The organism is Paenibacillus amylolyticus, assembly GCF_036894225.1.
GTDB classification, from domain to species: Bacteria; Bacillota; Bacilli; order Paenibacillales; family Paenibacillaceae; genus Paenibacillus; species Paenibacillus amylolyticus.
Map to the genome: position 1 here is coordinate 461,374 of NZ_CP145892.1, position 57,671 is coordinate 519,044.

55 protein-coding genes and 1 riboswitch (1 of these 56 running past the window's edge) are annotated in these 57,671 nt (G+C 46.5%); of the genes, 40 read left to right on the forward strand and 15 right to left on the reverse strand.

Annotation, left to right across the window (positions count from 1 at the left end; genetic code table 11):
* Window positions 1-83: 83 nt before the first annotated feature.
* From V6668_RS02210 to V6668_RS02220, 3 genes are all read right to left on the reverse strand, one after another.
* A complete protein-coding gene (locus V6668_RS02210; RefSeq protein WP_051447442.1) occupies window positions 84-1,799 on the reverse strand; it encodes a copper resistance CopC/CopD family protein in 1,716 nt (571 codons plus the stop codon).
* 207 nt (window positions 1,800-2,006) lie between these two features.
* Window positions 2,007-2,663, reverse strand: a complete 657-nt coding sequence (locus V6668_RS02215) for a response regulator (RefSeq protein ID WP_036616682.1) — start codon at window positions 2,661-2,663, stop codon at window positions 2,007-2,009.
* Window position 2,664: 1 nt separating this feature from the next.
* Window positions 2,665-3,495 carry a sensor histidine kinase gene (locus tag V6668_RS02220; RefSeq protein WP_338707609.1) on the reverse strand — a complete coding sequence of 277 codons (831 nt, stop codon included), beginning with the start codon at window positions 3,493-3,495 and terminating at the stop codon, window positions 2,665-2,667.
* 305 nt (window positions 3,496-3,800) lie between these two features.
* On the opposite strand from V6668_RS02220, the gene V6668_RS02225 reads away from it, so the two are divergent.
* Complete coding sequence (locus V6668_RS02225; RefSeq protein WP_017691019.1) at window positions 3,801-3,968, forward strand: hypothetical protein; 168 nt, start codon at window positions 3,801-3,803, stop codon at window positions 3,966-3,968.
* Window positions 3,969-4,101: 133 nt separating this feature from the next.
* On the opposite strand, the gene V6668_RS02230 is transcribed toward V6668_RS02225, so the two are convergent.
* The 3 genes from V6668_RS02230 to V6668_RS02240 form a co-directional block, all read right to left on the reverse strand.
* On the reverse strand, window positions 4,102-5,934 hold the full coding sequence (locus tag V6668_RS02230) for a diguanylate cyclase (protein ID WP_338707610.1): 1,833 nt from the start codon (window positions 5,932-5,934) through the stop codon (window positions 4,102-4,104).
* Window positions 5,935-6,244: 310 nt separating this feature from the next.
* Window positions 6,245-6,835: a DUF5317 domain-containing protein gene (locus tag V6668_RS02235; protein WP_036616686.1), complete on the reverse strand. Its 591-nt coding sequence runs from the start codon at window positions 6,833-6,835 to the stop codon at window positions 6,245-6,247.
* Between the two features lie 242 nt (window positions 6,836-7,077).
* The gene (locus tag V6668_RS02240; protein ID WP_338707611.1) at window positions 7,078-8,499 is read right to left on the reverse strand and encodes a hypothetical protein; all 1,422 of its coding nucleotides are present in this window, start codon (window positions 8,497-8,499) and stop codon (window positions 7,078-7,080) included.
* A gap of 276 nt (window positions 8,500-8,775) precedes the next feature.
* On the opposite strand from V6668_RS02240, the gene V6668_RS02245 reads away from it, so the two are divergent.
* From V6668_RS02245 to V6668_RS02275, 7 genes are all read left to right on the forward strand, one after another.
* Window positions 8,776-9,807 (forward strand): BMP family protein, encoded by a 1,032-nt coding sequence (locus V6668_RS02245; protein WP_338707612.1) that lies wholly within the window; start codon window positions 8,776-8,778, stop codon window positions 9,805-9,807.
* A gap of 200 nt (window positions 9,808-10,007) precedes the next feature.
* On the forward strand, window positions 10,008-11,507 hold the full coding sequence (locus tag V6668_RS02250; protein ID WP_338707613.1) for an ABC transporter ATP-binding protein: 1,500 nt from the start codon (window positions 10,008-10,010) through the stop codon (window positions 11,505-11,507).
* Window positions 11,504-12,571, forward strand: coding sequence for an ABC transporter permease (locus V6668_RS02255; protein WP_062837193.1), 1,068 nt, complete (start codon window positions 11,504-11,506; stop codon window positions 12,569-12,571). Before V6668_RS02250 ends, V6668_RS02255 begins: the two co-directional genes overlap by 4 nt.
* Window positions 12,555-13,478 (forward strand): ABC transporter permease, encoded by a 924-nt coding sequence (locus V6668_RS02260; protein ID WP_315939294.1) that lies wholly within the window; start codon window positions 12,555-12,557, stop codon window positions 13,476-13,478. Before V6668_RS02255 ends, V6668_RS02260 begins: the two co-directional genes overlap by 17 nt.
* Window positions 13,479-13,525: 47 nt before the next feature.
* The gene (locus tag V6668_RS02265; RefSeq protein ID WP_338707614.1) at window positions 13,526-14,197 is read left to right on the forward strand and encodes a sulfite oxidase-like oxidoreductase; all 672 of its coding nucleotides are present in this window, start codon (window positions 13,526-13,528) and stop codon (window positions 14,195-14,197) included.
* A 1-nt stretch (window position 14,198) separates the two neighbouring features.
* Window positions 14,199-14,957: a nucleoside phosphorylase gene (locus V6668_RS02270; RefSeq protein ID WP_338707615.1), complete on the forward strand. Its 759-nt coding sequence runs from the start codon at window positions 14,199-14,201 to the stop codon at window positions 14,955-14,957.
* A gap of 207 nt (window positions 14,958-15,164) precedes the next feature.
* The gene (locus tag V6668_RS02275) at window positions 15,165-15,776 is read left to right on the forward strand and encodes a hypothetical protein (protein ID WP_338707616.1); all 612 of its coding nucleotides are present in this window, start codon (window positions 15,165-15,167) and stop codon (window positions 15,774-15,776) included.
* A gap of 65 nt (window positions 15,777-15,841) precedes the next feature.
* On the opposite strand, the gene V6668_RS02280 is transcribed toward V6668_RS02275, so the two are convergent.
* The gene (locus V6668_RS02280; protein ID WP_338707617.1) at window positions 15,842-16,027 is read right to left on the reverse strand and encodes an Arc family DNA-binding protein; all 186 of its coding nucleotides are present in this window, start codon (window positions 16,025-16,027) and stop codon (window positions 15,842-15,844) included.
* Window positions 16,028-16,162: 135 nt separating this feature from the next.
* On the opposite strand from V6668_RS02280, the gene V6668_RS02285 reads away from it, so the two are divergent.
* The 9 genes from V6668_RS02285 (at window position 16,163) to nfsA (ending at window position 23,841) form a co-directional block, all read left to right on the forward strand.
* On the forward strand, window positions 16,163-16,450 hold the full coding sequence (locus tag V6668_RS02285; RefSeq protein ID WP_101314873.1) for a hypothetical protein: 288 nt from the start codon (window positions 16,163-16,165) through the stop codon (window positions 16,448-16,450).
* Between the two features lie 102 nt (window positions 16,451-16,552).
* The gene (locus tag V6668_RS02290) at window positions 16,553-16,738 is read left to right on the forward strand and encodes a hypothetical protein (RefSeq protein ID WP_036616704.1); all 186 of its coding nucleotides are present in this window, start codon (window positions 16,553-16,555) and stop codon (window positions 16,736-16,738) included.
* A 123-nt stretch (window positions 16,739-16,861) separates the two neighbouring features.
* Complete coding sequence (locus V6668_RS02295; RefSeq protein WP_338707619.1) at window positions 16,862-17,350, forward strand: GNAT family N-acetyltransferase; 489 nt, start codon at window positions 16,862-16,864, stop codon at window positions 17,348-17,350.
* 123 nt (window positions 17,351-17,473) lie between these two features.
* Window positions 17,474-17,872 (forward strand): metal-sensitive transcriptional regulator, encoded by a 399-nt coding sequence (locus V6668_RS02300; RefSeq protein ID WP_017691005.1) that lies wholly within the window; start codon window positions 17,474-17,476, stop codon window positions 17,870-17,872.
* 60 nt (window positions 17,873-17,932) lie between these two features.
* Window positions 17,933-18,133 carry a copper ion binding protein gene (locus V6668_RS02305; RefSeq protein WP_017691004.1) on the forward strand — a complete coding sequence of 67 codons (201 nt, stop codon included), beginning with the start codon at window positions 17,933-17,935 and terminating at the stop codon, window positions 18,131-18,133.
* A gap of 216 nt (window positions 18,134-18,349) precedes the next feature.
* On the forward strand, window positions 18,350-20,836 hold the full coding sequence (locus V6668_RS02310; protein WP_422395263.1) for a heavy metal translocating P-type ATPase: 2,487 nt from the start codon (window positions 18,350-18,352) through the stop codon (window positions 20,834-20,836).
* 353 nt (window positions 20,837-21,189) lie between these two features.
* Entirely contained in the window at window positions 21,190-22,350 is a 1,161-nt protein-coding gene (locus V6668_RS02315; RefSeq protein WP_338707620.1) for a YhgE/Pip domain-containing protein, read from the forward strand.
* Window positions 22,351-22,505: 155 nt separating this feature from the next.
* Window positions 22,506-23,105 carry a TetR family transcriptional regulator gene (locus tag V6668_RS02320; RefSeq protein WP_074093225.1) on the forward strand — a complete coding sequence of 200 codons (600 nt, stop codon included), beginning with the start codon at window positions 22,506-22,508 and terminating at the stop codon, window positions 23,103-23,105.
* Entirely contained in the window at window positions 23,098-23,841 is a 744-nt protein-coding gene (nfsA, locus tag V6668_RS02325) for an oxygen-insensitive NADPH nitroreductase (RefSeq protein WP_338707621.1), read from the forward strand. The genes V6668_RS02320 and nfsA overlap by 8 nt, the downstream gene beginning before the upstream one ends.
* A 101-nt stretch (window positions 23,842-23,942) precedes the next feature.
* On the opposite strand, the gene V6668_RS02330 is transcribed toward nfsA, so the two are convergent.
* From V6668_RS02330 to V6668_RS02360, 7 genes are all read right to left on the reverse strand, one after another.
* Window positions 23,943-24,749 carry a TatD family hydrolase gene (locus V6668_RS02330; protein ID WP_338707622.1) on the reverse strand — a complete coding sequence of 269 codons (807 nt, stop codon included), beginning with the start codon at window positions 24,747-24,749 and terminating at the stop codon, window positions 23,943-23,945.
* Between the two features lie 105 nt (window positions 24,750-24,854).
* Window positions 24,855-25,763 carry an ABC transporter ATP-binding protein gene (locus V6668_RS02335; protein ID WP_338707623.1) on the reverse strand — a complete coding sequence of 303 codons (909 nt, stop codon included), beginning with the start codon at window positions 25,761-25,763 and terminating at the stop codon, window positions 24,855-24,857.
* Between the two features lie 37 nt (window positions 25,764-25,800).
* Window positions 25,801-26,559 carry an ABC transporter permease gene (locus V6668_RS02340; RefSeq protein WP_338707624.1) on the reverse strand — a complete coding sequence of 253 codons (759 nt, stop codon included), beginning with the start codon at window positions 26,557-26,559 and terminating at the stop codon, window positions 25,801-25,803.
* On the reverse strand, window positions 26,559-26,849 hold the full coding sequence (locus V6668_RS02345; protein WP_017690996.1) for a thiamine-binding protein: 291 nt from the start codon (window positions 26,847-26,849) through the stop codon (window positions 26,559-26,561). The genes V6668_RS02340 and V6668_RS02345 overlap by 1 nt, the downstream gene beginning before the upstream one ends.
* Before the next feature lie 224 nt (window positions 26,850-27,073).
* Window positions 27,074-28,114, reverse strand: a complete 1,041-nt coding sequence (locus tag V6668_RS02350) for an ABC transporter substrate-binding protein (RefSeq protein ID WP_338707625.1) — start codon at window positions 28,112-28,114, stop codon at window positions 27,074-27,076.
* Between the two features lie 221 nt (window positions 28,115-28,335).
* A riboswitch (TPP riboswitch) is annotated at window positions 28,336-28,448 on the reverse strand.
* Between the two features lie 145 nt (window positions 28,449-28,593).
* Window positions 28,594-29,349, reverse strand: coding sequence for an NAD(P)-dependent oxidoreductase (locus V6668_RS02355; protein WP_338707626.1), 756 nt, complete (start codon window positions 29,347-29,349; stop codon window positions 28,594-28,596).
* A gap of 17 nt (window positions 29,350-29,366) precedes the next feature.
* The gene (locus tag V6668_RS02360; RefSeq protein WP_076319528.1) at window positions 29,367-29,753 is read right to left on the reverse strand and encodes a VOC family protein; all 387 of its coding nucleotides are present in this window, start codon (window positions 29,751-29,753) and stop codon (window positions 29,367-29,369) included.
* A gap of 183 nt (window positions 29,754-29,936) precedes the next feature.
* On the opposite strand from V6668_RS02360, the gene V6668_RS02365 reads away from it, so the two are divergent.
* The gene (locus tag V6668_RS02365) at window positions 29,937-30,437 is read left to right on the forward strand and encodes a hypothetical protein (RefSeq protein WP_422395264.1); all 501 of its coding nucleotides are present in this window, start codon (window positions 29,937-29,939) and stop codon (window positions 30,435-30,437) included.
* 421 nt (window positions 30,438-30,858) lie between these two features.
* On the opposite strand, the gene V6668_RS02370 is transcribed toward V6668_RS02365, so the two are convergent.
* Window positions 30,859-32,094 (reverse strand): MFS transporter, encoded by a 1,236-nt coding sequence (locus V6668_RS02370; protein ID WP_338707628.1) that lies wholly within the window; start codon window positions 32,092-32,094, stop codon window positions 30,859-30,861.
* A 387-nt stretch (window positions 32,095-32,481) separates the two neighbouring features.
* On the opposite strand from V6668_RS02370, the gene serS reads away from it, so the two are divergent.
* From serS to pstC, 22 genes are all read left to right on the forward strand, one after another.
* On the forward strand, window positions 32,482-33,780 hold the full coding sequence (serS, locus tag V6668_RS02375) for a serine--tRNA ligase (RefSeq protein ID WP_338707629.1): 1,299 nt from the start codon (window positions 32,482-32,484) through the stop codon (window positions 33,778-33,780).
* A 422-nt stretch (window positions 33,781-34,202) separates the two neighbouring features.
* A complete protein-coding gene (locus tag V6668_RS02380; RefSeq protein ID WP_338707630.1) occupies window positions 34,203-35,309 on the forward strand; it encodes an Ig-like domain-containing protein in 1,107 nt (368 codons plus the stop codon).
* 377 nt (window positions 35,310-35,686) lie between these two features.
* The gene (locus V6668_RS02385) at window positions 35,687-36,238 is read left to right on the forward strand and encodes a GrpB family protein (RefSeq protein WP_338707631.1); all 552 of its coding nucleotides are present in this window, start codon (window positions 35,687-35,689) and stop codon (window positions 36,236-36,238) included.
* 4 nt (window positions 36,239-36,242) lie between these two features.
* Complete coding sequence (locus V6668_RS02390; RefSeq protein ID WP_338707632.1) at window positions 36,243-36,650, forward strand: DUF2809 domain-containing protein; 408 nt, start codon at window positions 36,243-36,245, stop codon at window positions 36,648-36,650.
* 28 nt (window positions 36,651-36,678) lie between these two features.
* On the forward strand, window positions 36,679-37,236 hold the full coding sequence (locus tag V6668_RS02395) for a GNAT family N-acetyltransferase (protein WP_076253868.1): 558 nt from the start codon (window positions 36,679-36,681) through the stop codon (window positions 37,234-37,236).
* Between the two features lie 51 nt (window positions 37,237-37,287).
* A complete protein-coding gene (locus tag V6668_RS02400; RefSeq protein ID WP_101314894.1) occupies window positions 37,288-37,617 on the forward strand; it encodes a DUF952 domain-containing protein in 330 nt (109 codons plus the stop codon).
* Between the two features lie 68 nt (window positions 37,618-37,685).
* A complete protein-coding gene (locus V6668_RS02405) occupies window positions 37,686-38,276 on the forward strand; it encodes a DUF1572 family protein (protein ID WP_338707633.1) in 591 nt (196 codons plus the stop codon).
* On the forward strand, window positions 38,273-38,863 hold the full coding sequence (locus tag V6668_RS02410) for a histidine phosphatase family protein (protein WP_338707634.1): 591 nt from the start codon (window positions 38,273-38,275) through the stop codon (window positions 38,861-38,863). Before V6668_RS02405 ends, V6668_RS02410 begins: the two co-directional genes overlap by 4 nt.
* Window positions 38,864-38,924: 61 nt before the next feature.
* On the forward strand, window positions 38,925-39,641 hold the full coding sequence (pxpB, locus tag V6668_RS02415) for a 5-oxoprolinase subunit PxpB (protein WP_338707635.1): 717 nt from the start codon (window positions 38,925-38,927) through the stop codon (window positions 39,639-39,641).
* Window positions 39,638-40,672, forward strand: coding sequence for a biotin-dependent carboxyltransferase family protein (locus tag V6668_RS02420; protein ID WP_338707636.1), 1,035 nt, complete (start codon window positions 39,638-39,640; stop codon window positions 40,670-40,672). The genes pxpB and V6668_RS02420 overlap by 4 nt, the downstream gene beginning before the upstream one ends.
* A complete protein-coding gene (locus tag V6668_RS02425; protein WP_338707637.1) occupies window positions 40,669-41,442 on the forward strand; it encodes a 5-oxoprolinase subunit PxpA in 774 nt (257 codons plus the stop codon). The genes V6668_RS02420 and V6668_RS02425 overlap by 4 nt, the downstream gene beginning before the upstream one ends.
* 86 nt (window positions 41,443-41,528) lie before the next feature.
* Entirely contained in the window at window positions 41,529-41,987 is a 459-nt protein-coding gene (locus tag V6668_RS02430) for an NUDIX domain-containing protein (protein ID WP_338707638.1), read from the forward strand.
* A gap of 645 nt (window positions 41,988-42,632) precedes the next feature.
* A complete protein-coding gene (locus V6668_RS02435; RefSeq protein WP_017690978.1) occupies window positions 42,633-43,049 on the forward strand; it encodes a pyridoxamine 5'-phosphate oxidase family protein in 417 nt (138 codons plus the stop codon).
* 477 nt (window positions 43,050-43,526) lie between these two features.
* Window positions 43,527-45,803 carry a bifunctional 2',3'-cyclic-nucleotide 2'-phosphodiesterase/3'-nucleotidase gene (locus V6668_RS02440; RefSeq protein ID WP_422395238.1) on the forward strand — a complete coding sequence of 759 codons (2,277 nt, stop codon included), beginning with the start codon at window positions 43,527-43,529 and terminating at the stop codon, window positions 45,801-45,803.
* 212 nt (window positions 45,804-46,015) lie between these two features.
* Complete coding sequence (locus V6668_RS02445) at window positions 46,016-47,074, forward strand: EAL domain-containing protein (protein WP_338707639.1); 1,059 nt, start codon at window positions 46,016-46,018, stop codon at window positions 47,072-47,074.
* Window positions 47,075-47,246: 172 nt separating this feature from the next.
* Window positions 47,247-49,340, forward strand: a complete 2,094-nt coding sequence (locus V6668_RS02450; RefSeq protein ID WP_338707640.1) for a methyl-accepting chemotaxis protein — start codon at window positions 47,247-47,249, stop codon at window positions 49,338-49,340.
* Between the two features lie 180 nt (window positions 49,341-49,520).
* Window positions 49,521-50,813 carry an arsenic transporter gene (locus tag V6668_RS02455; protein ID WP_076319512.1) on the forward strand — a complete coding sequence of 431 codons (1,293 nt, stop codon included), beginning with the start codon at window positions 49,521-49,523 and terminating at the stop codon, window positions 50,811-50,813.
* 307 nt (window positions 50,814-51,120) lie between these two features.
* Window positions 51,121-52,986 carry a BglG family transcription antiterminator gene (locus tag V6668_RS02460; protein WP_036616775.1) on the forward strand — a complete coding sequence of 622 codons (1,866 nt, stop codon included), beginning with the start codon at window positions 51,121-51,123 and terminating at the stop codon, window positions 52,984-52,986.
* A gap of 17 nt (window positions 52,987-53,003) precedes the next feature.
* Entirely contained in the window at window positions 53,004-53,882 is an 879-nt protein-coding gene (locus V6668_RS02465) for a ketose-bisphosphate aldolase (protein WP_036673204.1), read from the forward strand.
* A gap of 15 nt (window positions 53,883-53,897) precedes the next feature.
* Window positions 53,898-55,823: a PTS fructose transporter subunit IIABC gene (locus V6668_RS02470; protein ID WP_051449908.1), complete on the forward strand. Its 1,926-nt coding sequence runs from the start codon at window positions 53,898-53,900 to the stop codon at window positions 55,821-55,823.
* Between the two features lie 487 nt (window positions 55,824-56,310).
* Window positions 56,311-57,237, forward strand: a complete 927-nt coding sequence (locus V6668_RS02475; RefSeq protein WP_036673206.1) for a phosphate ABC transporter substrate-binding protein PstS family protein — start codon at window positions 56,311-56,313, stop codon at window positions 57,235-57,237.
* Window positions 57,238-57,352: 115 nt separating this feature from the next.
* Window positions 57,353-57,671, forward strand: the 5' portion of a protein-coding gene (pstC, locus tag V6668_RS02480) for a phosphate ABC transporter permease subunit PstC (RefSeq protein WP_017690972.1). The gene runs 617 nt beyond the window's last position; the window shows 319 of its 936 coding nt (coding positions 1-319); the start codon lies at window positions 57,353-57,355; its stop codon lies off the right edge, out of view.

Consider the following 57,671-nt stretch of genomic DNA (forward strand, 5'->3'; position numbering starts at 1 on the left):
AAAATCGTTCCCTTCACTACATTTGCAGTTTGTAGAAACACTAATTTTAGATTGGGTCACTTTTCAATATAAACGTTGTGTAACTATGGCTTGGCGGTATCAATCTCAAATTCGGCATCCAGTGCATCCAACGTCTTGGTCAGGAGATGTACCTTGATATTCCAACGTCCAGGCATGGAGATGTAATCTTCAGCCTTGTACACACCGGTGTCGTTTTTCGGAATGGTGATCTCGTAGATCCCCATATCCATGTCCAGATGTGTGAGTGACAGTGTGATCTGTTCCAGATCGTTAACGATGCTACCGTCTGCACGTTTCACATCGACTTCGAATTGGTTCTCTCCTGTTACATTGGGACTCACCTGAAGTGTGATCGCCGAGCCGTCTTCTGTAGTCTTTGTCTCCTGATACGGTCCGACCGCAGCGGGTTGTCCTGGAGACAGGTGTGTCAGTACGGCAGCCAGAGCGAGAATCACAGCACCGGTGGCAAGTTCGGCCTTCAGGCTGCCGGATAATCTGCTACCCGTTGCTGCTCTTGCCAATCGCGCATGACGCCAGGCGAAGACAAGCATAACAATAAGCAGGACGATCTTGCCGACTAGGACACGGCCATAGGCTGTAGTGAACAAGGAAGTCAGCACAGGTGCTGGCAGAATAATCAGACTGCTGTATATTCCTGTAGCAACCAGAGCGGCTACGGCGCCAATTCCCCAGGCGGTAAACCTGCGAATAGCAACCCAGTAGACTTCTCCTCGCACCTTCGATGGCAGCTTATCCGCCAGTGGAGGCAGACATATCGCCATGGCGGTTAGTGCGCCAATCCAGAAAGCGGAACCGATCAGATGCACGAAGTCCATGGCAATCGCGAGAGCACGTTGATCCGCCGCAGCCGGATGTCCCGTCATGGCATGCGTGAACAGCCATCCAAGCACGAGCACAAGTGAGCCATAGGAAGACCAGATGCGAGCACGGATGGATCGATCACGATCATATCCGGAGAGAATCGTGACGGCCAGCAGCATTACAATGAGTATTTGTAACATCCAGATCTGACCAAAGGATGTCAGCTTGAGCGCACTTCCGATCAGTGCCCAGCTTAGTTCGTTCAGAGCCACACCAGATTCATATAACGTATTCAGTGGCAGGCTGACCAGAGCGGCAAAGGAAGCAGCAGCATAACTGATCCATAACAATCTGTAGCTGCCCGGAACGTCCATAGGTTCTCTTGTCATGGATGTCGGTGCGATTCGGAGTAGCAAGAATGCAAGTGTCCCCAGTATGACAGACAATCCGAGATACTGAATCCAGTCTGTCAGGGATACAATCCATTTCAGCGGCCCACCTGTTGAACCAGAACCGGATGTAAGATCACTCAGTCCGGCAGGAGAACCGGATGGTTCACCGATATGGAAAACATACGCCCCTTGAATTGGGTGTCCATCGGCAGATACAGCTTTCCAGTTAACGGCATAAGTCCCGTTCCCGAGTCCAGCTTGCAGGCCAGTCTCCAGAATATGAGGGCGATCCACATCGATCTTTACATTTCCATCGTCTGCCTGATTGCCGTCAGGGCCGGTTATTTTGATATCATAAAAGGCCGTCTGCAAGGATTCGTTGAACTCCAGCGTCAGCCGCTCCGGAGCAGCTACGAGGATCTCATTTTCTCCTGGCGAAGCCTTAACAATATAAGCATGGGCAGATGCCCACTGTGGCATAACAAGGCAACATACGAGCAACAGACAGGTGACCAATGCCCAGTGCCGTTTGCCCCATTTCAGGGTAAAGCGTGTAAAAATCAAAAAATCATCACCCTCAGGTTATAGATTTGTAGTCATTCATGGTCCTTAAACACAATCTAACCCATTATAACTTTGTCCAAAATGACTGCGTATGACTACATTGGGCTATAAAAAAACGATTTGGTCTACATAATTGTGACAAAAGCATGAATGCTATGTCATTTCTCACCTATGTCGGAAGCATCATTGACTCCGAATTAACAATGTTTATTTGCGAAGTTTACGTCCTGCAAGCCCGCTCTCTAGTGCGTAGCGGGTGAGTTGTACCCGGTTTTCAAGCTGGAGCTTCTGCAAAATGTTTTTGAGATGATTCTTCACCGTCTGGTCTGAAATACCGAGTTGATCGGCAATCTCCCGATTGGTATATCCCGCGGATACCCATTGCAGAATCTCAAGTTCCCGCGCCGTTAGCGGGTTATCTTGCACATCTTCACTGCGTGGTGCGGGGAACTCCTGCAAAATCCGGTAGGCCAGTTCCTTACTGAGCGGTGCGTCGTCACTGACGATTGCGCGCAGGTATTCAAGCCAGGTGGAAGGCGTTAGATTTTTGAGCAAATAGCCTTGAGCGCCTTGTTTCAGTGCTTCGAACAGAAACGTCACATCATCCGATACCGTGACCATAACAACAATAACATAAGGGAATCGCAGCTTGATCTGACGGGTGGCTTCCAGCCCATCCATGCCCGGCATCTGCACGTCCATCAGGATCAGGTCGGGCATCCATTGCCCGGTGAGCTCCAGCGCTTCCTGTCCATTCGAAGCTGTACCTATCACTTCAAACAGGCTGTCCTCGGATAAAATGCTACAGATCGCTTCACGCGCATGCGCATGATCATCAACAACCAGTACACGTACATGTTCCATATTAAGCATGCTCCTTTCCTATCGTCATTCGGGTATGCCCCGGTCTTGAATCGAGGGTGAAAGACCAACCCATCTCGGCAGCACGCTCCTTCGTAATTCGCAGTCCGTACCGATCCTTCAGATGAAGAGGATCTCCACTTAGTCCATTCCCATTATCCTGAATATAAATGAACCAGGCAATTGGGTTACCTTCCGCGTGAACCTGAACGCGGGTAGCCTGCGCATGTTTGCGTACATTCAGTAGTCCCTCCCGGATACAAGCGAGCAGTTCCACTTGTTCCTTGGCAGAGAACGTTACACCCTTGAGTTCCCAATGAATCTGTGCACCAGGTACCGTTTCCTTGACGAGCACTTCGACCTGCGCATGCAATGAAATAATTTCTGATGTTACCGTAGAGGAAGGAACAAAACGCAACTGGGCAATAGCTTGCCTTACATATGTATTGACTTCATGCACGGTTTTTTGAATCTCCTGGATCTCATGCTCATGTCCGCTCCCTGCTAGACTACGGCCTGCTTTATCGGTCTTCACTGAGAGCAGGAAAAGAGACTGAGATATGCCGTCGTGAAGTTCCCGTGCCAATTGGTCACGAGCTTCCAGCGCTGCTTTCGCTGCACGTTCCTGCTCCAGAGCAGCCCTGGCACCTTCGAGCATGTGGAACAATCGGCTGAGCAGAGTCACGCTGACGAGGTAAACGATGAGGGGTGTTAACCAGTTTCCTGCATCCATCGAAAGGTACGGCATCAGAAACTGATGGCGAATGTATTCCCAGATGCCAACCGTGAATGTAGGGATCAGCAGAATCATCCATTTAATTTGTTTATAGGACATGAATGCAGAACTCCTTTGATCTAGGATTAGCTTAATTAGGTACTTTATTTATACAGGGATGGGATCATTATAACGCAAGCTTGTCCAAGACCCTAGTCTGTGTCTTTAGAGAAAGCTGGGGAGGATCAGGGAGTATTTAGAAGGATATCTAAGAACGACAAGGGGTGAAATGTTGTCACGCTAGGTGAGGGTTGGTGTGTCCAGCTGAGGAAGGCTGAGTCCGTTTTCCCTATCGGAGAAGGTCCTCTATACTTAATATAGAACGTGAATTCATTACAAAACATGTTAAGGAGTGAAGCAACAACATGAGTCAAGAAGTATTGGAACGTCGCAGTGAATTGCTCAAAAAGAACATTCATCAGATGCTTGTTCAAGACAATCAGCACGGTATCAGTCGCCAAGACAACATGTTTTTGCAGCAGATGATTAAAGAGCTGCATCAGACCTCACATGAGCTGAATACCAAATCTTAATGTAGAATCTGCACGAGAATGAAGTTGTCTGGTGTACGATTCATTCCATGAAAATGAAAATGGCGCTATCTCCGATCAGACCGGGGATAGCGCTTTTACTTTTTCTGGGCTTATAGAAGAAGTTCTGTTTATTTTACTGCAACTGTTGCTGGGCGGTTCTTTTCTCAATATATTGAATGAACAACTCGGCAAGCTCCGGATCAAACTGTGAACCCGAACATGAGCGTAGCTCCCGAATGGCTTCTTCCACGTTCTTGGTTTCCTGATACGGCCTCTCTGTCGTCATGGCATCAAAGGAGTCAATCACGGTCAGCATCCGGCAGAGCCGGGGAATCTCGTTACCCTTCAGGCCGTAAGGATAGCCTTTGCCATCATAACGTTCGTGGTGAAGTTCAATATACGGAATCAGATCGGCGAAGCGATCGTTCGTGATCACCATTTTTTTGCCCCAGGTGACATGTCCTTTGATCGTTTCCCATTCTTCTGCGGTGAGCTTGTCCTTTTTGTTCAGAATAGACCAAGGAATCTCCAGTTTTCCGATGTCATGAATCAGTGCTCCCAGCACGAAGCGACGTTTTTCCGCATTGTCCAGTGCGAGCAATTCACTGATATCCAGTGCATATTTGTAGACCCGTTTGGAATGTTTAAACGTATCCATATCTTTGTATCTGAACAGATTGAGCTGCTGTTCGATGTCACGAACGTCCTGTACCAGATCAATCTCGTGTTCCATGCCATCATTGCTGCCGTGGCGGTGCACGTTGTTCTTGCCCTGTTTCTTCGCATAATATAGTGCTTTATCCGCCTGATCCACAAGCTGGGATTTGTTATACATATCCACCTGATAGGGCGCGACGCCAGCAGAGAAGGAGAGACAACCGTGTGGAAACACTTCAACGCCTTCAAACGGCGTGTCGTTCAGTTGTTTACGCAACTTGTTCATAAACCTGTAGGATTCGTCCAGCTCCATGCCTGGCATGAGCAAAGTGAACTCTTCTCCTCCATAACGAAAGGCGGTAACAGGTGTGCCTTCCGTCTTTTGCATTAAAAAATCCCCCAGCAGGGCTAGCAGACTGTCACCTTGAAGGTGGCCAAACCGATCGTTATACTTTTTGAAATCATCAATATCAATAAGCCCCAGACATAGCGGTGTGCCCTGCGTTCGAGCGTTAGTCAGTTCGCTTTCTAACATGCTTTCGAAATAACTATGGTTGAACAGACCCGTACGTTGATCCGTGTTGGCCTTTTCCTCAATCGTCTGATACATCACGAACAACTGCCTGAATGCATGGGAGAGCAGAATGCTAAGACTTAGATACAACAACAGGCCAAGTACGCCATTGTGCACAACCAGAATTGTCAGGACCAGCGCCAGAATCAGCGTACACAGATAAACCAGCAGGGATTCGGTAACGAATGCCCGCTTCATCTGCTGTAATGCATCCTTTGTTGAGAAATGAAAGAATAAGCCAAGTGTGATCGTGTTGATGATGAAGTAGGCTGCGAGCGCTGCAAAATAAGGAATCAGGTTATAGCCGTCCAGAGTTCCCGATTGCCCGCCAGTCCACTCAAACACGGCAGCTGCTCCCGTAATCATGAGACTGTAGATGCTGAAATTAACAATGTGTTTCCACCAGGTTAGCTTGCGCTCTTTGATTAACAGGATGATGGAGACAGGAAGCAGTACGGATAAACTGAAAGCTCCGCCAAACATGAATATACAGGCAAGGTATACCGATGAATCCATGGATTGCTGATTGCCTTTGGGTGGAATCTGGAACGTGAAATAATCCAGAATTAACGCCGCACCCAGCATGGTGTAGACCATAACCCAATCCGCCGTGATTAGATGAAGGTAAGACCACTTGTTCATGTATAGAAAAACACCGATCCCGGTACAACTAAGCAAAATAACATACATACTGCTTCGATCTGCCTTATGGATAAGGTTACGAATAAAGTTCATAAAAAATCTCCTGCTTGAGTTTAGTCTAATCTTGATGTGTATATAGTTGGTGTTCTTCTATAGGGATATACTATATAGATGTATAACATACCAAGTTACCTGCCAAAAATCCAGACAGAAAAAACAGGCCGCTGGCAGCCTGTTTGTCTTGTTGGGTGGTATGGATACTAGCCGCCCAGCTTGTATCCCGAAGTTAACGCTACAACGACAGAAGCCACGATGATTGCGTTGATGACAATGCGGGAATATTTCACACCTTCAAATTTTTTCATGGAGAAGACCTCCCTTCCTTGGAGTCTACCTGTTTTCTTCAAGCCTGATGAGTTTTAGCAGGTTGCACAGCCTTTTTGTCCCGATTCACCATCATGTATTGAATAAAAAGGAATATGCCAATATTCATGACCACATCACCGATGCTGATGACCTGAGTCCGTGGGTAAGGGCTGGAGAGTGGGATGATATCACCGAGAAAAGGCAGATTTGTAGATGCATCCATCATAAAATGCTTTGATACGGCGCCGCCTTCCCGGAGCATGTCTACATAGTAGGGTCCCAGTACAGCGGAGGCTTCCACAGAAACAGGCATGCGCCCACCGTTTACAGCCATAACGGCAAAATTGAGAAATACCCCAATCCAGATGAGCATGAAACCGGTATGGTGTCTGTTGAGCCACAGGAAAGCGAGCCCTGTAATGTAGACGGCAGCAAAGAGATATCCATTAATGGATGCCACCCATTCGAATCGTTCCTGGAGATAGAAAATAAAGAACTGGATTAGTAGCAATACAGGGAAAATCCAGCCACTTCGCAGCTTGAGTGCTGCAAACTGGTTGAGCCCATGCCGCAACCCGCCCCGAAAAAATCCAACGATCAAGCCTAGTAGAATACCGTCATATACCATGGAGTAACTCCTGTTCGTGCGGAGATATGCAATATGATTGCGTGTTTGTGTACATAAAGGATTCGACCTTATATTGGTAATTCCTGCATGAGGAAAATGATTTTGTAGAAGAAATTTGCAAAATGCTGAACAAAAAACCGCCTTTACGAATCTAGGGGTCGAAACCCCTGTAAAATTCGGTAAGGACGGCTGCTTATGGTGCCAAAATACGAGCTTTGATTCGGTTGAAGACGGAATTTATTTTATTCAGATCCACCGTTCAGATAGTTGAAGAAAGGCTGGTCCACCCAGAAGTCATACGTCGTAATGTCCGCATCAGGTGCCAGTTTCAGGAAACCTTCCCGAATGGATTTGGCATTTTCTTTCAGAGAGAAGGACTGAGCATAGTAATTGCCAAGCGCGATCTTATTATTGGAAATGACAGGGTAGTTCGCCAATGCGGTTGGTGAATAATACAGCGGTTGCCACCAGGAGCTGAGAATCAGTGGAGATGTACTGTCACTATTCTTTTTGGCATATTTCAGCACAATGTCGTTGAAGCGAACTTTGTCTGCCACATTGTTGAACTCGAACTGAATATCATATTCCTTCGCAGAAGCAATATAGTTACCGTTCTCGATCTGTGTCACTTTATAGTCTGGCGTTTCCTTCGGCTCGCCCCATTCCTTCAAATAAATGAAGGCAGATGTCTTCGGCTGGAATTGCACATCAGCATCAATACCTTCGCTACGCAGCAAACCAACCAACTGTACAGCATGCTGAATATTATCGTGGCCGTAGGTAAGTGTCAGTTCATCGATAAAGTTGGAATCAAAGCGGCTATCCTTCAGGTTATAACCTGTTACGAGATCATCTCGCAGGGCCTGATCCACAATTTTTCTCAGCTCAGGTGATTCGATCAGATCCGCTGTGCGATATGCAGCATACAGTTTGGAATAGATGTCCGCATCGCCGGAACGCCCAATCTCATGTTTGTATTTCCCTTGACTGACCAATACGCGTCCAAGCAAAGTATCAGCGAAATCTTTACTTGCTACGCCACCCTTAAGGAGAGCGGGGTATAGGCTTTCAGGAATCAGGCCTGTATCGATCGCCGCAGCCAGTTCCTGTGCGGCTTGTCCCTGAACACGGTTCGGGCTAATGCCAACTTTGGCAAGCGCTTTGGCTGTTTTCTCTGCAGGATATGTATAAGCCAGTTCCTTGAATCCGGCTGCTTTCACCGCGATGAAGACCGCTGCATAAGTGCTCAGTTGATCCTTAGCACGTACTTCTGTACCCGTAAGAACACCATTATTGTATAAGGATACGGCAGCATCATATGAAGAATCACCAGAAGACAGATCGGTAAAGATAGGAGCTTTGGCTTCACTGTCACTTGCTTGAGTTGCTTCCGTGATGGCTGCAATGGCTTGAATGAAATCACCTTTGGTAATCTGTTGCGGCAATTGAATGTTGTATTTCGCTTGCAAGAATTGAGCAAAATCCGCTGCGCTTTCCGTATAGGCAACTGGCGCCTGAGCTACCGGTCCTTTGACACTTTGTGAGGTGGCGGGTTTAGCCGGAGTTGCAGATGCTGCAAAAGCGGAAGCGGGCAAGCTAAGGCTGCCGAGTGTTACCGGAGCGGCGAGTAGGGCCGCCAACGTGATCTGGGTGATTTTTTTCAAATGAATAGCCTCCTTAAAATGGGTTGGAAAATAATTAGCTTTGGGTTATAATTCTGACAATTCCTATAAGAATAGAATAATTGGATTGACTTTAGCACGGAGACGCGCTGGATGTCAACGAAAAAAAGCTTGATACAGAACGGTTTCCAAAGCTTGGTAGAAAGCGAATTGTCAATTATATTCTATTTGAGTGTATACGCTCAAAGATTTATTGACAAGGATCGACAGTATCCGCTAGGATAAGAAAAAAGAATGTTGAAAAGGGGTATTTTCAAAATGAAAAGAGGTTTATCGTTCGTCTTATCGATCATCATGTTGGCTATTTTGTTGGCAGCTTGTGGGAATTCGGCTTCCAAAGACGAACAATCCGCCCAAGGCAGTGATTCGGAGAAATCTCTTCGGATGGCCCTCGTACTTCCCGAAAAAATAGGGGTTAACCCTTTCTTTGTACAGATGGATGAAGGTTTCAAAAAAGCAGGCGAAGAATTCAAAGTAGATACCAAGACGATTGAATCGACAGACCCGGCAGCATTTGAACAAAATCTGCGTGCTGCGGTTGCCGAGAATTATGATCTGATTATTACAGCAACTTTCCAGGCAGAAGATGCATTGAAGAAAGTTGCTGCAGAGAATCCAGACAAGTCCTTTGCGATTGTAGATACAACCGTTGATCTTCCTAACGTTCGTAGCGTTGGTTTCCGTGAATATGAAGGGGCGTACCTGCTGGGTGCAGCTGCTGGATTGTCCACCAAAACAGACAAAGTCGGCATGATCGCAGCAATGGATGTACCATTGATCAAGAAATATACGGAAGGTTTCAAAGCAGGATTGGAATCCGTGAATCCAGACGCAGAATTTCTCGTGAACTATGTAGGTGGATTTAATGACCCGGCCAAAGCAAAAGAATTGGCACTGGTACAATTCGGCAAAGGCGCTGACTTCATCGCTGGCGCATCCGCTGTAGGTGATCTCGGCGTGTTCGAAGCAGCCAAAGAAAAAGGCTTCTACACTTCAGGTCAAGATACGGACCGTACCGTTGAAGACCCGGAACATATCGTATTGTCTCAATTGAAATCAACCGATACGGTTGCTTATGAGACTGTGAAAGATTTTGTAGAAGGCAACTTCAAAGCAGGCGCTGTTAACTACGGTTTGAAAGAAGACGGTGTAGGCCTGACTTACGTTACACGTGACAGCGAATCTCCATTGAATGCTTTTGTTGGACAAGAAGTGATCGACAGGGTTAAAGCAATCAAGGATGATATCGTATCCGGCAAAATCGTAGTCAAAGATCCATTGCAACAATAGTTTCGAATGTACTTTTCAATGAATGAGTGATGGAAATGATCAGCCGGCTGCCCGATCAGGCAGCCGGTTTTGCTGCTATTAAATGACCAGTATATGTTCAACTTATCGTTTACACGATAACGGCGATCGGAAGGTTATTCTGTCATCGTAGTGGCGAGTGTAACCTTTTTAAATTGAACTGAGGGGAGCGAACGCGAGATATGCTGTTGGAGATGGAGCAGATTACGAAGAAGTACGGTGGCTTCACCGCTAACCGGGACATCCGTTTTAATTTGCGTGAGGGAGAGATTCATGCCCTTGTAGGTGAGAACGGAGCCGGTAAAACAACCTTAATGCGTATGCTGTATGGTATGGAACAGCCCACGTCAGGCACAATCAAAGTCCGTGGACGTGAGGTGAGCTTTGCCACGCCGTCCCAGGCGATGGCAAGTGGCATCGGTATGGTGCATCAGCATTTCATGCTGTTCCCTTCCTTTACGGTGGCGGAGAACATCGTGATCGGACGCGAACCGGCTAAGGCAGGCGCATTTGACCGCAAAAAAGCAGCAGCCCAGGTGAACGAGCTTGGCAGACAATATGGCATGCCGGTTGACCCGTGGAAAAAAGTGTCTGAGTGCCCGCTTGGCATGCAGCAGCGTGTTGAAATTCTCAAGGTGCTGCATCAGGGCGCAGACATCATTATATTGGATGAACCTTCGGCGGTACTGACACCGCTGGAAGTGAAAGAACTGCTGGCGAACATGAAATCGCTCGCCAAACTGGGCAAAACCTTTGTACTGATCACGCACAAGCTGCAAGAAGTCATGGATGTAGCCGACCGGATCACGGTACTTCGGGATGGTCAGGTGACAGGTACGTTGGAAGCGAAGGATACACATGTGGAGGAATTGTCCCGTCTGATGGTTGGTCGTGAACTTGTGCGTATGGACAAGCAGCCATCGGTTCCAGCGGAAGCGGTGCTTCAGGTGGAAGGGGTCAATCTGTCCGGAGCGAAGGATCGTTCCGCGCTCAAGGACATCCACATGGAGGTACGAAAAGGCGAGGTTGTTGGTATAGCAGGCATCTCGGGTAACGGCCAGTCTGAATTGATTCAGGTCATTGCCGGACTGCGTAAGGCGGATAGTGGTCGCGTTGTGCTCTCCGGGCAGGATACAACCAACTGGCCTGTACGGCGCATCCGGGAGCATGGACTTGCTCATATTCCGGAAGATCGTTACATGTGGGGAGCGGCCAAGGATGCGAGCGTTCGCGAGAACGGGCTAATGGGACACCATCATCGCTTACAGTCACGCGGCATTATCAAAGCTAAAGCAGCAAAAACGATGGTAGAGAGTTGGATCCAACAGTTCAGCATCAAGACGGGTTCTGCGGAGACCAAGGCACAGTTTCTGTCCGGAGGAAACTTGCAGAAGTTGATTGCTGCCCGTGAATTTGCACAAGATACACCGTTTCTGATTGCAGCCGAACCGACCCGTGGTGTGGATATCGGAGCGATGGAGACGATCCATGCCGAATTGCTGCGCAAACGCAGTGAGGGTGCGGGTATTCTGCTCGTTTCATCAGAGTTGTCCGAAATTTTGCAATTATCTGATCGCATTATTGTCATGTATGAAGGAGAAATTGCCGGAGAATTGAGAGCAGAGGAAGCGACTGAGGAACAGATCAGCTTGTTAATGGCAGGAGGGAAAGAGCGGATATGAATCGGGTAAAAGAAACACTTCGCGGACTCGTACAGCCGCTGCTTGCCGTATTCATCGGTCTGCTTGCAGGGGCTGTGGCGATTCTGATCGTTGGCGGTAATGTGGTGGATACGTATGCGGAGATGTGGAAAGGAGCCTTCGGCAACTTCTACTTCTTCACCAATACGTTGGCTCGTTCCACACCAATCATCTTGGCGGGGCTTGGCGTAGCATTGGCATTCCGTGCTGGATTCTTCAACATGGGAGCCGAAGGCCAGATGATTCTTGGCGGGCTTAGTGCCGCGCTCACGGCGCTCTATCTGCCAGGGCCAGGCTGGTTTGTGTGTATTGCTGCGATTGTGGCAGGTATTGTTGCCGGGGGAATCTGGTCCCTGTTTGCAGGCTGGCTGGATGCACGCTTCGGCATGAACTTGTTGATCACGACTCTACTACTTAACTATATTGCCATTTATTTCGGGGGCTACATGGTCTCCTATCCATTTAAGGACCGCACAGGATCTGCAGCAATGGCTCAGACACCCATGATTGACCAGAGTATCTGGTTGCCGAAGTTGTTCCAGGGCATGGGGCTGCATGCAGGCTTCATTATTGCCATTGTAGCGGCCATTCTGATCTACTGGTTCACACATAAAACGGTGACTGGTTACGAGATCCGCATGCTCGGCAGCAACCCGTCTTTTGCAACCTACGGTGGTGTTCGCCGCATTCGCATGATGATGTTGTCCATGGTCATTAGTGGTGGACTTGCTGGACTCGCGGGTGCGGGGGAAGTGCTCGGTACACAGTACCGTTTCCTTGATGGCTCTTTGTCATCGGCGAGCTATGCATGGAGCGGCATTATGGCAACGCTGCTTGCCCGCTCGCATCCACTCGGTACAGCTGTGGCAGCTATTTTGCTGGCTGCGTTACAGACAGGTGCCATGGGGATGGAACGGAATACGGATGTGCCGCTGGAAGTTGGCAGTGTCATCCAGGCTGTATTGACGTTATTTGTATCAGCTCAGATCGGTTATTCATTCCTGAAGCGGAGAAAGGAGAAAAAGTCCAATGCAACAACTGTTTGATGCAGCCATGTTTGGCTCAACCTTGCGGATTATGACTCCAATCCTGCTTGCAGCGCTCGGTGGGGCTTTATGTTCCCGTGTCGGTCTGTTCAACGTGGGTCTTGAAGGACTGGTTTTGATCGGTGCATTCTCCGCCATTGTCGGCAATTATCTGTTTGGCAATGTGCTGCTTGCTGTACTTTTTTCCATTATTATAGTGATGTTATTCTCGGCGCTCTTTGCCTTTATAAGCATTAATCTCAAGGCCAACGCCATCGTGGTCGGGATCTCGCTCAACTTCCTGGCTGCGGGGGTGACGACCTTTGCATTGCGTGCGATTTTTGATGTAAAAGGTGCATACTACGACAAAGACATGGTGGGACTTCCCAAGTGGGATATTCCGCTGATCAAGGACATTCCGTGGTTAGGCGATGTATTATCGGGACATAGTCCTCTGGTTTACCTCGGCATTGTGCTCGTGATTGCACTGCAATTTTATCTGTTCAAAAGTGTATCCGGCTTCCGTCTGCGCTCCGTCGGTGAGAACCCGATTGCAGCACAGAGCATTGGGATCAAGGTACGCGGCATCCAGTATGGTGCCGTTCTGATGTGCGGTGTGTTGTGTGCTCTGGCTGGAGCGCAGTTGTCGCTCGGTCAGGTAACGATGTTTACCGAAGGCATGACTGCTGGTCGTGGTTTTATCGCGCTGGTGGCAACGATGTTAGGGCAAGCGAATCCGCTTGGCGTGATGGGCTCCAGTGTACTGTTTGGCTTCATGGAAGCATTGAGTATTCGTCTGCAAGGATTCTCCCTGCCAACCCATTTCACGTTGATGCTGCCGTATATTGTGACGCTGGTCGCGATGTTCTTTTTCAAAGACCGTACCTATGCACAGGATGCACTGAAAGCGGGCGGAAGCTCGCGTTAATTCCTGAATGTCTATGTTAGAGACAGTAAAAGAAGGAGGAATTCCATTTGCATAACAAGGCTGAACGTTTGAAAAAAAGTAAAACCCCGGTACCCAAAACAGGTAACGATCACGGAGATCGGCTGCCGCCAGGACAGATGCTGACGGAGAAATTCCCGATTCTGCATGAAGGGGAAGTGCCGGAATATGACCTGTCCACCTGGGACTTGAAGGTATTCGGTGAAGTAGAAGAGGAGAAGGTGTTCTCCTTAGCTGAGTTGCAGGCGATGCCACAGGTGAACACGGTGAGTGATATTCACTGTGTTACCCGTTGGTCGAAATTCGATACACCGTGGGAAGGTATACGCTTTTCCGATTTTGTGAAACTTCTGGGGGTTAAGCCAGAGGCAAAATACGTCATGATCCATGCAGATCATGATTATGAAACAAATGTACCGCTCGAAGAATTGATGCATGATGATGTACTGCTCGCATTCAAATATAACGGTGAGCCACTAACACCCAAGCATGGATTTCCACTGCGTATGGTTGTGCCACAACTTTACTTCTGGAAGAGTGCCAAGTGGGTACGTGGTCTGGAGTTTATGACAGTAGACCGGAACGGATTCTGGGAAGTGAATGGTTTCCACCATTTTGCCGATCCGTTCAAGGAACAACGCTTCTCCGGTGAAGATCTGCCGATTCCGGAAGACGAGTGGACGAAGAAGGAGTTTGATTGATATGTTGATGCCTATTTTGCAGATTCATTCGGAAGACATGCCGGCATATGCCATCGTCTGTGGTGATCCGGCACGTGCGGAGAAGATTTCCCATAAGCTGGAGCAGGTGAGAGAACTGGCGTTCAGCCGGGAGTATCGTACATTTGTTGGATTGTATGAAGGGGTACAGATCGCTGTGGTCAGTCATGGTGTAGGTTCGCCTGGAGCAGCTGTGTGTTTCGAGGAATTGATTCGGGCCGGTGTAACAACTCTGATTCGTGTAGGTACTGCGGGATCGTATACAGCTGATTATCCGGCAGGCAGTGTGCTTGTGAGTACAGCCGCTGTTCGTACAGACGGGTTGACTCGCCAACTGGTACCGGATGGTTTCCCAGCGGTAGCGGACATTGGGGTGACACAAGCGTTGATCGAAGCTGCTCGTGAGCAAGAAAGCGCCGACGCTGCAACATTTACAGGTAAAGTGGGCGTTGGTATCACCGTAACACTGGATGCGTTCTTTGCAGGCGTGGAAGAGATTCCACACCGCAAGTACAAGCAGGCTGGAGCACTTGCGGCTGAAATGGAAATTGCGGCCCTCTACATCGTCAGCACCTTGCGTGGTGCTCGCGCCGGAGCCATTGTCGCGATCGATGGATTCGCGGACAGTGATCTGGCAGCCGAGTATGATCCGCATACGGATGCGGTTGGACAAGCGGTGGAGCGCGAGATTAATGCAGCGCTACGCGCACTAGCCGCGCTTGCTCGCCAAGATCAGGCGTAGGTTGGTTAAGGCAAGTATACATTTTTGCTCATTGTTACAAGCAAAACAGTAGATGATGTCCATTTGAGGTGGACAATATAAAAAGGGCGTCCCGTAAGGTCATGAATATGACCCAAGGGGCGTCCTTTCCTTTTTAAGAGGGGGATGCAGGTACAGTGGCGAATTGTATTTGCATGGCATGTCATTAAATTAGGAGAGTGATTAAATATGGGCTGGAGTGAATTACGTGAAATTCCTAATGAATACAGCGATGAGGTACAGCGGATTGATGAGCAACTTTTGAAACTGGTTGCAGCCAGAAAGGGCATAACCGGAGCAGTCCAATACCAACCCCCTCAAAATACCATCGATGAATGGGTGAACTTGCTGGATATGAAGGAGGAAGATATCCGATATGTTCTCCGTAGCGTGCAACCGATGCCGCAAAGACACTACTTTCCAAGTGAACCTCTTCAATTGACGAGTGTGGTGCCGATTATGAAGAAAATGATTAAAGATTCGTGTGAGTATATGATTACGCATTCGATGCAATATGAAGGCGAAAGCCTCGTTTATGTGGAGATTCAATATAAGGGGAATGAAGCTGAGCGTATACAAATGGTTCCGCATTTGGCTCTGGAAATATTCAGCGAACAGAGACATATCACCATGAGACATGGCAGTCGTGGAGGAGGTGGGGAGACGCAAATTAGTTTCCGAGTGGTTCCTGCTCTTCCTTCTTCTCTGGAAAACGTTCGATTCTCCTTGATTCCCTCAATACCAGAGATGGAATACAAAGTAGAGGAAATCATTTTGGATAAACAGGTTGATTTCGATTAACGGGGAACAGGATATATCATGAAAAATGACGTATGGATGATGCGCATGTACTAAGGGCGCAAAATCTATACGTCATTATTTGTATCTGGGGAAATAACACCTTGTTCTTTCTCAAATTCTTCAATATGTTGTTCAATAAGATACTCAATCTGCATTGCGATAGATCGTTTGTTTTTGTCCGCAATCACTTTAATTTTCTCAAAATTCTTTTCTCGCAGCCTAAGTGTAAAGACTCTTTTATCTGTAGCCATGAAATAAAATCTCCTCAAAAAGTAATGTTCATATTGTATCATTACAAAATAATTCAATATACAATCATATTGACATCTAAGTGATGTCACTCTAATATTTATATTCATAGTGACGTCACTTTTTTGGAGGGGATCATGGAGGACTTCGAAGAAATATTTAACCAGTTCAAAGCTCTTCGTATGGAGAGTATCGGAAATCTTGTGATTTATAATTCAAAAGAATATAAAAGATTGAGTCAAGAAAGTGATCGTTTGTTTATGGAGCTATGTGAATATGTTAAGCCAGAGGGGATGGCTTTATTTTTGGACTATTGTAATGTAATAACCCTTCTTCAGGGTACAGCAGAGTCAGTAATGTACGAGCAAGGGTTTAGAGATGGATTTAGCTTAATAAAGTTAATGTTTAATTCAAATAACACATAACTTGGGGGACGGCCTGATCCTCGAAGAGAATGATAATGCAGAAAGTGGGCACGTTATATAAAGGAACATCAACATGAATACGAAAAAAGGGAGGATTCTACGATGACACAGAACAATCAACCTCAGGACGAGGCGGAAATTCGCAACAAGCTGGATGAAGACGGGGATTCCTTGATGGAGAAAAAGAAGATTTTGAGCGGAGTAGACATTGAGCCGCAGGCGGACGAATGGGCAGCGAAGCCATCACCTGTTGCTTTTAATGAAGGAAATACTTCTTCGAAAAAATAAACAGCATGAGCATCATGTGGGCTTGATGGAATGAAGATAAATGTAGCGAAGCAGGTACCCTTATGGTATCTGCTTTTTGGTTGTATAATAATGTAAAATTCAGTAGACGAAAGAGTGATGGGGATGAGTACAGGTACGATTAACATCCGAAAGGCAGAAATGAGGGACTACTCTGGCGTGTCATTGTTGATGGATGAGCTGCACCAGCTGCATGTCGAAGCGCGCCCGGATCTATACAGAGCGTTGGAGACCAGAATGGAGAAAAAGGAGTTCATCGAACTGCTGGGAACGGACAAGCGTTACCTATATGTTGCCGAGTCTTCCGAAACGGGTTTGATTCTGGGTTACGGAAGCGCGCAGTTAAGTGTCATTCAAGATAACTCATTGATGGTGGATCGCAAGATGTTGTACATCCATGAACTTGTAGTGGATACCAAGCATCGGGGCCAAGGAACAGGCAAACAGTTACTACAAGCATTCATCGAGCTAGGGAGAGAGCTTCAGGCAGACAGTGTGGAATTATCCGTGTCGACGTTTAACTCTGGGGCACAGGCTTTCTATGAACAGATGGGTCTTGTTGTCCGCAGCAGCAGGATGGAGTATACCTTGTAAGATGCATCGCTCTATTTAATTAGGAAGAATTCATCCATTTTTAACAAAATATCAGAATACTCTTGAATACCCCCGTGGGGTATGTTACTCTTAGAAAAGAACGAAAGAAAAGGGGTGTTCATGATGGATCATCAGAGCCATCCCGAGGAACCTTTGCAATCCTCCAAGTCAGATTCAACGGAAGCTTTGGCTACAGTCCAAGAAGCAGTATCCTGTCATGCCGAGGGCAGTGATGGGAAGCATGTGCGCAAGAGTCACCATTCGCAGGAGATGAAGAGTAACCTGGTTTCTCGTTTGAACCGTGTGGAAGGTCAGATTCGCGGGATCAAGGGATTGATCGAGAAGGATACGTACTGTGATGATGTGCTGACGCAGATTGCGGCGGCTCAGTCTGCTCTTAATTCAGTAGGCAAACTTTTGCTTGAAGGCCATATGAAGAGCTGTATCGTTGAGCGTATTCAGGCTGGTGAACATGAGGTTGTGGATGAACTGCTGGTTACGATGCGGAAGTTAATGAAGTAAGCTGAATCAATTCACATATTTAATTTTATCATTTTAATATACCCCAAGGAGGAATTTAGAATGTCTAATGTTACGTTGAACGTTACGGGAATGTCTTGCAATCACTGTGTGAAGTCGGTTGAAGAAGCTGTAAAGAATACCGGTGCGAGTGGTAAGGTTGATCTGGCAGCGGGAACGGTAGCGGTGGAATATGATGAGCAGACGGTGAACGTGGATCAGATCAAAGCTGCCATTGAAGATCAGGGATACGATGTAGTCTAAAGGGATCACAGGCTTAAACCGAACATGCTCATGGGCGAAAAAGAGGTCAGAGTACCTTTTCCCAAGAGTCAGGTTTAAGCCTAATTTTCTGTTTGATATATACCCCTTGGGGGTATAATTGGTGCAACATACAAAAATTGAATCGACATGAAAGGAGCTGACATGATGGATAACTCAACGAATAAACCAATGGATAGATCATCCGAACCAACCCCAATGCCACCTATGGCAGACGCACCAGGACTAAAGACAACACTGCACATCACGGGGATGACCTGTGCTGCATGTTCGACACGAGTGGAGAAGGGATTGTCCCGCATGGAAGGCGTGCAGCAGGCCAATGTGAATCTTGCCATTGAACAGGCGACCGTATCTTATGATCCGAAGACAACCAACGTGAATGCGTTGCGAGATAAGGTGGAAGCATTGGGCTACGGTACGGTGTCAGAATCGGTTGATCTGAACATCACAGGTATGACGTGTGCTGCTTGTTCTGCCCGGATTGAAAAAGGTCTTTCCCGACTACCGGGGGTATCTCAGGCGAATGTGAATCTGGCGCTGGAAACAGGGCATATCGAATATGCCGCTGGTGCATTGAAACCTTCGGATATTACCGCCAAGATCAAGCAGATGGGATACGGTGCTGAACTGCAATTGACACAAGAAGAGACCACATCGGTTCGTGAACGTGAGCTGCAACGCAAAAAGTGGAAATGGATGATATCTGCTTTATTATCGATTCCGTTGCTGTGGGCAATGGTGGGGCATTTCTCGTTCACATCCGGAATCTATGTCCCCGAACTATTCATGAACCCTTGGTTCCAGCTGCTGCTGGCAACGCCGGTACAGTTCGTGATTGGGTGGCAATTCTATGTGGGGGCGTACAAAGCCTTACGTAACCGCAGTGCCAATATGGACGTTCTCGTCGCATTGGGTACCAGTGCAGCGTTTTTCTATAGTCTGTATCTGACGTTATCCAGTGGGTACTTACCTTCTACAACCATGGACCATGGGGCAATGGGAACGAGCACAGCCGCCATGCCCTCGGTAGAACTCTATTATGAGACAAGTGCAATTCTGATTACGTTAATTCTACTGGGAAAATGGTTCGAAGCTGTGGCGAAAGGTCGCTCTTCACAGGCGATCAAAAGCCTGATTGAACTGGCTCCACGTGAAGCCCGTGTCATCCGTGATGGACAGGAAGTGATGGTTCCTGCCGCATATGTCGCGGTGGGTGACTTGGTTCTGGTGAAGCCGGGTGATAGCATCCCGGTGGATGGTATTGTTGAAGAAGGGCAATCCTCAGTAGATGAATCCATGCTTAGTGGAGAGAGCCTTCCCGTGGATAAAAAGCCAGGAGATCCCGTTACAGGTGCTACGCTGAACAAAAACGGGGTATTACGACTGCGTGCGACCCGAGTGGGATCGGATACGGCTTTGTCCCAGATTATTAAAGTAGTCGAGCAAGCTCAGGGCTCCAAAGCACCGATCCAGCGGATCGCAGATGTCATTTCAGGCATTTTTGTTCCGATTGTTGTCGGCATAGCTGCGCTGACATTCCTGATCTGGTATCTGTTTGCAAGTCCGGGTGACTTCGCCGGTTCCCTTGAAAAAGCGATTGCCGTGCTTGTCATTGCTTGTCCATGTGCACTAGGGCTGGCAACGCCGACTTCTGTCATGGCTGGATCAGGACGTGCGGCTGAATATGGCATTCTGTTCAAGGGCGGCGAACATCTGGAGTCGGCACAACAGATTCAGACCGTGGTGCTCGACAAAACAGGTACAGTAACCCAAGGTAAACCGGTCCTTACCGATGTTGTCACGGCTCCGAATTGGACGGAATCTGATCTGCTTGAGCGAGTGGGAGCGGCCGAACAGAGTTCCGAGCATCCGCTGGCAGAGGCGATTGTTGCTGGTATCCGTGCCAAGGGTCTGGAGTTAACCCCAACAGAGAAGTTCGAGAACATACCGGGATACGGCGTGCGAGCTACAGCAAAAGGGCAGGAAATTCTGGTCGGCACGCGTCGTTTGCTTGCAGATGCACAGGTGAATGTCTCTGAGGAAACCGTTCAGCAGATGAACCGTCTGGAGGAACAAGGGCGTACAGCGATGCTAGTAGCGGTGGATGGTCAGTGGGCAGGGATCGTGGCTGTGGCTGACACCATCAAGGATACCTCTCGTGAAGCCATTGGTCGACTTCAGGCGATGGGGATCGATGTCATCATGATCACGGGAGACAATGAGCGGACAGCTCGCGCTGTAGCAGAACAGGCAGGCATCGGTAAAGTTCTGGCTGAGGTTCTGCCGGAGGGTAAAGCTGCGGAAGTGAAGAAACTTCAGGAGAGTGGCCTGAAAGTTGCGATGGTAGGTGACGGCATTAATGATGCTCCGGCACTCGCTACGGCGGATATTGGGATGGCGATCGGAACAGGAACGGATGTAGCGATGGAAGCGGCGGATATTACGTTGATGCGTGGTGATCTGAACAGCATTGCAGATGCGATTGAGATGAGCCGGCGCACGATGGGCAACATCAAACAAAACTTGTTCTGGGCACTCGGATACAACGTTATTGGTATTCCTATTGCGGCAGTTGGCTTCTTGGCTCCATGGCTGGCAGGGGCGGCGATGGCGTTCAGTTCCGTGTCGGTTGTCCTGAATTCGCTGCGTCTACAACGCATGAAGCTGAAGAGAAATGACTGACCGACCTTTGTTTGGAGATATATTCAACGCCTCATTGTCAATGAAGTGAGGATGAATAAATACGCGGTTCGCTGCGGCGGACCGTGTTTTTTGTTGAGAAAAATACAGTTGCGTCGCCAGAAAGTAAGCCTGAATCGGTGGTATTAGATGTTCTTTCCTACGGAGAAAGGAAAGCATAATGCACTTTTGTGAAAATGAATCAATTGTATTCATGAATAAAGCTTACGTTTTCTGAATTTTTCAAAAAATGAGTTGACAATATGGACATATTCACATAAAATTTAAACGATCGTTTGATTCAAACAACTGTTTAAATCAAATTAGAACTATTTGAGTAATGGAGGACACCTTTTATGTTACAGGCTTTACGTACATTGTTTAAAAAACCGCCAGTGATTGTAGGGATCGTAACAGCACTTATGTTCCAAGTGATCTTTAGCGTGATCTGGATGACCGCATATTCTGGAGTAAATGACCGTGCGAAAGAATTGACGGTTGCGATTGTGAACGAGGACGGAGAAATGTCCAAAGGAATCGCAGATTCGCTCGCAGGAACACTGCCTTTCCATACCGTATCCAATCTAAGTGCGGCTGAAGCTTTGGATCAGCTGAATCATCACCAAGTACACATGGTGCTGGATATCCCGGCTGGGTTTAACGAATTGCTTCAGACGGCTGGCTCAACCGCCGAGATTAAATACACCATTAATGAAGCGAACCCGGTTACGATCAAAAGCATGATGCAAGGTGTATCACAAAGTGTGACAAACACGATTAACAAACAAGCTACAGCACAAGGAGTACAGACGGTGTTAACCGCTTCAGGTGCGCCTGCCGATCAGGCTGCTGAAGCCGCTACAAACCTGACTACCCGAGTGGAAGGAACGACAACGTCCATCAACCCGGTTAACGGGATGAATAATCAGATGGTGCCAATGATGATGGTACTGGCTTCCTATGTAGGTGCCATGATCATGGGGATGAACCTCCAGACAGCCATGGGTATGCTGTCATCCACCTATTCCCGCTTGACTTTGTTTGGCGCGAGAGTAGTCATTAACGTGGGTTCTGCATTGGTTGTTTCCTTGCTGGGATCATCATTGATCGTGGCACTGGGAGGACAGATTGCACAAGGATTCGTTGCATTCTGGTTGTTCCAGGCGCTCTTCCTGTGCACGTTCATGTTCTTCTCCCAGTTCTTCCTGATCTGCTTCGGACCAGCGGGAAGTCTGTTCAACATCATCTCACTGTCCTTGCAACTGGTATCCTCCGGTGCTATGGTACCGCGTGAATTGCTGAACAGCTTCTATAGCGGCATTGGGCAGTACCTGCCTGCAACATACGCCGTTCAGGGTATTCTGAGCGTGCAGTTGGGAGGCCCAGGAGTTCAGTCTGCTGCGGGCTCTATCGTGATTGTACTGTTGGTTGCCGTTGCGTTGTCACTGGTCGTGACGTTGTTGAAAAAACAAAGCATGCCAGCTATGGCTCCAAGCCCTGCTCAAGCAAACAACTAATACAGCAGATGTATACCATTGCATCATAGGATAGGACAAGCACCCCGATGATTTTCATCGGGGTGCTTGGTGTAATATAATAGACAAATGATTCGCTGGCTGCAGTCCTTGAGCTGGAGCGAATGAGATGAACGGACAAGAGGGAGCGGGACGGAATGACTGAACCGGAGTTGGATATCAAAACGAGGATATTGCTTGCAGCCAAGAAGCTTTTTGCACAGCAGGGGTATGACGGGACGAGTGTTCGTCAAATATGTGATGAGGCAGGTGCCAATGTGTCGCTGGTGTCTTATCATTTTGGCGGCAAAGAAAAGGTGTTCGAAGCATTATTTGAGCATTTCTTCCCTGGGCATATGATGAACGCGCTGGCTGAAGAGTCCATGTCCTCGCCTGTGGAAGGTATCCGACGAATTATTGGTGAAGTTGTGAAGTTCACGATGACGGATCGGGAGATGAGCGATATTGTGCAGCTTGAAATTACACTGCGTACACATCGTACAGCAACCGTATTTCGTTTTCTAGACCCTGTATGGACCCGAGTGAGGGACCTGCTGCAAGAAGGTAAAGACCAGGGATTGTTCCAGGTCGAGTCCGTATCTTATGCGATGCTTCAGGTTATGGGTGTGGCTTTGGCGCACAAACGGGCCAAGAATTCACGATTTGGCTTTGATTATCAGGATATGAATACAGACGAGCTTGCTGAGCAGACAATTGAGTTCGTACTACGAGGATTGGGAGTGAACCACCATGAATGAAACTATTGAGTTGATGATGAAACACCGCTCCGTACGCAAATTCAAGCCAGACCCGGTAAGTGATGAGCAGCTTGCAGCCATTGTATCTGCAGGGCAGATGGCTTCCTCTTCAAGTAGTGTGCAAGCATATACCGTAATTGCTGTGACTGACGTAGAACAAAAAGCGAAGCTGGCTGAATTGGCAGGTAACCAGGCCTATGTCAATGAATGTCCGGTGTTTCTTGTATGGTGTGCTGATCTGTATCGGCTGAGTGATGCTGCGAAACGTCATCTTCCTGAGAAGGAATCGTATGCCGATTCAACCGAGAATTTCATGGTAGCCACGATTGATGCTGCACTGGCTTCCCAGAATGCCGCTCTTGCGGCAGAGTCGCTTGGTTTCGGAATTGTATATATCGGCGGGCTTCGTACCCGGATTGAGGAAGTAGCTGAGTTATTGGGATTGCCGGAAGGGGTATTTCCGGTGTATGGCATGTGTATTGGTGTTGCAGATCAGGAAACGGGAATTCGCCCGCGTCTGCCACTGGATGCAGTTCTGCATCGTAATCGTTATAATGCCGAGCAGAGTATCAAAGGTGTTGAGCAGTATGATGAGACAACGACAGCGTACATGAAAGCACGGAATAACGGTGAAAGAACGACTCCATGGTCCGAACTGATGGCGAAGCGCCTGACTGAGCCGACAAGGTTGCAAGTGAGACCGTTCCTGGAAGGCAAAGGGTTCTTGAAGCGATAAATTATATATGTAGTTTAGAAGTCAGTCGGGGCGAAGCCGACTGGCTTCTTTGTGTTGTGCTGGCAGGACAAGCGATAGTACTTGCTGTTACCTGATTGTACTCAAGTTAAGCCATAGAAACGCTTTGTGTTCTGATAAAAGAGCCGGGCGGCCCGCTCGGTTCCCATGCCAGTGATTTCACTCCATGCCTGGATGACCTGTCTGGTCATGGCAGGGTGTGTCATTCGTCCCTGAAATGGTCCTTCGAAGGGCCAAGGTCCGTCGGTCTCGGCCATCACTTGTTCTGATGGATATTGCCGGGCAAGTTCACGAATCTCTTCTTCATACAGAATATCCGGCGTGAAGGAAATGAAATAACCGTTGTCCGCCATGCGCCTTACGGTTTGGCGAGAACCTTTGAACCAATGGAAATGAGCACGTCGGAACTGATATTGCTCCAGCAAATCACAGACGATATCCGCATCATCGTATACCGCATGAAGGACAAGTGGTTTGTTATGCTTTTTGGCAAGTTGGATGAAACGTTCAAGCAGTTCAATGTACCCGCTCTGATCGAAGCGTTGCCCTGCCTGCTCTGCTTCCTGACGATTGTAATAGGGGAGGCCGACTTCTCCTATGGCTGTGGCTTGTCCCATATGCTTCTCGATCCATTGGAAGAACAGGTCCATTTCTGCAACGGACGGCAGTTCCTGTTCCGGATGGAAACCGAAGGCCGGATAGATGTTACGTGGATGTTGTTTTGCAAGCTCCAGATTGGTCTTGGCAGAAGCGAGATTCATGGACACGGCAATGACTGCTTCGACCTGCTGAGACGGAAACGATAGCAGCATCTTGCGTTGTTCGTCAGGGGTATACTGATCGAAGTGAATATGAGCATCAATTAATGGTGCAAAAGCTTGAGAATGCACGAGGGAATTCCTCCTTGTGTTCAGTTATATTCTAACTATGTTACGCAGAATTTCTTATGGCGGATCACCCATTAAAGGAAATAAATAACTTAAAAACCCGCACTATCAAGATAGGCGGGCTTTCTGCTGTTCTTCTTTCATCCACTGTGCAATCTGCCGTTTACGCTCCAAAAAAGCGGATTCCTCCGTAATTTCTTCTCGTCTTGGGCGATCAAAAGGAACATGTACCTCGTGTAACGCCGTTGCAGGTCGGTTGGATAATACATAGACCCGATCTGCAAGTAGCAATGCTTCTTCGATATTGTGGGTGATGAACAGCACCGAGCGGCGGTTCTGTTCCCAGATATCGAGCAACCAGCGCTGCATGTCGCTACGTGTCAGTGCATCCAGCGCGCTGAAAGGTTCGTCCAGCAGCATGAGTTCCTGCGGACTGAGCAGGGCGCGCAAAAATGCAGCACGCTGCTGCATTCCGCCCGACAGCATATGAGGATAGGCCTGCTCGAACCCGGCAAGACCCACGCTGCTTAACCACTTTCGAGCCTCTGCAAGTGCTTCGGCCCGAGGTGGAGCACTTGAAGCTACTTCACCAGCAAGCAGTACATTATCTTCAATGGTACGCCACGGGAAAAGGGCGGGCTGTTGCGGCATATAACTAATCTTGCCACGCTGTCCCGTTACATTCTGACCGTTCATAAGTACTTGGCCTTCCTGTGGCTTAAGCAGACCGCCGATGATATGGAACAGAGTGCTTTTGCCACAGCCAGAAGGTCCAACGATAGCAACAAACTCGCCTTGCTCCACAGTCAGGGACAGGCCGTTCAGAACCGGTAGCTTGCTGCGCCGTTCACGGAATGATGCATGAACATTAACAACGTCCAGTGCAGGTGGAACCGGATCAGGAGTCGTGTTGGCAGGTCGATCAGGCGTAGCCGAGTTAAACTTTTCACCGTGCGTTGGCTCCATTACACTTGCTCCTCGTCCAGGCTGGACTTGTTCATCCTGTTGCAGATTCATATGGTCATCACTTCCTAATATACAGATTACTTCTTTACTACCGCTTTTGTGGCCGCCAGCGCACGAGCAGCTTCTCCAGCAGGGCAATGAACAGGAAGAGCAGCAAGCTGAGCGCGACAATAATCATGATCGCCACGAATAGGCGGTCCGTACGATAAGCCGACTTTTGCAACATCATATAATAACCAATACCCTTGTCTGCACCAATCCATTCGGCGATGATGGCGCCCATCACGCTATAGGTAGCGGCGATTTTGACACCGGAGAACACGGATGGCAGCGCATGGGGGAGCTCCAGCTTCCAGAAGATCTGATGACGCTTTGCACCAGCCATGTGCATATAGTTCATCATCGCCGCGTCAGTACGGGTCAAGCCGTCCATGGCCGCCACTGCAACGGGGAAGAAGCAGACCAGAATGATCGTAATCAGCTTGGGCAGTAGCCCGAATCCGAACCAGATTAACAGGAGCGGCGCGAGCGCGATGGTCGGAATATTTTGACTAAGAATAAGTAAAGGATACAGGGCTGACTTGAGAAAAGGGACCAAATGCAGTACCATCGCAATCAGTAATCCAACCGCTGTTCCAGCGGCGAATCCAATCAGCGTTAACTGAATGGTTGCGGAAGCGTGCATGCCAAGCCGTTCGGCCTGGGTTGCCGCTTCGCGGGCGATGTCGGACGGTGCAGGCAGCATCCATTTCTCAATATGGAAGAGGGAGACGGCTCCCTGCCATATCGCTATAAAGAGAATAACCGCCACAATGGGCGGCCATACACTTTTGAAATAGGCAGGCATTAGCGATACTTCTCCGTCAGGGTATCCATGCTGAAGCCGGTAGGGCTATGGGCGATTTTGATCTGGGAGATGATGCTTGGGCTGCCAGCCTCCACGAGTACCTCGTGCATTTTACGGACAACTTCCAGCAGTTCCTCTAGTTCCCCCTCCATCGTGGTGTCGAGCGCGTTCACCTGATATTTCAGGCCGGATTGCTGAATAACTTCAATGGCGCGATCAACGTAAGGATAAGAGTTCTCGCCATTTGGCGTTTTCGGGATAACCTGAATACTAAGTAGTGTGCTTGCCATGAGAGATCACGGCTCCTTTCGTGATAAATAAAATGAACTAATGACTGTTACACTTGCCACTTCGATGACAGAATAACCTTCCAATCGCTGTTATCCCCAGATTTTTTTGATTCCCTTTCTCTAAAGGGAAAATCCGGTGATAAAGGCGACCGCTTCGCTTTTTCACGTTATTTCTGTCCTCTCCGTCATCGTGTAAATATTAAGTTCGTTTTATATGAGAAATTTTATTGGGGTAAAAACTCGTTCGTATATGCCTTGCTCACATCGATCTGTTCATCCAGCAGTTTTTTGCTAAACATCCAGTCGGTGTAGTTCTGCCACACTTCCTGCTTTTGCTCACCCCAACGCGGGGCGTCATCCGTGTATTTTGGACTAAGCCACTTCTGGCTTGCCAGTACCAAGTCTTTATCCAAGTCCGGTACGGCCTTGATCAGAATGTTTGCTGCGTCTTCGGGATGATCAATTGCGTATTGATATCCTTCTGAAGTGGCTTTCAGGAATGCTTTCACCAACTCAGGGTCGTTTTGGATCGTCTGCTCGTTTGTTACTAGTACAGGCGTGTAGTAATCCAGTGCATCTGAATAATCCTTCACATATAACATGTCGATCGGTTCTCCGCGCAGTTCGGCTTCAATACCTGTCCAGGCGTAGAAAATCCATGCGAAATCGATATCCCGTTTCACTGCGGTGAAAAAGTCGGCATCACCCATGTTAATGTTTTTCACTTTGGATACATCGGCTCCGTCGCCTTCCATAATGGATTGCATCACGGCTTCTTCGACTGGGGAACCCCAACCGCCATAGGTTTTACCTTCAAAATCTTTCGGTGACTTGATATTCCGATCCGCCGGAGCAGCGAAACCAGATGTATTATGCTGAATAACTGCTGCGATGGAGACCAATGGAACACCCTGTGTGCGGGCTTGAGTTACACTCTCCTGATAACTTACGCCAAAAGGCACTTCATTCGAGGCAACCATTGTATCTGCGCCACCGGCACCTGGTTGTACAATCTCAACGTTCAAGCCTGCGGCTTTATAAAAACCTTGATCTACAGCTGCATACAGGCCTGTATGATTCGTATTTGGTGTCCAGTCGAGCACCACTTTAATATCTTTCAGGGCGGCAGTGTCACCTTCGTTGCTGCTTTCCGTATTTGTGTTGCCGTTCTGCCCAGCTGGGGCAGCTTCTTTGCCACCACATGCGGCTACAGTCACCATAAGCACGCATAAGAGCAACAATCCCATCGTTTTACGCCATTTCATCTGTGGTTCTCTCCTTCGGTATGTCCGGCCGATTGGCACGGGGTACTCCTTGGCTTCATATCCAATCATCTTGCATAAATCGACAGATTTATACCAGTTGAGATCTGGATAACGTCACTTTTTTTAGCTCTCTGGCTATATAAAAGAACATTAAAAAAGCGTCCCGTATTCCGGGACGCGTGCAGGCGTTAGAGAGGTGGCGTTCAGCCATAGGGCTGTGCCATTTCGATATACTCCGATTCCTACGCTGGCATGATCCAGATCAGGTCTAAGGGTTAGTATCTTGGTGGGATACACTCTCAGCCGGCCAATTCCGACTCCCCTGGGAAACTATGAAGTTACGGGCATTACTTAGGTGTAATTATAGGCCAGAGGGTAGGACCTGTCCAGTCATGAACTGGATAGGGACACGTATAAGTTATCAAACAGGCCGTTATACATATGTATAACAGCCTGTTTGGATGTGTTATTTTCAATAATTATCGTGGGGAATCATATAAGGCAATCTGACTGAGTGCAAAAGCATCGGATTTTGGGTCATAACCTACCTGTTTCTGAGTGGTTTCCAGATTTAATCGTTTAAACCGATTATTCGAGATCCCATGCAGTATGGTGAAGGGCTCCAGATCTGTAGTTGTAATTGCTTTGAACATCAAATCGCACAAGTCAGCCGGACTAATATACGCGCTCATATCCCTTGCCTCCAGCACTGGTCCGTCCGGTTGAAAATCATCATATGCACCTATACGTACCGCAACACTTTGTAAACCTTCGGTATACGCAAAATAGGAAGCGAGCGATTCTCCAAAACATTTGCTAACCCCGTACAAATTCCGTGGGCGTGTTGGCATGTCCGGATAGACTTGAGCATCAATGGGATACCCCTCAGTCGTCTGTGCACTGCTTGCAAGAATGACTCTTCGTACACCTTGGTCTTTAGCTGCACGGAATACATTAAATGTACCTTTGATATTGATGTCCAACAACGATTCATAAAATCCGGCATTCGGGGAAGGATCTCCCGCCAGATGTACAACCACATCCATGCCTTCGCAAGCATGCTGACAGGCTTCGGGGTCTGTCACATCCAGTGTCATGATCTCATGGCCGGTCCCTTGATACGTATGCAGTCTGTCGATATTTAAATCCGTTAGTCGCAGGTGAAATGCCTCTGACAAATGTTGGGACAAGTCACGTCCAATTTTTCCGGCTGCGCCAGTAATTAAAATGTTCATGAAATCAGCTCCAATTCTTAGCGCTGGAAGAACTCAATCCATTCCTTTTCAGGTCCATAGATGAAGAAATAGCGGTAACCGTTAGGCAGTGTAATAATCTCTCCGTCGATAAATTCGGCTTCGGTGGATTGAATGCGTTTGTACTCAGAATCAAGATCATCCACGTGGATCGCAAAATGGTGCACCGTACCTTCGGAAGGCAGCTTGTCGCTGTATCCTTGAATTAACTCAATCTCAGTCTCATTACTTCCATTGAAGCCAAGGAAGGCGAGCTGAATGATACCGTTGGTATGGGTCACCCGGTCTTTCAATTCAAGACCAACGATCTCCGTGTAGAAACGCAGCGTGGTCTCCAGATCACGAACGGCAATGCCGACGTGGTCAATGCGCTTTTGAAAACTCACAATCAAAAACCTCCTTATGTAGTGAATGTTTCTACCATTTTAAGGGATATCATAGAGCTGTACTACATGGTTGTCAAATATAGTTTTAATTTGGAAAAATCAGAATTATTCACAAAATGTTCACTTATGTGAAGGGTTTCCTCATCTCTATAATTACGAAGGTAAACAGAGAGGATGAGAGAATTGCCAACCAGCAAGAAGGAACAGATTATTTTCGGATTAATGATGTGTATAGGAATGGTCTTGGTCATGATGTTCTTCAATCTATGGCACAGTGGGTTACTCGGCAAGATGTCCCCGCTTGAGATACTGCTTCAATTCATATTATGTTTTGTCATCGCGTTTCTGGTGGAGTCTTTCATTGTTGGCCCTGTGGCGAGAAAGATTGCATTCTCCTTGCCCTTCGACAAGTCCAACAAGATTTTGGGTGTGCTCGTCATTTCATTTTTCATGGTGATTGGCATGGTTCTGATCATGTCTATGTATGGAATGATCTCGGCATATCTCGCTGATCAATTAAGTGGGTCATCCGTACTCCGTACGTATCTCCATACCATTGCTCGTAACTTCAGCCTGGCGCTTCCATATCAGTTAATCATTTTGGGACCACTCGTCCGATATGTATTCGGTAAATTCATCAAGGATAACGAGCCCGTATTGCCTGTCGTTAACAAAAGTGTGTGATTTGGCTGGCCATAAGTATTTCCTGGGCAATCTTGTGCAAATGAACAGATCGTATTATTACCTGTAATGAAAGGTGCTCTGAGGCAAAGATAGGATACTTTCCACCACGATTACAGCGCTAACGAATCGAGAACATCTTATTAGGCCAGTTTTTAGAGAATGAAAAATCTAACGAATCTCTGCGGCGTTATTATGCAAAAAACCTCCAACAAGGCATTTAATTGAAGCTAATTATCTATAATAACGTCTCTAGGATTCGTTAGATTTCAAATATGCAGAAATGGAGGGGAATAGCGTGTGCTAGGTTCGTTAGAACAGAGTAACACTACAAAAAAATGCCCACCGTCAGGTCATGACAGTAGACATTACAATTTCTTTAATAGGTATTTCTAATCCTCAGGACTGGATCGACACAGAACTGTTAAGTCGCAGAATTGGCTATATGTTTGTTCTGCCATTGATACGTGATTACGCTAATGACAAGCAGGCCAACTGCAAAGATCGCAAGCATCCATGCAGACTGATTAACGGCCAGATGATCAAGACTCCATCCTGTAGTCAAAGGCAGAATGGCACCACCAACCCCACCTGAGGCAATCAAAATGCTGGGTGTGGATTCTTCTGTTCCGGGCAGCAGTTTACTGGCGAAGACAAGGGCAATGGAGAATATCCCTGACATCGCCAGTCCAAGCAGTAAGATGATGAGAAATGCAGACCAGATTTGGTTTGTAAATGGAAATAGCATTAACAAGAGAACAGATGCAAGACAACTGTACAGGACATATACGCGGTATTGGAATTTCTCTGCGATGTATCCGGCGAAGAGTCGTCCCACGGACATGGCAATCCAGAAACAGGTGACACTAAGGGCTGCTCCGGCTTCCTTCATGTTCATTTTCTCAATCAGAATCGCTGGCATGAAGTTCGCAAGACTCATCTCTGTGCCAACATAGAGGAAGAAGAACAGAACGAATAATACCAGAAGAGTCCTGTTACGGCCACGATAGGTTGGACTTGATGTACTTGCAGATGCGGGATGCATCTCACCCGATGTCCCAGCAGAGTGCGTATTTACGGAAGCTTGATTTGAACTCTGTCGCTCTAGAAACTTATCGAGTTCACCGAATGATCCTTTTGCCCAGAAAACAAAGGTCAGCGCTGCGCAGATCGCAACAACGAGAAAGGAGAGACGCCAGTATCCGGCAGCAATCAGACCGCTGGCAATGAGCGGCATGACCATCGCTCCGATCCCGAATAACACTTCCAGTCGACTCATAGCAACGGCTGTATTGTCTTTGATTGCAGCGATGATAATGGTGCCAATAACAGCTTCAACCATTCCGAATCCAAAGCCGGCAGCGGGTGCAATGACGAACATCCAGCCCCATGGTGGCAACAGCATATAGGATAATTCTGCAATACAGAGTAGTGCTGTGGCGATTAACAGACCCCCGCGTTTACCAAAGCGTCTGTTCAGCCATGGAGATAACAATACACCACCGAGGAATCCTGCAAATTGAGCAAAGATCAGCGTTCCGCCTTGGCTATAATCTTTGCCGTAATGTTCAAGTGCAACCGGTAGAATGGAACCGAGCACAACGTGGGCAAGTCCGATCAGGAAATAGGACAGACATCCGATCCAAAGTAATTTTTTCATAAAGAACTCCTTCTACTTATATACATAAATTGAGGATCACAATAAAGTGCAATCTTGAAGACAAAGTCTATCATAACAGGACATGTTAAGTTGTGCCATGAATTCCTGATCGATACAGAAGGTTGCAATCTGGTCCGGCGTTCGTATATACTGAGACCAACAATTACAGATCGGACCATGCCGTTGAAGAGCATCCAACTCGGAGGCGTTTTCGCCAGGGGAGCGATATTTCCCCAAGTTAACCGGAACCGCCCGTTATCGCGGACCAAGAGGCTGGAAGCAGGATTTCCTGATTCAGCAAGTTGGGTGGCACCGCGAGCAGAGCGCTCCTCGTCCCAAGGGATGAGGGCGCTCTTTGTATTTTTACAGCCAAAGGAGACGGTGACCATGTTAGAAATGAAATGGATTCGGGCACATGCAGAAGAGGTTCAGGCAGCGGCAGACGGGAAAAAAATCAAGATCAACATTCGCACATTGTTAGAGCGGGATGAGGAACGTAGAGCACTTTTGCAGGAATCTGAAGAAGGACGCAGATTGCGCAATACGTTATCCGGGGACATTGGCAGACTCATGCAAGCGGGGAATCGGGAACAGGCCGAGGGTTTGCGGGCTCGGGTGAAACAGATCAATGAACAGTTGGAACAGGTGGAAGCGAGGCTCGCCCCTGTGCAGGAGGAAGTAACCAAGCTGCAATGGCTGGTACCCAATATCGTATCTCCGGATACCCCAAAAGGTACGTCAGACGCGGATAATGTGGAGCTGCGACGTGTGGGAGAGGTGCCAACGTTCGAGTATAACACCAAAGATCACGTGGAACTTGGGGAGTTGCATGATGTGATCGATATTCCTCGTGGAGTTAAGATTGGCGGTACGCGAAGCTATGTATTAAAAGGCGCTGGCCTGTTATTACATCGGGCAGTACAGCAACTTGCGCTGGATCTGTTGCTGAAGCACGGGTTTACACCGATGGAGGTACCGCTGATGGTCAGGGAGGACGCACTGGTGAACACCGGATTCTTCCCAACCGGTCGAGATCAGGTCTATGAACTCGAAGGGGAGAACAAGTGGCTGGTGGGAACTTCTGAAGTGCCGCTGGTCTCGTATTATGCGGATGAGATTGTTGATGTTCAAGAGCCTGTGAAGCTGGCTGCGGTATCGACGTGTTTCCGCAGTGAAGTTGGCTCCGGCGGACGTGATGTACGCGGATTGTATCGTGTGCACCAATTTGCCAAAGTTGAGCAGGTCATTCTCTGTGCCCCTGATGCGGAAGAATCGGAGCGCATGTTGCAAGAGATTACGGGACACGCCGAAGAATTGCTGCAATTATTGGAACTGCCGTATCGTGTTGTCGCTGTATGTACCGGAGATATGTCGCAGAAAACGTACAAACAGTATGACATCGAGACTTGGATGCCAAGCCGCGGTGCATATGGAGAAACTCATTCGTCATCGAATCTGCATGATTTCCAGGCGCGGCGTTCGAATATTCGTTGCTTGGATGCCGAAGGCAAGTTGGCGTATTGTCACACGCTCAATAATACGGCGGTGGCATCGCCGCGTATCCTGATTCCGTTGCTTGAGAATCATCAGCAGGAGGATGGAAGCATTCACATTCCGGAAGCCCTGCGGCCCTATATGGGCGGTGCCGAGAGCTTGATTTTGCCAGAGCAGGATGAAGTGAAGTAGAGAGGTTAGGTAACGCTTTAGTAATTCAAAAAGGGGATGTTCCACACGTCATGTTGCATGTGACGATGGACATCCCCTTTTAAACGGTAACACTATTTAACGAACCGATCTCCTAATATTTTGTGCTGAATTTAACTGATCTGGTAAGTACTTGAACCTAAGATATAGCTTACTTCTTTGATTAAAATTTCTTCGTTTATGTAATTAAATAAAGTTATTTCTTAAATGTTAACGCAGCTTCCATTCACGCTCGTTAATGATTTCAATTTGTCCAGATTCAAGGGCGCGGCCTTCCCATATTATACAATGAAAATCATGAATTGTTCCAAGACTCTCACTCACGTTATTCAACTTTATGCAATTCGTATCCGATATAATATAATAGAAGTAAAATATTGGATTATGGGAGTTGGAAATTAAAAATGAATAGAATCAAACTGGCGCTTCGAGGCACACTTGCTCTAATTATTGCATTAACCGTACTGGTCCCTTCGTTGGCCTTGGCGGCTACCGGTGACGTGAAATCGATTGAAATAACCAATAGCAGCCCGCAGAAAATGAGTGTCTCCGAAACAGCTGCGCTTCAGGTGATGGCAACGGTAGAAGGTTTTGATAACAAACAGGATGTTACCGAAGGTGTGACTTGGTCCACCGGTAATGCAGCGGTTGCGACGATGGTGAAAGGCAAAGTCAAGGCTGTGGCCGCAGGCGAAGCAACGATTTTTGCAGAAGTAGACGGGGCTAAAGCCCAGTTGGTTGTCCAAGTGCAGGAGAAGATCAAAAGCATCAAAGCTTCACCGAAATCCTACAGTTTTGTTAAAGGCAGTGAAAGCACCCTTCCGAAAGTAAGCATTACCCGTGCGAATGGTAAGGAAGAGGATGTGACGTCTGAGATTGTGTGGTCCGTATCCACTTCTTCGGCTGTGCTGGAAAACGGTAAAATCAAAGGCGTTACACCTGGCAGAGTATTGCTGCAAGGCAAATATGGAACAACGATCGTGAAAGTCCCCGTTGCTGTGACGGATGAGATTACCAAAGTTGAAGTCACTCCTGCCACAATGCAGCTGAACATCAAGAAGTCCAAGGCGTTGAAGGTCATTGGGACCTACGCAAATGGCAAAACGATCAACCTTTCGAAACAGATCGTATGGACCTCTTCCAACACAAATGTAGCTATCGTGAAAAATGGAGCCGTTAAGACACTGACCGAGGGACAAGCCACCTTGACAGGAACTTATCAAAATCAGACAATAAAGGCAGAGGTTACCGTTGTACCTTTGCTCAAAAAGTTGATTACAGGCCAGAAAAAACTGGTTTTGTCCCCACAGGGAAGTACAACGCTGAGTGTGATGGCACAGTATGATACGGGTAAAACCACTGTTGTGACGAACAGCGCGGTGTGGAGCAGCACAAAGCCGGGCGTAGCGACAGTGACAAATGGCAAGATCGTGGCTGTAGGCAAAGGTAAAACGTCCATAACGGCCAAGTGGGGCAACAAAAAAGTGACGATCCCCGTTACGGTAAAATAAATCTTCATATAATGAAGCATCTTGCATGATCCAAAAATTAGTTTCAGTACATGACATCGTTAAAATCATCAATGTAACAGACAACTAGGGGCGTAGACATACGCTCCTTTTTTGGATATATAGAAATATGTATCTGAAATGCCTTCTGTTTTCAACAACTATATCAGGGGATTGGAGGGGATGAAAATGAAAGCTTCGATTATAAGCTCAGACGCTAACTCTGGTGATCTGGCTTACCTGAAATATCTTCTTTTATCCCTAAGTTCCACACTTACATTTCAACGGAGTACTACGATTAAGCGCATGAAGCAACGCACCTATGAAAAATACAGAGAAGGTTACCATTTAAAATGTCATGGAGAAGAGGAGGTACCTGAATGAAAGATCCATTGCAACCGGAAAACTGGCCTGCCTGGGCGACAGAGTCGGTAGAGATTGCTTCGGCCAACCCCAATTGGGATACGCAGGCTCAGGATGAAATCCGGCAACTCAAACGTCTTCTACAGCAGTTTAATATCCAGCAATTCGAACATATCGGAAGCACGTCCATTCCAGGGTTACCCGCCAAGCCCATTATTGATCTGATGGCAGAGGTACAGTCATGGGATGACATGGATCTGATTGCGGATCAGCTGAATCCGTTGGGCTGGAACTACGTTCCGCCTGAACTGGATGGACGGGAGTACAGACGGTTCTGGGTCAGGGTTAAGGATGGCAAGAGAGCTGTACACCTGCATCTGATGCGCCCGGGAGAAGAACGCTGGGATCGTCAAATTCGGTTTCGGGATGTGCTGAGAAAACGCCCAGATCTGGTGGAAGCTTACGCCGTCCTGAAGACAAAGCTTGCTGATGAGAACAAGGAAGATAGGGAATCGTATACCGTTGCCAAAACGCAATTTATTTTACAAGTGCTTGATGAAGGCGTGTGATTGATTGAAAAGCGTACTTATCAAAGACAGGCTGATCTATTTCTTCGCAGTCATGATGACCATGGCGGCAGGACTCGCATCCAGACACTTTGGCAATCGATTGCCGGATTGGGTGCATGAACATTTCGGAGATGCATGTTGGGCGGGCATGATTTATTTCGGAGTACGCATGGTGTGGCCTCATCGCAGCTTGGTATGGGCGATGTGTTTGAGCTGCGTATTCAGCTGGATGATTGAGTTCTCGCAGTTGATTCAGACGCCTTGGCTGATTGAGATACGCTTTACCGTATTAGGTGCTCTTATTTTGGGACATGGTTTTCTGGTGATCGATCTGATTCGATATACGGTCGGTATTCTGTGCATGGTTATGATAGATCGTTATTTCCTGAGAAATAAGATGGCTGGATCATGAACTCAAGTGAATCATGGAGGTGTGCTGCATGAATGTAGAAAAACTTTTTGCCGAATTGCCCGAATTCGAAACACAGCGGTTAAAACTGAGGCGGCTTACGATGGATGATCTTGATGAATATTATGCGTTTGCCTCTGATCCGCGAGTGAGTCAGCAAAGCTTGTGGAACTGCCATGAGACGGTGGAGGATTCAATTCAATATATTCAGCGGGTGCTGGATAATTATGAACGGAAAACGGTACATATCTGGGCTTTTGTTTTAAAGGAAACAGGGACCTTGATCGGAAGAGGTGGCATTTTTCATCTCAACGAACCCATGCAGAGTGCTGAACTAGGGTACGCGATAGCCAGCAGTCACTGGGGTAAGGGGCTCGCAGCAGAAGCGATGCAACCCATCGTGGATTATTGCTTTCAGGAATTGGACTGCAATCGGTTGGATGGGAAATGTAATGCAGGCAACATAGGCTCTGCACGCGTAATGGAGAAGCTGGGTATGTCGTACGAAGGTTTGCTACGCAAACAGTTGAAGATCAAAGGTGTATTTACGGATCAAAAATTGTACTCCCGTATCCGGGATGATCTATAATACTTCCAATGACTCATAGGGTACATCGCAGAAATTGAAGGAGGCGGAACCATGATCTATAGTATTATTTCCCGTTCGTTGTGGGAGCAAGTGTCAAAGGGGACTGAGTATGCACCAGATAGCCTGGAGACAGACGGATTCATTCATTGTTCCACCAAGGAACAGATTCCATGGGTAGCCGGGCAATATTATGCAGGCCGCACGGATCTATTATTACTTAGTATTGATGAGAAGGCGTTAGAGCCAGAACTGGTATATGAGGATCTCTACGAATTAAATGAACTATATCCACATATCTATGGAGAGCTCAATCTGGATGCGGTTCGCAAAGTCATTCCATTTGAACCGAATGCAGACGGCACATTCTCATTTCCTGAATAAATAACATGTGACGCTTCTATTTGGACGTGATCTGGGGACATTATATTTTTTCGAAGGGTGGTTAACGGATGGATATGAATCAGGTTTTTCTGGAGACAGCCGAGAAGCAATTCTTGTATTACAAGCAGCTCGGGGAAAAAGCCATGGCACAACTGGATTCCGAGCAATTGTTTCAATCCTGGAATGAAGACGCGAACAGCATTGCGGTAATCGTAAAACATCTATGGGGCAATATGCTGTCCCGCTGGACGGATGTACTGACAACAGATGGTGAGAAACCGTGGCGTGAACGGGACGCCGAGTTCGTGAATGATATTTCGTCCCGGGAAGAGTTGCTCGCCAAATGGGAGGAAGGCTGGAATTGTCTACTCGAAGCCATTCGTTCGTTTACCCCGGAACAATTGTCTCATATCATATATATTCGGAATGAAGGTCATACCGTGATGGAGGCCATTATTCGGCAATTAGCACATTATCCGTATCATGTCGGGCAGATTGTATTTGCCGCAAAAATGCTCAAAGAAACAGCTTGGGACAGTCTCTCGATTCCGAGAAACGGGTCAGATCAATATAACGGCGGCAAATTTGCCAAGCCGAAGGCACGCAAACATTTTACAGAAGATGAACTTCATATAGAAAAAGGTGAGGAGCAACAATGACTCAAATTGCATTGATTCGCCATGGAAGTACAGCGTGGAATAAGGAAAAACGTTCACAGGGACAGACGGATAATCCGCTGGATCAGGAAGGAAGGGAACAGGCGGTATTACTTGCCGCGAGACTGGCCGAAGAATCCTGGGATGCCATCTATGCAAGTGACTTGGAACGTGCAAGTGAGACGGCTCGCATCATTGGTGATCGCTTGGGTATTCAGGAGATTCATCTGGACCCTAGACTTCGCGAGATGGGCGGAGGACAGGTCGAAGGAACAACGGAAGAGGAACGGTTAGCCAAGTGGGGAGCGGACTGGAGTACCCTGGATCTTGGACGGGAGCTTGCAGATGCAGGGACTGTTCGAGGCAGTGCGGTGCTTGAAGATATTGTACAGCAGCACCCCGATGGAAGAGTGATCGTTGTCAGTCACGGAGCCGTTCTGCGGAATACACTGCGAGGTCTGGTGCCTGAACTGGATATCAGTGTGAAGATGTCCAACACATCCATTACCCGGATCGCCAAGAATGAGAATGTGTGGCAATGCGAACTGTACAATTGCAGCGTGCATTTGGATTCGTCCAGGGAGTCCTAATAGATGGATGCTCTGACGTTAAAACGCTAGCAAACTTTGTGGACAAAGGGGGAGATGGCGCATGACCAAACAGACGTATGCATGGACGGAGGAGATCCTATCTCCGCTGGGTGAGACAGCGGTTATCATCCAGTGTGGAGATCGTTTGTCTGAAGCGGTGCAGCGCAGAGTGATGTCTGTATGTGCTTTGCTGGAAAAAAGCACTCTGTCAGCCATGATCGAATGGGTACCTTCATATACGTCCGTTACGCTATTTTATGACCCGTTCATCTCCTCTTACCCAGAGTTATGCCGGATTCTGCTTCAGCAGTTGAATGAAATGAAGGAATCCGTACAATACAAACCCAGAACGGTCACGATTCCCGTATGTTACGGTGGCGAGTGGGGCCCTGATCTGGACTACGTTGCCAGTGAACATGGACTGACCCCAGAAGACGTTATTGCGATTCATACATCCGGGGATTATCTCGTACATATGATTGGGTTTGCACCGGGTTTTCCTTATCTCGGCGGGTTGTCTGAACAGATTGCTACGCCCAGACGGGCAACGCCAAGGCTTCGGGTTGAGGCGGGTACAGTAGGTATTGGTGGCAAACAGACAGGAATCTATCCAGTGGACACACCCGGAGGATGGCAATGTATTGGACGAACGCCACTCCGGTTGTTTCGGCCGGATGAGAACATACCGAGTTTGCTGGCAGCAGGTGATCGGGTTCGATTCGAACAGATTACGATGCAGGACTATCTGGCGTTGAAGCGGAAGGAGGGCGAACGATGAGTATTGAAGTGATTCGCCCTGGCCTGTTATCTACCGTTCAGGATGAAGGCAGAACCGGCTATCGCCGGTATGGTATTCATCCTGGCGGGGTCATGGACACCTTTGCAGCCAGAGCAGCCAATATGCTTGTGGGCAACTCCCGACATGCGGCAGTGCTGGAGATGACGATGACGGGACCGGAGCTTCGATTTCAGGAGAGCCAGCTAGTCTCATTATGTGGAGCTGATTTGACGGCAACGGTGGATCATCTGCCTGTACCTTTGTGGCGTCCTGTGCTGGTGCGGGCAGGAAGTGTACTGAAGTTTGGCCCATGTCGTCATGGTTTGCGTGGATATCTGGCGATTGCGGGTGGAATAGCTGTGCCTGAAGTGATGGGCAGTCGAAGTACAGACCTCAAGACAGTTCTTGGCGGTGTGGAGGGCCGAGCCTTGCACGTGGGGGATCTGTTATCCATAGGTGAACCTTCTGGTGAAGCGCAAGGTTGGATGCAGCGTATGGAGCAGCAGGTAAAGCAGAGTGAGCGGGACCACCGAATATTGGCGCCTGCGTGGCTTTTATCTGAACGTGAAAGACCTGACTATTATGGGCAACCTGTTATTCGTGTGATGGAGAGCAAGGATAGTTCGCTGTTCAGCGAGACGAGTCTGGGACAATTCTATGCCGAAAAATACGTGATCTCTCCACAATCCGATCGGATGGGCTATCGCTTGCAAGGCTCCAGACTGGAGCTGGATCAGCCCCTGGATCGGCTGTCTGAAGCCGTTACCTATGGCACGGTGCAGGTGCCACCTGATGGTCAGCCCATCATCTTGATGGCGGACCATCAGACGATTGGAGGTTATCCTGTCATTGCACAGGTAGCTCGGGTGGATATGCCAATCCTGGCTCAGGCTAGGCCAGGAACCCGAATTTCTTTTAAAAAGATTACGCATGATCAAGCCGGACAGTTGTATATGAAACAGGAAATCAATATGGAACTCATGGATAAGCTGATACGCAGGAGAATGGCAGAAATGGAGGGCGCTCAATGAATACCTCGAAAACCTTGGATATCAATTGTGATCTGGGCGAAAGTTATGGTATATATCGCACGCTATCCGATGAGTCCATTCTACCCTTGATTACATCAGCCAATATTGCCTGCGGGTTTCATGCAGGAGACCCGGCTACAATGCGGCTGACGGTAGAGAGGGCATTGGAGCATCAGGTGGCAATTGGAGCCCACCCCGGGTTGCCGGATTTGCAAGGGTTTGGGAGAAGACGTATGGACATTACGCCACGGGAAGCATATGACATGGTGGTGTATCAGATTGGTGCGCTGGATGCCTTTGTCCGGGCAAGCGGAGGGCGAATGCATCACGTAAAACCACATGGTGCCTTATACAATATGGCCGCAGAAGATGCGAAGCTTGCTGAAGGCATCGCCGAGGCGATCTATCAAGTGCAGCCTGATCTGTATTTGTATGGTCTGGCGGGCAGTGAGCTGATTCATGCCGCGGATCGCATCGGTCTGCGTAGTGTGAGCGAAGTGTTTGCGGATCGAACCTATGGGACGGACGGAAAGTTAACTCCTCGCAGCCAAGCTGGAGCCCTCATTGAAGAATCGGGACAAGCGATTGCTCAAGTGCTTCGGATGGTGAAAGACGGCGTGGTTGTATCCACGGATGGTACGTTGGTTCCCATTAAGGCAGAGACAGTCTGTATCCACGGTGATGGAGCGAACGCGTTGGAATTTGCTCAAGAAATTCGTCGTGTGTTGGAATCGGAAGGCATTAAATTATCTGCGCATACCACGGGATGATAACCATGTTCAGCAGAACAACAGTAGTATCAGGTTGTTCGGATTGAACTTTGAAATTTTGGAATGACAAGGAGTGAATGAACAGAATGAAACCCATACGCAACTCGGCAAAGGCTGTCATTGTGCAGGATGGACAATTACTGGTCATCCGGCTGGAAGACCAATATGGTACCGCTTATGTGTTCCCAGGTGGAGGACAGGAGAAAGGTGAAGAACTCAAGGATGCGGTCGCGCGCGAATGTCTGGAGGAGATCGGTCAGGCCGTGAATGTGGGAGAGCTGTTACATATCCGGGAGTATATCGGAAAAAATCATGAATTCGCCGAGTGGGATGCAGATATCCATCAGGTTGAATTTTATTTTGCGTGCAGCCTGATCGATCCGGAGGCAACCGTTTTTGAAGGCTCCAATCCAGATGACCACCAAGTCGCCGTGGAATGGATTGCACTTGAAGACCTGTCCAACATTCGTTTATATCCAAAAACAATTGGCGAATTGCTTCTTAAATCAGGCTCTTCTTCAATCTATCTTGGAGATCTGAATTAAATTAGCCATGAAGAAATATCGTGCTAACCCTTTTATGTAAACATTTTTATAAAGAACTTTTCCAATTTTGTCACGTTAACGTATCGGTTCATGGATTCACCATAGGTGAGGTGGGTACACTATAAGTACAGGCTTATTACAAAAGCATTTGCATTAAGCTGTCTATAGTAATACGAGAATAATGAGCTGTCATTAAACACAAAGAGGTAGTAACAACTACACTTCTCTTGTACTTTTTATTATCCACCCTTAATTGGGAGAACGGTAGACGTAGTGGAGGGGACGGAATCGATTCTGAGGAAGCGAAGTGTCTGCTGGTATCCTGGATTTTCACTTGTATATCCATTGAATTAAACATTTACACGATAACGGAGAGGACAGAAGAAACCTGAAAAAGCGAAGCCGTCGCCTTTATCACCGGATTTTTCCCTTGAGAAAAGGGAATCAAAAAAAATCTGGGGATAACAGCGATTGGAAGGTTATTCTGTCATCGTAGTGTCAGTGTAAATCGTCTTTAATCCAATGTATACGATGAAGAGATCAGGATCATTGCGAGATAACAGCGATCCAAAGAACGATCCGTACCCGCAACGCCCTTCTACATAGTCCTTCCAACATCCCCCCAAACCGAAAGGAGCACTTCCCATGAACCAGACTGAATTGGAACAAAACATTGTAAAAGCATTGGAAAATAACCCGTTTTGCAGCTTCTCCACTGTGGAGAATGGTAAACCAAAATCCCGCTATATGGCGCTTTTCAACGATGGACTGAACATTCATCTGGCAACGAACCGCCGTACACACAAAGTAGAGGAACTGGAGAATAATCCGAATGTTAGCCTGCTACTAGGTTATGAGGCTGGTGGTTCCAAGGAAGTAGTTGAGATTGAAGGAACCTGTGAAGTGACAAAGAACGAAGGCTTGCGTGAGCAAGTGTGGAACGATGAACTGAAGGCGTGGTTCGATGGACCTAATGATCCGAACTATGTCATTCTGGACATCACCCCGGCTCGTATCGAATATACAGGGAAAGATCATGAACATCATGTGTGGGAACAATAATCCGAATATGAACATAACCTCTGCAAAGTAGCGTCCTTATGCGAAAATACGCGCAGAGTTTAATCCAACCGTGAAAGCCATTAAGGTTTCACGGTTTTTGGTATGGATGAATAACGCTGAATTGGATATACATGTAAGGCACATGTAATATACGTATTTCAAAGATAATAGGCACTAAATACCTACTAAAATGTTGAAAAAAATGTCGAAATCACGCATGATAATGTAAACTTACCTAGGTATGTGCGGGTAATGTAAAAAATAATGCTTTTCAATGGCTGAACATTGCGTTATGATTTGGAATGTAAACGACAAGCACAGACATAAATAGATGTTCATGTGAGATAAACTTACCTGAAATTCCGATGCATGTCATCAGAGCGTCAGTACGCACAACCCATGAAATCTATCTTTTTTCTGCGCTCTTCGTTTGCCCATTAATGCATGATTCAATGTACATAACCGGGAGGGGTTATTTTGAAAATGAGAAAAAAAGTATTATCAAGCCTGACTGCCGCTTTGGTTGCATTAAACGTGCTTGCGGTATTTCCGGTACCTGTGTCGGCTGCGGATGCTGCCAAAGTTAAACTGCGGATCATGGAGACCACAGACATTCATACCAATCTGGTTAACTATGATTATTATTCCGACAAAGAGACAGACCAATATGGACTCGCCAAAACAGCAACACTGATTAAGAAAGCCCGTGACGAAGCGAAGAACAGCCTGCTGTTTGATAACGGGGATCTAATTCAGGGGAATCCGCTGGGAGACTACACTGCCAAAATTGATCCATTGAAAAAGGGTGAGACTCACCCTGTATATAAAGCGATGAATCTGCTCGATTATGATGCAGGTAACATCGGTAACCATGAGTTCAACTATGGTCTGGACTTCCTGGACATGACGCTGGAGGGAGCAAACTTCCCTTACATTAATGCCAATGTTTATGTAGACGATGGTGATGATGATGAGACAAATGACAAGAACTATTTCACACCGTATGAGATTTTGGATAAAAAAGTAACGGATGAGACTGGCAAAGAACATACGATCAAAGTAGGTGTGATCGGATTTGTACCGCCACAAATCATGCAATGGGACAGCGCTAATCTTGAAGGTAAGGTCATCGCCAAAGACATTATTGCTACTGCGAAAAAATTCATTCCTGAAATGAAAGCCAAAGGTGCCGACATTATTGTAGCTATTCCTCACTCCGGATTTGAGGAAATTCCTCAAACGGATCTGATGGAGAACTCTGTTCTGTATCTGAGCCAAGTTGAAGGCATTAATGCTATTCTGTTTGGACATGCCCACAAAGTGTTCCCAAGTGCTGATTTTTCCGGCAAAAAAGGGGTAGACCTGGAGAAGGGCACCATTAACGGCGTTCCTGCTGTAGAGCCAGGATTCTGGGGGGATCACCTGGGGATTATTGATCTGGATCTAGAACAAGTGGATGGCAAATGGAAAGTGGTCGATTCCAAAACGGAAGCACGCCCAATCTATGACACAGCCAACAAAAAACCACTGGTAGAGGCTGATCAGGACATCATTGATGCGGTTCATGAAGAGCATGAAGGTACATTGGAGTATGTTCGTGGTCCGGTGGGCGAAACGACTGCACCCATCAACAGCTTCTTCGCTCTGGTTCAGGATGATCCATCCATTCAGATCGTAACGAATGCACAGAAATGGTATGTCGAAAAACATATGCAAGGTACGGAATATGAGAAAATCCCTGTATTGTCCGCAGGTGCACCGTTCAAAGCCGGTGGACGTTCAGGCGCTTCGTATTACACGAATATTCCTAAAGGCACCATTGCCATCAAAAACGTTGCTGACCTGTACGTGTATCCAAATACGGTACATGCTGTAATGGTTAACGGCGCAGAACTGAAAGAATGGCTGGAATGGTCTGCAGGCCAGTTCAACCAGATCGACCCGGCTAAAGGTGGACAACAACAACTGATCAACAATGACTTCCCAACGTACAACTTCGATGTTATCGATGGTGTAACGTATCAGATTGATGTGACACAACCAGCCAAGTATGACGGCAAAGCAACCGTTGTAAATGCATCGGCAAGCCGGATCAAGGATCTGAGCTTTAACGGTAAACCGATTGACCCAGCGCAAAAATTCATCGTAGCGACAAATAACTACCGTGCTTCTTCGTCCAAGCTGGCTAACCCGGACGGTAAACGTATCGTTCTGGCTGCACCGGATGAGAACCGTCAAGTGATCATCGACTACATCCGTGAGAATAAAACGATTAATCCGGCAGCGGACGGCAACTGGTCCCTGGCACCAATTAAGCCATCTGCTGGGTTAACCGCAGCAGCGCTGAACGATCTTGAAGTTGTGTTTGCTTCTTCCCCGGATGCAAAAGATCTGGTTGAAGCAAACCCGGCGATGTCTTTCATTGGTACAAATGATGATGGTTTTGCTGAGTACGGCATGAAATTGACTGGAGAAGCAACAACAACAACTCCGAAACCAGGTACGGAGCCTGCTCCAACACCTACAAAGCCAACTAAACCTACGGAGCCGACTACTCCAACCAAACCAACGACCAAGCCACAGCCTGAGAAACCAGCGGGCGGCAAAGTGGTATATGTGGTGAAAAAAGGCGATAACTTGTACCGCATAGGTTTGAAATATGGTGTAGACTGGCGCAAGCTTGCGACAGCTAACCAAATCTCAAATGTGCATAACCTGAAAGTTGGACAGAAAATCTTGATTCCCGCTTCTTAAAGTTTAATAAGTTGAGGGAGACCGACAGTCATCAGACTGTCGGTCTTTTTTTCTGCAAATTTGAATATATTTGTTCCAAGAACCGTCATATAGGAAGTCATCAAAACAGTAGAGATTAATTTTAAGACCCATGATATAATATTTACAAACTTTGGGTATATACAAGTGAACATTAATGGACATGGAATCTAAATTGGCAAGGGGGGTCCTACATGAATTGCAGTGGCTGCAGTCCAATCTATCCTATAGAGGGCCAAGGTACCTTGTACTTGCGTCCCATTTCCCCCGCTTTGCTGGAAGCGCTACAAACGCCGGGAAGACTTATCGAGACGTCGGATGACATGATGTGGATGGATTTTTCGAATCTTGAGACGGTTCAGAATTTAATAAAAGAGATCGGCGAAATTGATCCGACATTACGTGATTCCCTAACCGTTCAGATTATGCCTATTTACGAACAGGCTAATGAAGAAAGCTGGATTAGTCTAACCATGCAGGAGTCCCGTTTCAAACATGCGGAGCTTGTTTCCATTATTCTGGAGCATCAATTCAGCAGTCATATGCAACCCATCGTTGATGCATCGGAGCAGATTATCGGATATGAGTTTTTGCTTCGTCCTGCTGAGAATGGAAAATTCTTCAGTTCCTATGAATTATTTGAAGTTGCGCGTGAGACCGGACTACATTCTTTTCTGGATCGATTGGCGCGTATTACTGCTATTGAGACCAGTGCTCTTTTTCTACCGCATGGTGTCAAACGCTTCGTAAATTTCCTGCCTTCCTCCATATACAATCCCGAATATTGTCTGACACATACGTTTGAAGCGATTGAACGCCTTTCGCTGGACCCTAAAGATTTTGTGTTTGAAGTCGTGGAAACAGAGCAGATTCATCATATGCCCATCTTGCAGCAAATATTTGAGGTATATCGTTCCCGTGGAATGTCGGTTGCGCTGGATGATGTGGGTGCCGGATATTCGACAATAGAGCTGATGAATCGGTTAGAACCGGATTTTGTCAAAATAGATCGAAGTCTTATTGACCGTTGTGATCAGGATTCGACCAAACAAGAGAAAATTCTTCACATTGTTGAGATGTCGAGTCGATTTGGAGGGCAAGTCCTTGCCGAGGGGATCGAACGGATGGAAGAGTTTGAATTCTGTCGTTCCATAGGTATTGAGCTTGCACAGGGCTACTATTTTGGTAAACCCTCGGCACAACCCCCAGGCGGTCCGTACTCTAATACTTCATCTATTTCATGGAATAATTAGTAACCTGTACCTTGTACAAGTCGCTTCTGATCAGAGGTGGCTTGTTTGGCGTGCCTGCACATTTTTCTCTCAAATAAATACCCTCATTTAGCCGATATATAAGATAAGCCTTTAGATTGATCCATACATACAAAGAAAGAGGGCATTTTTACATTTTGAGGGGGAGAAAGACATGAGTGAAACTCAGGATAATAAACCAATGAAAGCAGCGAAACCTGCCAAACCAAAACATAGTCAAAATAAAAAGAAGAAAAAGAAAGGTTTTGTCTGGAATATAAGGAACAAACTATTGGTCTCCTTCCTGGCCGTTCTACTCCTGCCAAGCTTGGCAGTCGGCTTAATCACACTAACGATGGCTGAAGATGGCGTACAAGGACAATTAGTGGATAGTGCCATGCAAAGTGTGAGCACTGCCAATACCATTGTAGAAAGCCAAGTGAATTACAAGATTCATGACATTAACTATTTCGCGGATGCTCTTGATCCGACCCTGATCAAAGGGGAGAACGATAGTCCCGAGCTTCAGTTGAAACTGGAGCAATATCTGGGCTTGCATCCCGATGCCATGAATATTTTTGTAGGAACAACAGACGGAGTCATGGTTCGAGGTAAACCAACAGCGAGCAGCACACGGGGAGATGCATATGATCCCAGGGAGCGGGAGTGGTACAAACTAGCGATGGAAAAGCCAGGTACAGCTGTTGTATCAGCTGTATCTGTTAATACCGATGGTGTTGCAGTTGTGTTTATCTCCAAAACATTAAAGGATCAATCCGGTGTCATCGGTTTATCTCTGGACCTGACAGACCTGCAAGAGCAGACATCCATTAAGGTGGGCAAAGAAGGCTACGTCATTATTATGGATGCAAACAAAAACTATGTTGTATCCCCTGTAGCAGATGCAGGTACGCCGGAAACGAGTGGCTTGCTGGATGAGATGTATGAAGGTCCAGAAGGTCAATTCGATTACGTGTTCAACGATCAGCCGAAGATGATGATTTTTTCAACAAATGAAGCAACAGGCTGGAAAATTGCAGGCACGATGCTCAAGAGTGAAGTAACTAATGCAAGTAAGGATATTCGCATGGCCACATTTATTGTTATTCTGGCGGCTACGTTCCTTACGCTCCTCTTTATTATATGGTTTACACGCTCCATGCTGCGTCCAATTAAACGACTGCAGGAATCTGCCAGAGCCGTAAGTAAAGGTGACTTGACCGTGAAAATGGAAACAGGGCGTAAAGATGAAGTCGGAGAACTTGCAAAGTATTTTGAACGTATGGTCGATAACCTTCGAATGATGATTCTGGGCGTGCAGGAAACGACAGAGCAGGTATCAGCTTCTTCTCAAGAGTTGTCTGCTAGTGCAGAACAAACCACCAAAGCGATTGAACATTCAACACAGGCCATTCAGGAACTGGCTGAAGGTGCAGAGCAGCAGGTAAACAGCGTGAAAGACGGATCGGGACAGATGAGCCGAATGGCAGAAGATGTTCGAATGATGTCCGAGCGTGTACAGTCGATTACGGCGAATATGCGGCATACGTCCGGAGCGGCTTCGTCTGGGAATGAGGCAGCAGGACAGGCTGTGGAGCAGATGAACAGTATCCAGGAAACGGTGGAGCAGCTTGGGACGGTGGTTCAATCTCTGAATGCACGTTCCGTTGAGATTGGTAGCATGGTTGACGTCATTGCATCCATCTCCAAACAAACGAACTTGCTCGCATTAAATGCTTCTATTGAAGCGGCAAGAGCGGGGGATGCGGGGCGTGGGTTTGCAGTTGTAGCCGGTGAGGTACGCAAACTGGCAGAGGAATCCGGAAGTTCGGCAGCGCAGATCGGTGAGGTGGTTCATAATATCCGTCAGGACATGGATGCCGCTCTAATCGCTATGAATGCGGCTCAGACTCGGGTAGGAGAAGGAATTCAGGCCGTGAATACGTCAGGACAATCCTTTGCTCAGATTCGGGAGGCGGTGGAAGATGCTGTTCATACATTGGATGACTTGTCCGCAACAACGAAGCAACTGGAGAGTGGTGCATCCCACGTTGCCAAGGCGATGAGTGATATTTCGAATGTGACCCAGGAATCGGCTGCGAATACAGAATCCGTGTCGGCATCTTCACAAGAACAACTGGCATCGGTAGAAGAGATTGCATCCTCCTCGGCACATCTGAATAGCATGGCGGAACAATTACAAGGACTGCTTGGCATGTTCAAGATGGTGGAGGATACACCGAAGGATAAGGGTAACGATAAATCCTAACATTGGAACACCATAACTTACCACACATTTTATATTAAAAGAAAATAAAGATAGACAATATTCCTGTTGCCCTGTATAAATATATCGTCTGGTCATTCCGCGCATAGAGCGGTGTAATCTTACAGTATAAGATTGAATTAACGAAATAATATATTGATACAGGGTACAGCAGGAGGCTCTATGGTATACGTAGCAATACTGATTTTTGTAGTAACGATCACCTTGGTGATCTGGCAACCTCGTGGATTGGGTATCGGTTGGACTGCCTCGGGTGGAGCATTGCTTGCTCTGTTATGTGGAGTTGTTAGCTTAAACGATGCCTCGGATGTAGCATCCATTGTATGGAATGCAACGCTAGCCTTTGTTGGCATTATTATGATTTCTCTCATTCTCGACGAGACGGGTTTCTTCGAATGGGCTGCCCTTCATATGGCAAGGCTGGCTGGAGGAGACGGTCGCAGACTGTTCTTCTACTCCATTCTGCTGGGAGCCGCGGTGTCTGCCTTGTTCGCGAATGACGGTGCCGCGCTCATTCTGACGCCAATTGTGCTGGCAATGGTGCGTGCATTGAAGTTTGATGAGCGCATGGTGTTGGCTTTTGTGATGGCGAGTGGGTTTATCGCCGATACCACGTCGTTACCGCTGGTCGTTAGCAATCTGGTTAACATTGTGTCGGCCGATTTCTTTGGTATTACATTTGTGGAGTATGCGGTACGCATGGTTGTGCCCAATCTGTTCTCAATCGTAGCGAGTACGGGGATGTTGTTTTTGTTCTATCGCAAAAGCATACCCCTTCGCTACGACATCTCCGCGGCACGTGACCCGAAGGAAGCGATCCGTGATCCACGGATGTTCCGAATCGCCTGGTTCATGCTTGGGCTGTTACTCGTGGCTTATGCATCTAGTGAGTTTCTGCCGATTCCCGTGTCGGTTATCGTTGGCTCTGTTGCGTTGCTGTTCGCTTTGTTGGCACGCAAGAGCGAGGCTGTTGATCTGAAACGGGTAATTAAGGAAGCGCCATGGTCGATTGTGGTGTTCTCGGTGGGCATGTATATTGTCGTATATGGACTGCGTAATGCAGGGTTAACGGATCATCTGAGCCGCTGGCTGGATGCCATAGCAGAGCATGGTCTGCTGGCTGCTTCGCTCGGGATGGGCATCATCGCTGCTGTGTTATCATCGGTGATGAACAATCTGCCGACCGTGTTGATTAACCTGCTAGCCATCCAGGGCACGCATACCGAAGGTATCATTCAAGAAGCATTGATCTATGCCAATGTCATTGGTTCCGACCTGGGTCCCAAAATGACCCCAATTGGATCACTTGCCACATTGCTGTGGCTGCACGTGTTGTCCCGCAAAGGTGTAAAGATTACATGGGGTTACTATTTCAAAGCAGGCATCGTCCTCACGATCCCAACATTGTTGATCACGTTGGCCGGATTGGCGTTGTGGCTCTGGATTTTAGGTTAGTGCAATCGTATTTTACATTTTCAACTAGCACAGACCGTTAAGTGTCTGGAGTAGGTAGTGTTGTACGGATCGCGCTTATTGTTATGGATGTAGTGGTACTATACACACAAACCAACCTTTTTAGAAGGTTGGTTTTTTTTGTTCTGTTTTCCTTCCCAAACGATTCTTAAATAGAATACTAACTTAGAATTTTAAAAAAGTGGGTATCATAAACGAATACACGATCACTTCCTAACTATTAGGAAAGAGTATAGGCTTGGTGGATATAAAGCGCTTGCATTAGTATGTGTGTAAGGAGGAAAGCCAAATGAGAAAACGTTACATTAAGCTATTAGAGCATTTAAAACAATCTGAGCATGATTTTGTGAGTGGAAGCGAATTAGCTAATCTATTTGATGTAACGACTAGAACGATTCGCAATGACATCAAAGAAATGAATGAAAATTATTTAGATAAAGCAATGATTATTGGCAATACTCGCAAAGGATACAAGTTAGTCGGGGATTTATCCAGCCTGTATAAAAATGAAGATGATGACGAAGAAAGAGCATTTCATATTATCAAAGCACTGTTATCGCAGACTGATTTTATTACGTATGAGGATCTGGCTAGAACGCTTTATTTTTCGACTCAAACGATCCGTAAAGACGTGCAAAAATTAGTGCAAACGATTCAAGCAGAAAAGCAGAACATCGAAATTGAAGCGATTATTTTCCAAGGTATCCGGCTTAAAGGAAGCGAAGTTGAGAAGCGGATTTTGCTCAAAAAACTAGTCACTACCGATTGTCTCAAACACATGCCGATAGACGAAGCACTGCAATACTATTTTGGCGATTGGTTCAACGAATCTTCTATTCATTTTATCTACGCTTGTATTGAAGAAGAGGTTGCCAAGTATAATTTATTGCTAAGTTTTCAAGAATTATTCTCGATCTGTGTGAATGTTTTGATCAGTCTTAAACGAGTAAGTCTTACACAAAAAATAACTGAACAGGATATGAGGTTGGATCATACAAGCTTTGAAGAATTAAAAATAGCCCAATCTATTCTGATCCGTCTGGCTCAAGAAATGGATATCCCTTTTGATGAATATGAGTATCAGTATTTAGGTTACCTGCTGATCGCATTGCAGATCTTACCTAAAAAAAATGAAGAAATCGGGCATGAACACGTGAATGAAATGGAACAAAAAATCAAATCAGTGATCCAAAAAGTTGGAGAGCAATATGGATTCATCAGCTACAAAAACCAAGAGTTACTTGATCGATTATTAGCTCATATTACCAAATCATTATATCCATTAAAGTATTATTTCCCTGTCGAAAATCCTTTTATTGCTCAAATAAAATCAGAATATACCAATGCTTATAATGTCGCAGTTGTGTTGGCAAAAGAATTGCAATTTTGCTTAAATATCAAAATACCCGAAAATGAAATCGGTTACTTGACGTTACACATAATGGGCATTATTGAGAACTCTCAAGATAACAGAAAACGTATTGCAATTATTTATGGCAAAAATCTATTAGTCGGCAAGCTATTGGAGCGTAAGATTAATCTCTATTTTCCGAATATTAGAATCGATAGTCTATTAGCTAATCATGAAATACATCTTCTTCCCGAAGAAATTGAAACGATTATCACAACGAGCGAGATTGCGGAACAACAGCAGTTAAATGTACAAAATATCATTCTGGTAAGTGAAATGATTACAAGTGATGATATGAAGAATATTTCGATTCAGTTAAATCGTGGACTACTCAAATATTATTTATCACCAGATGATGTTTTTTTCCTAAATGAAGACAATCCAATTGATTTGTTAAAAAAACTTACAGAACTAGGCGATATTCAGCATTTATATACCAGTATTGTGGAAAGAGAAAAAATGTCGAGTACCAATATTGGGAATTTGGTCGCGATGCCCCATCCATTTGATTGTGGAGATAACAAAAAACTACGTGTACTGGTAGCGATTAATAAGCAGAAAATGCTATGGGGTGATCAGATGGCGCAGATCATTTTTCTGTTTATTCCGCCGAAAAATCAGAAGGTGAATAACACCAAATTTTTCGAAGAAATTTACGATGTGTTTAAACAGACCAATATGACAGAAAAACTACTCCATATCACCAATTACGATGAATTTTTGGAAGTCTGGTCTTCCAAATAAATCTAGGAGGAATTCAAATGTTAATTAATATGAAAGATTTACTTAAAGTAGCGTATGAAAATAAATTTGCAGTCGGATCATTTAATGTAGCCAATAGCGAGTTCGTCAAAGTGGTCATTACAGCCGCAGAAGAGCAGAATTCGCCTGCAATTATGCAGATTCACCCGAATGAAATTGATTTAGTCACTGATGGGTTTATAGCTTATGTGCGAGAAGCGGCATCCAAGTCCAAAGTCCCGTTTGTTATTCATCTGGATCATGGAGCGACGATCAAAGATATTACGCGTTCGATTCGCAATGGGTATACATCAGTCATGATGGATGCATCTCATTTACCTTTTGAGGAGAATATTGCGGCAACCAAGGAAGCGGTTGAACTGGCTCATCTGGTCGATGTATCTGTAGAAGGTGAACTAGGTACAATTGGGAGTAATGAAGGCAGCTCGGAAGGTGGGGCTGACGAGATTTTGTATACGAATCCAGAAGAAGCGGCGATTTTTGTAGAACAAACAGGTATCGATACACTTGCTGTCGCTGTAGGTACTTCACATGGTATTTATCCTCAATCCAAAGATCATTCAATCAAAATCGATCGTTTAAAACAAATTCATGAAAAAGTAAAAATTCCGTTAGTGCTGCATGGTGGATCAGATAATCCTGATGAAGAGATTAGAGAAGCCGTGAAGCATGGGATAGCGAAGATCAATTTATCAACCGATATGAAGCGAGCATTCTACAACCAATTAAGAGCGACACTCGATGCGAATCCGAATGCATATGAACCGGATCAACTGATGCCTGAGGCGACCAAAGCGGCAACAGAACTGGTGAAGAAAAAAATGGATCTGTTCGGTTCTACGGGTAAAGCATCCCTTTATAAACTGGGAGAAATTTAAGAGGAGAGATCCATCATGAAGATTTCTAATGTCTTAAAACCAGAAAATATCATATTAGATGTCACCGCTACGACCAAAGCCGAATTAATAGATGAATTGTCGCAAAAGTTAAACGATAACGGCTATTTAAGCGATATTGAGCAATTTAAAAAAGATATCTGGGCACGTGAAGAACAGGTTCCTACAGAAGTGGGATTCGGAATAGCCATTCCACATGCCAAGTCTACTGGAGTACAGTCCCCTGCCATTATTATGGGCAGATCATTAAGCGGTATTGAATATAGTACCGAATCATGTAATTTATTTTTTATGATTGCAGTCGATCAAAGCTCTTCATCAGAACATTTGCAAACATTATCCAAAATTTCGACCTTTTTGATGGATGAACTATTTAGAGCGAAACTTATCCTTGCTCGAGATCAAGAAGAGATTGTCCGTTTATTTGAACAGGCAGAAGATCAAGATGCGCAGGCACTTCATAGTCCTAAAAAGCATGCTGGCAAAAAAGTGGTTGGAGTTACAGGTTGTCCTACAGGAATTGCCCATACGTTTATGGCCGCGGAAGCATTGAAAAATGCGGCCAAGGAACTCGGTGTACACATTAAAGTGCAAACCAATGGATCAACAGGTGTTGGAAATCAATTGACTCCTGAAGATATTGCTGAAGCTGATGGTATTATTGTGGCGGCAGATGTCAAAGTCGATATGGATGTTTTTGGCGATCGTCCAGTGATCAAAACCTCTGTCAAAAATGGAGTTCATCATGCACAAGAGTTAATTGAAGATGCGATTGCTGGAAAAGGTGTCGTTTTGAATCAAGGCAACAGTAATCTTAAAGAAGCAAAAGAAAAAACACGCTTAAAACAGCCTAAAATATACAGCCATATTATGAATGGTGTATCCTTTATGATTCCTTTTGTAGTGGCAGGCGGTATATTGATTGCGCTTTCGTTTATGTTTGGTATTCATGCGGCTGATCCAAATAGCCTGGATTATAATGCTTTCGCCGCTTTTTTAAGTACAGCAGGGGGTAGTGCTGCTTTTGCATTGATGGTTCCTGTATTAGCAGGGTATATTGCGTATAGTATTGCTGACCGTCCAGGATTGGCACCTGGTATGATTGGTGGGATGCTGGCAACTATTGGAGGTTCCGGCTTTTTGGGAGGTATGCTGGCTGGATTTATCGCCGGTTATACGATCATAGCTCTTAAAAAATTAGTCAAAGGCATTCCTGACTCACTGCAAAGCCTGTCACCTGTGCTGATCTTGCCATTAGTAGGTTCATTTATAACCGCCTTGATTATGTATTTTGTCATCAACAGTCCGATGGCTTGGATCAATGAGTCGTTACAAGGTTGGCTAAATGGTTTAACAGGTTCTAATGCTATTTTATTAGGAGCACTTCTGGCAGGAATGATGGCATCTGATATGGGAGGGCCGATTAACAAAACAGCATCTGCATTTGGACTGGCGATGTTCGCCAATCAAATCTTTGAACCTTCTGCTGCTCTGATGGTTGGAGGTATGGTTCCGCCACTGGGTATTGCATTAGCTACAACATTATTTAAGAATAAATTTTCAATCGAAGAACGTAATGCAGGCAAAGCCGCTTATATTATGGGTGCGTCGTTTATTACAGAAGCCGCGATTCCGTTTGCCGCAAATGATCCCTTGCGAGTTATTCCATCCAATATTGTAGGTGCAGCGATTGGTGGAGGAATGAGCATGGCTCTAGGTATTTCGTTACAAGCTCCTCACGGTGGAATCTTTGTTATTCCCATTGCGGCAAGTAATCCATTACTGTATATTGTCTGTATTTTAGTTGGTTCCATCATTACAGCTTGTATGATTGGATTGTTAAAGAAACCTGTATATCAACCAAAAAGTAATTCAAGCGACCCGTCAGATAAAAAAGCCTTAACAACTATGAAATCTGCATAAATTCTCTAACCACCTGGTGCCATGCACTGGCTGTGAGGCAGTTTTTGTTTGTTCTATATAACGGATTGATTCAATATCTACATTAAGTATTTACAGAAGGCCAGCCTTTTATAGGGCTGGCCTTTTTGCCTACTTCCCAGGCAGGAGATTGAAATGCCTGAGATCCAACGAGCGCTGACACAGCGAAGGGAACGGAACGATTGTGGAAAAGCGAAGCGTTCGCCTTTATCCCCGGATGTATTCCTTGAAAAAAGTAAATCATATAAATCCGGGGATAACAGCGATTGAAACAACGTCCGTTCCCGAAGCGGCCACTTCAGCGCAACTTGTCTCAGATGATTTTCAATATACAGCCGATATTTTTAACATTGCGTTTACAAAACACTGATTTTAAGATGACATACCGAAACTACAATGAGTAAAGAGTTGATGGTGAACAAACAAATTCACAAAACGCCATCACTACATTGGGGGAGGAAAACAAAACATGTTTAAAAAGTTGCCGTTTATTTTGATGACCTTAACGTTCGTACTGGTACTCGCAGCATGCGGATCGAAAAATGACGCTGGTACAGAGGGTGCCGCAAGCAATGGATCAGGAGAAGCTGCTACTGAGCTTAGCGGTAACATTCTGGCAGTCGGATCGACAGCATTGCTACCTCTGGTAGAACAAGCTGGACAGAAATTTATGGCAGTTGATGAATATAAGAACGTAACGGTTCAAGTTCAAGGTGGCGGTAGTGGTACTGGTTTGACACAAGTATCTGACGGACAAGCTACAATCGGTAACTCTGATGTATTTGCAGAAGAGAAACTGGAGGACGAAGCCAAAGTAAAAGAATTGGTTGACCATCAAGTAGCAGTAGTAGCTATGGCACCAGTTAGCAACAAAGATGCAGGTGTAGAAGATTTGACGAAGCAACAACTGATCGACATCTTCTCCGGTAAAGTAACAAACTGGAAAGACGTTGGCGGCGCGGATAAAGCAATTGTTATTGTAAACCGTCCGAGCAGTTCCGGTACTCGTGCAACTTTTGAGAAGTATGCATTGGGTGCAAAAATGGGTGATATCCAAGGTTCGATTCAAGAAGATTCTTCTGGTAACGTAAAAAAATTGGTATCTGAAACGCCAGGTGCTATTGGTTACCTCGCCTTGTCTTACTTGGATGACAGCTTGCAAGTGTTGAAATACGAAGGTGTAGAAGCAACAGTTGAGAACGTAGAAGCAGGAACTTATCCAGTATGGGCTTACGAGCACATGTACACAAAAGGTAAGCCAGATGCAGCAACACAAGCATTCCTGGACTACATCTTGAGTGACGAAATTCAACAAAACGACGTGACAGAACTGGGATACATTCCAATGTCAGGTATGAAAGTAAAACGCGATGCAGCAGGTAATGTGGTTGAGTAATCTTTGAACTTGCGCATACAGCGAAAGAGGCGGACTTAGGTCCCGCCTCTTTACGCGGTTTGCTCTAAAATAATCCCATATTTTGCATTAATTCTACTATAGAAGGATGGTTGTTATGGAACAGACCGAAGGGGGAACGGTAATGAATAACAAGTTGAAACCGCGCCGGCCCTTAAAAGAGAAACATTATTGGGAAGAGTGGACGGGACGGATCTATACGTCGATTTGTGTCGTTTTCCTGATCGTTGTCATGTTTTCCATTGTTTATTTTGTAGCGTCCAAGGGACTGTCCACATTTTTCCAAAATGGAATAAGCATCAGCGAATTCCTTGGTGGAAAAACGTGGAATCCGACCGGAGAACCTGCGTTCTACGGGGCATTACCGTTCATCACAGGTTCTTTCATTACAACCTTGCTTGCAGCATTGATCGCAA

Coding starts and splice junctions, on each gene's coding strand:
- V6668_RS02250 (WP_338707613.1), top strand. CDS start 10,008: ATGCTGTTGGAGATGGAGCAGATTACGAAGAAGTACGGTGGCTTCACC.
- V6668_RS02245 (WP_338707612.1), top strand. CDS start 8,776: ATGAAAAGAGGTTTATCGTTCGTCTTATCGATCATCATGTTGGCTATT.
- V6668_RS02370 (WP_338707628.1), bottom strand. CDS start 32,094: ATGAAAAAATTACTTTGGATCGGATGTCTGTCCTATTTCCTGATCGGA.
- V6668_RS02445 (WP_338707639.1), top strand. CDS start 46,016: ATGAATTGCAGTGGCTGCAGTCCAATCTATCCTATAGAGGGCCAAGGT.
- V6668_RS02260 (WP_315939294.1), top strand. CDS start 12,555: ATGCAACAACTGTTTGATGCAGCCATGTTTGGCTCAACCTTGCGGATT.
- V6668_RS02425 (WP_338707637.1), top strand. CDS start 40,669: ATGAATACCTCGAAAACCTTGGATATCAATTGTGATCTGGGCGAAAGT.
- V6668_RS02380 (WP_338707630.1), top strand. CDS start 34,203: ATGAATAGAATCAAACTGGCGCTTCGAGGCACACTTGCTCTAATTATT.
- V6668_RS02295 (WP_338707619.1), top strand. CDS start 16,862: ATGAGTACAGGTACGATTAACATCCGAAAGGCAGAAATGAGGGACTAC.
- V6668_RS02345 (WP_017690996.1), bottom strand. CDS start 26,849: ATGGCAAGCACACTACTTAGTATTCAGGTTATCCCGAAAACGCCAAAT.
- V6668_RS02270 (WP_338707615.1), top strand. CDS start 14,199: ATGTTGATGCCTATTTTGCAGATTCATTCGGAAGACATGCCGGCATAT.
- serS (WP_338707629.1), top strand. CDS start 32,482: ATGTTAGAAATGAAATGGATTCGGGCACATGCAGAAGAGGTTCAGGCA.
- V6668_RS02290 (WP_036616704.1), top strand. CDS start 16,553: ATGACACAGAACAATCAACCTCAGGACGAGGCGGAAATTCGCAACAAG.
- V6668_RS02400 (WP_101314894.1), top strand. CDS start 37,288: ATGATCTATAGTATTATTTCCCGTTCGTTGTGGGAGCAAGTGTCAAAG.
- pxpB (WP_338707635.1), top strand. CDS start 38,925: ATGACCAAACAGACGTATGCATGGACGGAGGAGATCCTATCTCCGCTG.
- V6668_RS02465 (WP_036673204.1), top strand. CDS start 53,004: ATGTTAATTAATATGAAAGATTTACTTAAAGTAGCGTATGAAAATAAA.
- V6668_RS02280 (WP_338707617.1), bottom strand. CDS start 16,027: ATGGCTACAGATAAAAGAGTCTTTACACTTAGGCTGCGAGAAAAGAAT.
- V6668_RS02475 (WP_036673206.1), top strand. CDS start 56,311: ATGTTTAAAAAGTTGCCGTTTATTTTGATGACCTTAACGTTCGTACTG.
- V6668_RS02350 (WP_338707625.1), bottom strand. CDS start 28,114: ATGAAATGGCGTAAAACGATGGGATTGTTGCTCTTATGCGTGCTTATG.
- V6668_RS02385 (WP_338707631.1), top strand. CDS start 35,687: ATGAAAGATCCATTGCAACCGGAAAACTGGCCTGCCTGGGCGACAGAG.
- nfsA (WP_338707621.1), top strand. CDS start 23,098: ATGAATGAAACTATTGAGTTGATGATGAAACACCGCTCCGTACGCAAA.
- V6668_RS02305 (WP_017691004.1), top strand. CDS start 17,933: ATGTCTAATGTTACGTTGAACGTTACGGGAATGTCTTGCAATCACTGT.
- V6668_RS02275 (WP_338707616.1), top strand. CDS start 15,165: ATGGGCTGGAGTGAATTACGTGAAATTCCTAATGAATACAGCGATGAG.
- V6668_RS02410 (WP_338707634.1), top strand. CDS start 38,273: ATGACTCAAATTGCATTGATTCGCCATGGAAGTACAGCGTGGAATAAG.
- V6668_RS02310 (WP_422395263.1), top strand. CDS start 18,350: ATGCCACCTATGGCAGACGCACCAGGACTAAAGACAACACTGCACATC.
- V6668_RS02340 (WP_338707624.1), bottom strand. CDS start 26,559: ATGCCTGCCTATTTCAAAAGTGTATGGCCGCCCATTGTGGCGGTTATT.
- V6668_RS02435 (WP_017690978.1), top strand. CDS start 42,633: ATGAACCAGACTGAATTGGAACAAAACATTGTAAAAGCATTGGAAAAT.
- V6668_RS02315 (WP_338707620.1), top strand. CDS start 21,190: ATGTTACAGGCTTTACGTACATTGTTTAAAAAACCGCCAGTGATTGTA.
- V6668_RS02450 (WP_338707640.1), top strand. CDS start 47,247: ATGAGTGAAACTCAGGATAATAAACCAATGAAAGCAGCGAAACCTGCC.
- V6668_RS02320 (WP_074093225.1), top strand. CDS start 22,506: ATGACTGAACCGGAGTTGGATATCAAAACGAGGATATTGCTTGCAGCC.
- V6668_RS02215 (WP_036616682.1), bottom strand. CDS start 2,663: ATGGAACATGTACGTGTACTGGTTGTTGATGATCATGCGCATGCGCGT.
- V6668_RS02220 (WP_338707609.1), bottom strand. CDS start 3,495: ATGTCCTATAAACAAATTAAATGGATGATTCTGCTGATCCCTACATTC.
- V6668_RS02470 (WP_051449908.1), top strand. CDS start 53,898: ATGAAGATTTCTAATGTCTTAAAACCAGAAAATATCATATTAGATGTC.
- V6668_RS02395 (WP_076253868.1), top strand. CDS start 36,679: ATGAATGTAGAAAAACTTTTTGCCGAATTGCCCGAATTCGAAACACAG.
- V6668_RS02225 (WP_017691019.1), top strand. CDS start 3,801: ATGAGTCAAGAAGTATTGGAACGTCGCAGTGAATTGCTCAAAAAGAAC.
- V6668_RS02460 (WP_036616775.1), top strand. CDS start 51,121: ATGAGAAAACGTTACATTAAGCTATTAGAGCATTTAAAACAATCTGAG.
- V6668_RS02455 (WP_076319512.1), top strand. CDS start 49,521: ATGGTATACGTAGCAATACTGATTTTTGTAGTAACGATCACCTTGGTG.
- V6668_RS02255 (WP_062837193.1), top strand. CDS start 11,504: ATGAATCGGGTAAAAGAAACACTTCGCGGACTCGTACAGCCGCTGCTT.
- V6668_RS02355 (WP_338707626.1), bottom strand. CDS start 29,349: ATGAACATTTTAATTACTGGCGCAGCCGGAAAAATTGGACGTGACTTG.
- V6668_RS02335 (WP_338707623.1), bottom strand. CDS start 25,763: ATGAATCTGCAACAGGATGAACAAGTCCAGCCTGGACGAGGAGCAAGT.
- V6668_RS02230 (WP_338707610.1), bottom strand. CDS start 5,934: ATGAACTTTATTCGTAACCTTATCCATAAGGCAGATCGAAGCAGTATG.
- V6668_RS02430 (WP_338707638.1), top strand. CDS start 41,529: ATGAAACCCATACGCAACTCGGCAAAGGCTGTCATTGTGCAGGATGGA.
- V6668_RS02420 (WP_338707636.1), top strand. CDS start 39,638: ATGAGTATTGAAGTGATTCGCCCTGGCCTGTTATCTACCGTTCAGGAT.
- V6668_RS02285 (WP_101314873.1), top strand. CDS start 16,163: ATGGAGGACTTCGAAGAAATATTTAACCAGTTCAAAGCTCTTCGTATG.
- V6668_RS02300 (WP_017691005.1), top strand. CDS start 17,474: ATGGATCATCAGAGCCATCCCGAGGAACCTTTGCAATCCTCCAAGTCA.
- V6668_RS02235 (WP_036616686.1), bottom strand. CDS start 6,835: ATGGTATATGACGGTATTCTACTAGGCTTGATCGTTGGATTTTTTCGG.
- V6668_RS02405 (WP_338707633.1), top strand. CDS start 37,686: ATGGATATGAATCAGGTTTTTCTGGAGACAGCCGAGAAGCAATTCTTG.